50 protein-coding genes and 1 pseudogene (1 of these 51 running past the window's edge) are annotated in these 56,966 nt (G+C 70.9%); 16 read left to right on the top strand and 35 right to left on the bottom strand.

Translation table 11 applies throughout. The features are described 5' to 3' along the window. Nucleotides 1–1,196 precede the first annotated feature (1,196 nt). The 3 genes from ACQP2F_RS10445 to ACQP2F_RS10435 form a co-directional block, all read right to left on the bottom strand. Nucleotides 1,197–2,096 (bottom strand): ATP-grasp domain-containing protein, encoded by a 900-nt coding sequence (locus ACQP2F_RS10445; protein ID WP_433302883.1) that lies wholly within the window; start codon nt 2,094–2,096, stop codon nt 1,197–1,199. 8 nt (nt 2,097–2,104) lie between these two features. Further along, complete coding sequence (locus ACQP2F_RS10440; protein WP_433302882.1) at nt 2,105–2,398, bottom strand: hypothetical protein; 294 nt, start codon at nt 2,396–2,398, stop codon at nt 2,105–2,107. 182 nt (nt 2,399–2,580) lie between these two features. After that, the gene (locus tag ACQP2F_RS10435; protein ID WP_433302880.1) at nt 2,581–3,519 is read right to left on the bottom strand and encodes a heme o synthase; all 939 of its coding nucleotides are present in this window, start codon (nt 3,517–3,519) and stop codon (nt 2,581–2,583) included. Nucleotides 3,520–3,838: 319 nt separating this feature from the next. Between ACQP2F_RS10435 and tkt the strand changes: the two genes are divergently transcribed. The 5 genes from tkt (at nt 3,839) to pgl (ending at nt 10,450) form a co-directional block, all read left to right on the top strand. Then, nucleotides 3,839–5,893 carry a transketolase gene (tkt, locus tag ACQP2F_RS10430; RefSeq protein ID WP_433307439.1) on the top strand — a complete coding sequence of 685 codons (2,055 nt, stop codon included), beginning with the start codon at nt 3,839–3,841 and terminating at the stop codon, nt 5,891–5,893. A 15-nt stretch (nt 5,894–5,908) separates the two neighbouring features. Continuing rightward, a complete protein-coding gene (gene tal, locus ACQP2F_RS10425; RefSeq protein ID WP_433302879.1) occupies nt 5,909–7,045 on the top strand; it encodes a transaldolase in 1,137 nt (378 codons plus the stop codon). An 89-nt stretch (nt 7,046–7,134) separates the two neighbouring features. Beyond that, on the top strand, nt 7,135–8,652 hold the full coding sequence (zwf, locus tag ACQP2F_RS10420; protein ID WP_433302877.1) for a glucose-6-phosphate dehydrogenase: 1,518 nt from the start codon (nt 7,135–7,137) through the stop codon (nt 8,650–8,652). After that, the gene (locus ACQP2F_RS10415; protein ID WP_433302876.1) at nt 8,649–9,662 is read left to right on the top strand and encodes a glucose-6-phosphate dehydrogenase assembly protein OpcA; all 1,014 of its coding nucleotides are present in this window, start codon (nt 8,649–8,651) and stop codon (nt 9,660–9,662) included. The genes zwf and ACQP2F_RS10415 overlap by 4 nt, the downstream gene beginning before the upstream one ends. A 65-nt stretch (nt 9,663–9,727) precedes the next feature. Beyond that, a complete protein-coding gene (gene pgl / locus ACQP2F_RS10410; protein WP_433302875.1) occupies nt 9,728–10,450 on the top strand; it encodes a 6-phosphogluconolactonase in 723 nt (240 codons plus the stop codon). Between the two features lie 12 nt (nt 10,451–10,462). Here pgl and ACQP2F_RS10405 read toward each other — a convergent pair whose 3' ends face one another. The 13 genes and pseudogenes from ACQP2F_RS10405 to rsgA all read right to left on the bottom strand — a co-directional run bounded on the left by ACQP2F_RS10405 (nt 10,463) and on the right by rsgA (nt 26,975). After that, complete coding sequence (locus ACQP2F_RS10405; RefSeq protein ID WP_433302873.1) at nt 10,463–10,804, bottom strand: RNA polymerase-binding protein RbpA; 342 nt, start codon at nt 10,802–10,804, stop codon at nt 10,463–10,465. 127 nt (nt 10,805–10,931) lie between these two features. Continuing rightward, nucleotides 10,932–11,189 carry a preprotein translocase subunit SecG gene (gene secG / locus ACQP2F_RS10400; RefSeq protein ID WP_433302872.1) on the bottom strand — a complete coding sequence of 86 codons (258 nt, stop codon included), beginning with the start codon at nt 11,187–11,189 and terminating at the stop codon, nt 10,932–10,934. 85 nt (nt 11,190–11,274) lie between these two features. Beyond that, nucleotides 11,275–12,066 carry a triose-phosphate isomerase gene (gene tpiA, locus ACQP2F_RS10395; protein WP_433302870.1) on the bottom strand — a complete coding sequence of 264 codons (792 nt, stop codon included), beginning with the start codon at nt 12,064–12,066 and terminating at the stop codon, nt 11,275–11,277. Further along, entirely contained in the window at nt 12,066–13,262 is a 1,197-nt protein-coding gene (locus ACQP2F_RS10390) for a phosphoglycerate kinase (RefSeq protein ID WP_433302868.1), read from the bottom strand. Before ACQP2F_RS10390 ends, tpiA begins: the two co-directional genes overlap by 1 nt. A 6-nt stretch (nt 13,263–13,268) precedes the next feature. Further along, the gene (gene gap, locus ACQP2F_RS10385) at nt 13,269–14,264 is read right to left on the bottom strand and encodes a type I glyceraldehyde-3-phosphate dehydrogenase (protein ID WP_433302866.1); all 996 of its coding nucleotides are present in this window, start codon (nt 14,262–14,264) and stop codon (nt 13,269–13,271) included. A 382-nt stretch (nt 14,265–14,646) separates the two neighbouring features. Beyond that, nucleotides 14,647–15,627 (bottom strand): DNA-binding protein WhiA, encoded by a 981-nt coding sequence (whiA, locus tag ACQP2F_RS10380; RefSeq protein WP_097322458.1) that lies wholly within the window; start codon nt 15,625–15,627, stop codon nt 14,647–14,649. A gap of 59 nt (nt 15,628–15,686) precedes the next feature. Continuing rightward, nucleotides 15,687–16,661 (bottom strand): gluconeogenesis factor YvcK family protein, encoded by a 975-nt coding sequence (locus tag ACQP2F_RS10375; RefSeq protein ID WP_433302863.1) that lies wholly within the window; start codon nt 16,659–16,661, stop codon nt 15,687–15,689. A 152-nt stretch (nt 16,662–16,813) separates the two neighbouring features. Beyond that, nucleotides 16,814–17,722, bottom strand: a complete 909-nt coding sequence (rapZ, locus tag ACQP2F_RS10370; protein WP_433302861.1) for an RNase adapter RapZ — start codon at nt 17,720–17,722, stop codon at nt 16,814–16,816. Nucleotides 17,723–18,052: 330 nt separating this feature from the next. Continuing rightward, nucleotides 18,053–20,125 (bottom strand): annotated as a pseudogene (gene uvrC, locus ACQP2F_RS10365) (excinuclease ABC subunit UvrC); the annotation flags it as partial. A 102-nt stretch (nt 20,126–20,227) separates the two neighbouring features. Then, nucleotides 20,228–20,779: a Rieske (2Fe-2S) protein gene (locus ACQP2F_RS10360; protein WP_433302860.1), complete on the bottom strand. Its 552-nt coding sequence runs from the start codon at nt 20,777–20,779 to the stop codon at nt 20,228–20,230. A gap of 248 nt (nt 20,780–21,027) precedes the next feature. Continuing rightward, nucleotides 21,028–23,988 carry an excinuclease ABC subunit UvrA gene (gene uvrA, locus ACQP2F_RS10355; protein WP_433302858.1) on the bottom strand — a complete coding sequence of 987 codons (2,961 nt, stop codon included), beginning with the start codon at nt 23,986–23,988 and terminating at the stop codon, nt 21,028–21,030. 147 nt (nt 23,989–24,135) lie between these two features. After that, entirely contained in the window at nt 24,136–25,917 is a 1,782-nt protein-coding gene (locus ACQP2F_RS10350) for a hypothetical protein (RefSeq protein WP_433302856.1), read from the bottom strand. Between the two features lie 23 nt (nt 25,918–25,940). Then, complete coding sequence (gene rsgA, locus ACQP2F_RS10345; RefSeq protein WP_433302854.1) at nt 25,941–26,975, bottom strand: ribosome small subunit-dependent GTPase A; 1,035 nt, start codon at nt 26,973–26,975, stop codon at nt 25,941–25,943. A gap of 189 nt (nt 26,976–27,164) precedes the next feature. Here rsgA and ACQP2F_RS10340 point away from each other — a divergent pair, with 189 nt between their 5' ends. The 6 genes from ACQP2F_RS10340 (at nt 27,165) to ACQP2F_RS10315 (ending at nt 32,140) form a co-directional block, all read left to right on the top strand. Then, the gene (locus ACQP2F_RS10340; protein WP_433302853.1) at nt 27,165–27,866 is read left to right on the top strand and encodes a maleylpyruvate isomerase family mycothiol-dependent enzyme; all 702 of its coding nucleotides are present in this window, start codon (nt 27,165–27,167) and stop codon (nt 27,864–27,866) included. A 2-nt stretch (nt 27,867–27,868) separates the two neighbouring features. Further along, nucleotides 27,869–28,513, top strand: a complete 645-nt coding sequence (locus ACQP2F_RS10335; protein ID WP_433302852.1) for an MBL fold metallo-hydrolase — start codon at nt 27,869–27,871, stop codon at nt 28,511–28,513. A gap of 69 nt (nt 28,514–28,582) precedes the next feature. Beyond that, the gene (gene sigK / locus ACQP2F_RS10330; RefSeq protein WP_433302850.1) at nt 28,583–29,185 is read left to right on the top strand and encodes an ECF RNA polymerase sigma factor SigK; all 603 of its coding nucleotides are present in this window, start codon (nt 28,583–28,585) and stop codon (nt 29,183–29,185) included. Next, nucleotides 29,182–29,901, top strand: a complete 720-nt coding sequence (locus ACQP2F_RS10325) for an anti-sigma factor (protein WP_433302848.1) — start codon at nt 29,182–29,184, stop codon at nt 29,899–29,901. Before sigK ends, ACQP2F_RS10325 begins: the two co-directional genes overlap by 4 nt. A gap of 68 nt (nt 29,902–29,969) precedes the next feature. After that, nucleotides 29,970–30,614 (top strand): fasciclin domain-containing protein, encoded by a 645-nt coding sequence (locus ACQP2F_RS10320; RefSeq protein ID WP_433302847.1) that lies wholly within the window; start codon nt 29,970–29,972, stop codon nt 30,612–30,614. Beyond that, on the top strand, nt 30,614–32,140 hold the full coding sequence (locus tag ACQP2F_RS10315) for a molybdopterin-dependent oxidoreductase (RefSeq protein WP_433302845.1): 1,527 nt from the start codon (nt 30,614–30,616) through the stop codon (nt 32,138–32,140). Before ACQP2F_RS10320 ends, ACQP2F_RS10315 begins: the two co-directional genes overlap by 1 nt. A 12-nt stretch (nt 32,141–32,152) precedes the next feature. Here ACQP2F_RS10315 and ACQP2F_RS10310 read toward each other — a convergent pair whose 3' ends face one another. The 3 genes from ACQP2F_RS10310 to ACQP2F_RS10300 all read right to left on the bottom strand — a co-directional run bounded on the left by ACQP2F_RS10310 (nt 32,153) and on the right by ACQP2F_RS10300 (nt 33,680). Then, on the bottom strand, nt 32,153–32,839 hold the full coding sequence (locus tag ACQP2F_RS10310) for a hypothetical protein (RefSeq protein ID WP_433302842.1): 687 nt from the start codon (nt 32,837–32,839) through the stop codon (nt 32,153–32,155). Then, nucleotides 32,836–33,357, bottom strand: a complete 522-nt coding sequence (locus ACQP2F_RS10305) for a SigE family RNA polymerase sigma factor (protein ID WP_433302839.1) — start codon at nt 33,355–33,357, stop codon at nt 32,836–32,838. Before ACQP2F_RS10305 ends, ACQP2F_RS10310 begins: the two co-directional genes overlap by 4 nt. 122 nt (nt 33,358–33,479) lie before the next feature. Further along, the gene (locus tag ACQP2F_RS10300; RefSeq protein ID WP_433302837.1) at nt 33,480–33,680 is read right to left on the bottom strand and encodes a hypothetical protein; all 201 of its coding nucleotides are present in this window, start codon (nt 33,678–33,680) and stop codon (nt 33,480–33,482) included. 60 nt (nt 33,681–33,740) lie between these two features. On the opposite strand from ACQP2F_RS10300, the gene ACQP2F_RS10295 reads away from it, so the two are divergent. Continuing rightward, complete coding sequence (locus ACQP2F_RS10295; RefSeq protein WP_433302835.1) at nt 33,741–34,220, top strand: cupin domain-containing protein; 480 nt, start codon at nt 33,741–33,743, stop codon at nt 34,218–34,220. On the opposite strand, the gene ACQP2F_RS10290 is transcribed toward ACQP2F_RS10295, so the two are convergent. The 5 genes from ACQP2F_RS10290 to ACQP2F_RS10270 all read right to left on the bottom strand — a co-directional run bounded on the left by ACQP2F_RS10290 (nt 34,215) and on the right by ACQP2F_RS10270 (nt 38,329). After that, entirely contained in the window at nt 34,215–34,946 is a 732-nt protein-coding gene (locus ACQP2F_RS10290) for an aspartate/glutamate racemase family protein (RefSeq protein WP_433302833.1), read from the bottom strand. The genes ACQP2F_RS10295 and ACQP2F_RS10290 overlap by 6 nt on opposite strands. A gap of 1 nt (nt 34,947) precedes the next feature. Further along, nucleotides 34,948–36,558, bottom strand: coding sequence for an NCS1 family nucleobase:cation symporter-1 (locus ACQP2F_RS10285; protein WP_433302831.1), 1,611 nt, complete (start codon nt 36,556–36,558; stop codon nt 34,948–34,950). A gap of 68 nt (nt 36,559–36,626) precedes the next feature. Further along, nucleotides 36,627–36,947: a ferredoxin gene (gene fdxA, locus ACQP2F_RS10280; protein ID WP_433302829.1), complete on the bottom strand. Its 321-nt coding sequence runs from the start codon at nt 36,945–36,947 to the stop codon at nt 36,627–36,629. A gap of 21 nt (nt 36,948–36,968) precedes the next feature. Continuing rightward, on the bottom strand, nt 36,969–37,691 hold the full coding sequence (locus ACQP2F_RS10275; protein WP_433302828.1) for a GntR family transcriptional regulator: 723 nt from the start codon (nt 37,689–37,691) through the stop codon (nt 36,969–36,971). Between the two features lie 23 nt (nt 37,692–37,714). Further along, nucleotides 37,715–38,329: a cysteine hydrolase family protein gene (locus ACQP2F_RS10270; RefSeq protein ID WP_433302826.1), complete on the bottom strand. Its 615-nt coding sequence runs from the start codon at nt 38,327–38,329 to the stop codon at nt 37,715–37,717. A 147-nt stretch (nt 38,330–38,476) separates the two neighbouring features. Between ACQP2F_RS10270 and ACQP2F_RS10265 the strand changes: the two genes are divergently transcribed. Then, nucleotides 38,477–39,100 (top strand): ATP-dependent Clp protease proteolytic subunit, encoded by a 624-nt coding sequence (locus tag ACQP2F_RS10265; RefSeq protein WP_433302824.1) that lies wholly within the window; start codon nt 38,477–38,479, stop codon nt 39,098–39,100. Between the two features lie 45 nt (nt 39,101–39,145). Here the strand turns inward: ACQP2F_RS10265 and ACQP2F_RS10260 are convergent, their stop codons facing one another. Next, the gene (locus ACQP2F_RS10260; protein WP_433302822.1) at nt 39,146–39,571 is read right to left on the bottom strand and encodes an uL11 family ribosomal protein; all 426 of its coding nucleotides are present in this window, start codon (nt 39,569–39,571) and stop codon (nt 39,146–39,148) included. A 213-nt stretch (nt 39,572–39,784) separates the two neighbouring features. After that, entirely contained in the window at nt 39,785–40,582 is a 798-nt protein-coding gene (locus tag ACQP2F_RS10255; RefSeq protein WP_433302820.1) for a transglycosylase SLT domain-containing protein, read from the bottom strand. Between the two features lie 148 nt (nt 40,583–40,730). Between ACQP2F_RS10255 and typA the strand changes: the two genes are divergently transcribed. Then, entirely contained in the window at nt 40,731–42,599 is a 1,869-nt protein-coding gene (gene typA, locus ACQP2F_RS10250; protein ID WP_433302818.1) for a translational GTPase TypA, read from the top strand. A gap of 52 nt (nt 42,600–42,651) precedes the next feature. Here the strand turns inward: typA and ACQP2F_RS10245 are convergent, their stop codons facing one another. The 5 genes from ACQP2F_RS10245 to rpsA form a co-directional block, all read right to left on the bottom strand. Next, a complete protein-coding gene (locus ACQP2F_RS10245) occupies nt 42,652–43,647 on the bottom strand; it encodes a TerC family protein (protein WP_433302816.1) in 996 nt (331 codons plus the stop codon). A 397-nt stretch (nt 43,648–44,044) separates the two neighbouring features. Next, nucleotides 44,045–45,001, bottom strand: a complete 957-nt coding sequence (locus ACQP2F_RS10240; RefSeq protein WP_433302814.1) for a GNAT family N-acetyltransferase — start codon at nt 44,999–45,001, stop codon at nt 44,045–44,047. Between the two features lie 23 nt (nt 45,002–45,024). Beyond that, entirely contained in the window at nt 45,025–47,145 is a 2,121-nt protein-coding gene (gene uvrB, locus ACQP2F_RS10235) for an excinuclease ABC subunit UvrB (protein ID WP_433302812.1), read from the bottom strand. A gap of 348 nt (nt 47,146–47,493) precedes the next feature. After that, nucleotides 47,494–48,684: a dephospho-CoA kinase gene (gene coaE / locus ACQP2F_RS10230; RefSeq protein ID WP_433302810.1), complete on the bottom strand. Its 1,191-nt coding sequence runs from the start codon at nt 48,682–48,684 to the stop codon at nt 47,494–47,496. 116 nt (nt 48,685–48,800) lie between these two features. Then, nucleotides 48,801–50,303, bottom strand: a complete 1,503-nt coding sequence (rpsA, locus tag ACQP2F_RS10225; RefSeq protein ID WP_433302808.1) for a 30S ribosomal protein S1 — start codon at nt 50,301–50,303, stop codon at nt 48,801–48,803. A gap of 314 nt (nt 50,304–50,617) precedes the next feature. On the opposite strand from rpsA, the gene ACQP2F_RS10220 reads away from it, so the two are divergent. Further along, a complete protein-coding gene (locus ACQP2F_RS10220; protein WP_433307438.1) occupies nt 50,618–51,445 on the top strand; it encodes a class I SAM-dependent methyltransferase in 828 nt (275 codons plus the stop codon). Nucleotides 51,446–52,033: 588 nt separating this feature from the next. Next, the gene (locus ACQP2F_RS10215) at nt 52,034–52,255 is read left to right on the top strand and encodes a DUF2945 domain-containing protein (protein WP_433302806.1); all 222 of its coding nucleotides are present in this window, start codon (nt 52,034–52,036) and stop codon (nt 52,253–52,255) included. A gap of 365 nt (nt 52,256–52,620) precedes the next feature. Here ACQP2F_RS10215 and ACQP2F_RS10210 read toward each other — a convergent pair whose 3' ends face one another. From ACQP2F_RS10210 to ACQP2F_RS10195, 4 genes are all read right to left on the bottom strand, one after another. Then, on the bottom strand, nt 52,621–52,923 hold the full coding sequence (locus ACQP2F_RS10210; protein ID WP_433302804.1) for an ArsR/SmtB family transcription factor: 303 nt from the start codon (nt 52,921–52,923) through the stop codon (nt 52,621–52,623). Nucleotides 52,924–53,196: 273 nt separating this feature from the next. Next, nucleotides 53,197–55,887 carry a DNA polymerase I gene (gene polA / locus ACQP2F_RS10205; protein ID WP_433302802.1) on the bottom strand — a complete coding sequence of 897 codons (2,691 nt, stop codon included), beginning with the start codon at nt 55,885–55,887 and terminating at the stop codon, nt 53,197–53,199. 55 nt (nt 55,888–55,942) lie between these two features. Next, nucleotides 55,943–56,707: an amino acid ABC transporter ATP-binding protein gene (locus ACQP2F_RS10200; protein ID WP_433302800.1), complete on the bottom strand. Its 765-nt coding sequence runs from the start codon at nt 56,705–56,707 to the stop codon at nt 55,943–55,945. Then, nucleotides 56,704–56,966: the 3' end of an amino acid ABC transporter permease gene (locus ACQP2F_RS10195; RefSeq protein WP_433302798.1), read on the bottom strand. It continues 745 nt past the right edge of the window; only the last 263 of its 1,008 coding nucleotides appear in the window; its start codon lies off the right edge, out of view; it ends in the stop codon at nt 56,704–56,706. The genes ACQP2F_RS10200 and ACQP2F_RS10195 overlap by 4 nt, the downstream gene beginning before the upstream one ends.

Here is a 56,966-nt window from a genome sequence, read left to right as displayed (position 1 = left end):
TGGCCATGGCAGCCCACCTCGGCCATCCCGCCACCGCAACCGGCCCCACACAGCCCGGCACGCCGGCACAGGGGGCGCCGGCACAGGGGGCCGCCGGCACAGGGGGCCGCCGGCACAGGGGGCCGCCGGCACAGGGGCCGCCGGCACAGGGGGCCGCCGGCACAGGGGGCCGCCGGCACAGGGGGCCGCCGGCACAGGGGGCCGCCGGCACAGGGGGCGGCCGGCACAGGGGGCCGCCGGGACCCGCCTGCCGCGAGGACGGTTGAGGCTCCGGCCAAGCGTCGGCCCGCCGCGAAGACGGCAGAGATACCGGCCAAGAGCCGGCACGTCGCGGGGATGGCGGAGATTCCCACCGACACCGGCCGGCCGAAGGCTGCGGAGCTCCCGCCGGCACCGGCCGGCGCAGTGGACGGTGTCGGCGGGACGGTGGCCGCTCAGGGAGACGATGAGCGGCCACCCGCTCGCGCAATGAGCTCTGTCCTGAAGCTCACCTCCTTTCTGGACGCGTCGCCGGAGAGGGTGCGACGCGGTCCTCCTTGCTGTGGCGGATCGGGCGCGCGGCCCGGCCGGCCGGCTTCGGCCACCGCGCCGCCCCGGGGGAGCCGGAGCGGCCGGGACTTGTGTCGTCCCGAGGGTCCGGCGCCGCGGCGACCGGGAGCCTGGTCGCGGCGGCGGGCCCGGCGGGTGGCCGAAGCGCGATCACCCGCGTCGGCTCGGCGGGAAACGGCGCCGGCGGGTGATGGGTGCGACTCGGGTGGCGGCGCCCGTACGGCGGGCTGAGACGGACGATCGCTCGTCCGGGCAGGGTCAGCCCGGCGCCCGCCGGGCGGTCGGCGATCGACCGCCGATCAAGTGCGGCCATCGGCGGGACGGAAGGCGAAAGGAGAAGCGGGACGAGGAGCGCGACGAGAGCCGGGATCCCCACCGGGGTAATACGTGGGAGGAGATGAAGGTGCTGCTGGTGAGATGCATGGGAGCAGCGTGACCGCTGGGGCCGATCAATGGCGGAAAACTTTGCGGCCTGTGGACGACACGCCATGTCGTCCACAGGGGTCTACTCCGCCGCCCAGGTCAGAGCACTTCGCCGGCGCGAGAAAGAGGGCGCGGAGAAAGGCGACGCGAGGCGGGCGAGAAGGCGAAGGGCGGGAAGCCGAGGCGCGAGAAGCCGGAGGGCGAGAAGCCGAAGGGCGAGAAGCCTAAAGGCGCGCGACGACGGCGTCGGCCAGGCGGTCGGCGGCGCCGGGGGCGGTGCGCAGGAACAGGGACGGCTCGGTGAGCTCGAGCTCCAGCAGCAGCGGGTCGCCCGACGGGCCGGTGATCACGTCGACGCGGGCGTAGAGCAGGCGGGCCGGGCCGCCGGGGACGGCGGCCAGGGCCTTCTGGGCCACGGCCAGGTCGGCCGCGGTCGGCACGCGGGCGGAGATGTCCTCGCTGCCGGGGTCGATCTTGCCCTCGTCCGGACCGGTCAGCATGGGGCCCTTCCGGGCGGCGTGGCTGAACGTGAGCGGGCCGCCGGGGGCCGCGAAGAACAGCAGGGCGGTCTCGCCCTCGGTGTCCACGGCGGTGAGGTACGGCTGGATCATCGCGGTGCGGCCGGCCGCGGTCAGCCTGGCCACGTGGGCGGCGGCGAGCGACGCCTGCGTGGGCAGGGCGTAGCGGCCGGTGTCCTGGCTGCCGGCGCTGACGGTGGGCTTGACGACCCACTCGCCGGCGGCCGGCGGCGTCCACGTTTCACCAGGCGCCACAAAGGTCGTCGGCGTCACCGGGACACCCAGTGCGGCCAGATCGGCGAGATACCGCTTGTCGGTGTTCCACTCCACGATGTCCGCCGGGTTGAACAGGCGCGGCACCCGGTGCGCCCAGGCTACGAAGTCGGCGCGGCGGGGCACGTAGTCCCAGGGCGACCGGAGCATCGCCAGATCGAAGCCGGCCCAGTCGACCGTGGGGTCGTCCCACCGTACGGCCGCGGCTTGGACGCCTCGCGCGAGAAGCGCGTCGCGCAAGGGAAAGTCATCGTCCCAGAGGGACGGAAAGAGATCGCAGGTAACGAGAGCGACCCGGGAGGACTCCCGGGTCGCCTGGTGGTCGGGGGACATTGACAAGATCAGCGGGCCATGCTCCGGCGCGACATCGAGCGCCACAGGTCGTTGCTGGGTCGCATCTGCTCGAGGAGCTCGCGCTCCCACTCGTTCTCCACCTCGACGCCGGCGCTCTCGCACGCCTGACGAGCGACATCCGTGCCGTCGGCGAACTGGTCGGACCACTCGCCGTCCTGGCCGACGAGGACAATGCGGGCACCACGCTTGCCGACGTACTCGATGACCGCCTTGGCACCACCGTGTCCGGCGGCGAAGGACTTGATCCCCGCGGTCAGTGTCGTATCGGAACCTTGAGCCATGACGGGCAGCCTAAGCATCCAAGACGCCGGAGCAAGCACCATCCGGTGCATTTTGTGATGCCAATTACCTGCGGGTTTAGCTGGTCACCGCATTGGTATGAGCCAATTGCGCCCGAATTGCCCCATCAACAAGTTTCCATCGATGGGGTGACTGACCGTAACCTCAAACCGGGCGAAAAAGGTCAGACAAGCGCGTCCACCGCGACCGCGATGAACAAGATCGTGAGGTACGTGATGGACCAGTGGAACAACCGCATCGGCTTCGTCGGCTCGCCCTTGCGGGTACGCCGGACCAGGAGGAACGCCTCGCCGAGGAACAAAGCTCCGGTGACGATCGCGGTGATCCCGTAGATCGGGCCGAGGCCGAGCGGCCACGCGGCGAGCGACGCGGCGACCGTCAGCACGGTGTAGAGGACGATCTCCGCGTTGACCCGGGCGACCGAGCGGACTACAGGGAGCATCGGCACGCCGGCCCGGGCGTAGTCGTCCTTGTACTTGATGGCGAGCGCATAGAAGTGCGGCATTTGCCAAAAGAACACAACCGCGAAAAGCGCCCACGCGAGAGCCGACACCGAGCCGGTCACCGCGGCCCATCCGATGATCACCGGAGCCGAGCCGCAGATGCCGCCCCAGAAGGTGTTGGCCGGGGTGCGCCGCTTCAGCCAGAGCGTGTAGACGACGTCGTAGTAGAAGATGGCCCCGGCCGTCAGTGCGGTCGCCAGCCAGTTGGTGAAGACCGCCATCAGCGCGACCGAGACCACCGCGAGGGTCAGTCCGAAGATCAGCACCGAACGCGGGGTGACCGTGCCGTCCGGCAGCGGGCGCCGCTTGGTGCGCCGCATCAGCTGGTCGATGTCGCGGTCGATGTAGCAGTTCAGCGCGCTGGCGGCGCCGCCCGCCAGAGCCCCGCCGACCAGCACCGCGGCCAGCGTGCGCAGGTCGGGCCAGCCGCCCGCGGCGAGCATCAGGGCCGGGACCGTGGTCACCAGCAGCAGCTCGACGATCTGCGGCTTGGTCAGTGCCAGGTACGCCCGCAGCAGCGCGACCGGGTCGCGGCGCGCCGCGGAAAGGGGAGCCTCCGGCGTCCGTCCTGGAGCGGGACGCTCGGTGATCATGCTCACGGACAGCCACCTTCCGGCATCGGCACCAGCCACCATCACGGCCGCAGCCGGCGGCGCGCTCGGACAGCCTACGCTCAGCCGAAGGCGCTGCTCCGGCGGCCCGGCGCAGGTGCGGGCGATCACACGCGGCGTGTCCGCTCTCAGCGTATGGGCCTGAAGCGTTCCCGGGGCGCGGGTTTACGGCAAGTAGATAGGGTCAACCTCAAAAGGGTTCCTAATCCATGCCCCGAGGAGCACAACCGACGTGGCTGCCACAGATCCTGCTCTCAATTGGTCCGACCTCGACCGCAAAGCGGTGGACACCGTCCGGGTGCTGGCCATGGACGCCGTCGAGAAGGCCGGCAACGGTCACCCCGGTACGGCCATGAGCCTCGCGCCGGCCGCCTACCTGCTGTTCAACCGCGTCATGCGGCACGACCCGACGGACCCGAACTGGCCCGGCCGCGACCGCTTCGTGCTCTCCTGTGGGCACTCCAGCCTCACCCTCTACATTCAGCTCTACCTCTCCGGCTACAGCCTCGCGCTCGACGACCTGAAGGCGCTGCGCCAGTGGGACTCGCTGACCCCCGGTCACCCCGAGTTCGGCCACACGCCCGGCGTCGAGATCACCACCGGCCCGCTCGGCCAGGGCATCGGCAACGCGGTCGGCATGGCCATGGCGGCCCGCCGCCAGCGCGGCCTGTTCGACCCGGACGCGGCCGCCGGTGACTCGCCGTTCGACCACCACGTGTACGCGCTGTGCTCCGACGGCGACATCGAGGAGGGCGTCAGCCACGAGTCGAGCGCCATCGCCGCGGTGCAGAAGCTGGGCAACCTCACGCTGATCTACGACGACAACGAGATCTCCATCGAGGACGACACCCGGATCGCCAAGAGCGAGGACGCGGGCGCGCGCTACGAGGCGTACGGCTGGCACGTCCAGACCGTCTCCTGGCGCAAGGGCGACCCGGCCAAGGGCGACTACCACGAGGACGTCGAGGCGCTCTGGGACGCGATCCAGACCGCCCGGTCGGTGACCGACCGGCCCTCGTTCATCGTCCTGAAGACGATCATCGGCTGGCCCGCCCCGAACAAGCAGAACACCGGCAAGATCCACGGTTCCGCCCTGGGCGCCGACGAGGTCAAGGCGACCAAGGAGATCCTCGGCTTCGACCCCAACGAGTCGTTCGCCGTCGACCCGGCCGTGCTCGAGCACGCCCACAAGACGGTCGAGCGCGGCCGCGCCGCGCACGCCGAGTGGGACAAGTCGTTCGCCGCCTGGGCGCAGGCCAACGGCGAGCGCAAGGAGCTGTGGGACCGGCTGGCCGCGCGGGCGCTGCCGGACGGCTGGACCAAGTCGCTGCCCGAGTTCCCGGCCGACGCCAAGGGCCTGGCCACCCGCGCCGCCTCGCAGCAGGTGCTCAACGCCCTCGCCCCGGTGCTGCCGGAGCTGTGGGGCGGTTCCGCCGACCTGGCCGAGAGCAACAACACCACGATGAAGGGCGAGCCGTCCTTCATCCCGGCCGAGTACGCGACCAAGGAGTTCCCGGGCAACGAGTACGGCCGGACGCTGCACTTCGGCATCCGCGAGCACGGCATGGGCTCGATCCTCAACGGCATCGTGGCGGACGGGATCACCCGCCCGTACGGCGGCACCTTCCTGGTGTTCTCCGACTACATGCGTGGCGCGGTACGCCTGAGCGCGCTGATGAAGCTGCCGGTGATCTACGTGTGGACGCACGACTCCATCGGCCTCGGTGAGGACGGACCGACCCACCAGCCGATCGAGACGCTGTCCGCGCTGCGCGCCATCGTCGGGCTCAACGTGGTCCGCCCGGCCGACGCCAACGAGACCGCGTACGCCTGGCGCGGCGCCCTCGAGCACACCGACGCCCCGACCGCCCTGGCGCTGAGCCGGCAGAACCTCCCGACGATCGACCGCAGCAGGTACGCGTCGGCCGAGGGCGTCCTCAAGGGCGGTTACATCCTCTCCGAGGCCTCCGGCGGCGAGCCCAAGGTGATCCTCATCGGCACCGGCTCCGAGGTGCAGTACTGCCTCACCGCCCAGGAGCGCCTCGAGGCCGAGGGCACGCCGACCCGGGTGGTCTCGATGCCGTGCCAGGAGTGGTTCTACGCGCAGCCCCAGGCGTACCAGCAGGAGGTCATTCCCCGCGGCGTCAAGGCGCGCGTCACCGTCGAGGCCGGCATCCGGATGAGCTGGGACCGCATCCTCGGCGACGCCGGCGAGCCGGTCAGCATCGAGCACTACGGCGCCAGCGCGCCCGCCAAGATCCTCTTCGAGCAGTTCGGGTTCACCGCGGACAACGTGGTGGCCAAGGCCAACGCCGCCCTGGCCAAGGTCGGCGAGATCACCGGTCACACGACCGGTAACTGAGGGAGTGTTGAAGGCATGACAGATCGGCTGGCCGAGCTCTCCGCCCAGGGTGTGGCGGTCTGGCTCGACGACCTCTCCCGCGTCCGACTGACCAGCGGCTCGCTGAAGAAGATGCTCGACGAGCAGCATGTGGTCGGCGTGACCACGAACCCCAGCATCTTCCAGAAGGCCCTCTCCGACGCCGACGCGTACGACGCCCAGCTCAAGGACCTGGCCGCGCAGCGCGTCACCGTCGAGGAGGCGGTGCGGCTGATGACCGCCCGCGACGTGCGCGACGCGTGCGACGTCGAGCGTCCCGCCTACGACGCCTCGAACGGCGTCGACGGCCGGGTGTCCATCGAGGTCGACCCGCGCAAGGCGCACGAGACCGAGAGCACCGTCGCCGAGGCGAAGACGCTGTGGTGGCTGGTCGACCGGGAGAACCTGTTCATCAAGATCCCGGCGACCCTCGCGGGCCTGCCCGCGATCACCGCCACCCTGGCCGAGGGCATCAGCGTCAACGTGACCCTGATCTTCTCGCTCGAGCGCTACCGGGCGGTGATGGAGGCGTTCCTGGCCGGCATCGAGCAGGCCAAGGCGAACGGCCACGACATCAGCAAGATCGGGTCGGTGGCGTCGTTCTTCGTCTCGCGGGTGGACACCGAGGTCGACAAGCGCCTCGACAAGATCGGCAGCGACGAGGCCAAGGCGCTCAAGGGCAAGGCCGCGATCGCCAACGCGCAGCTGGCGTACGAGGCGTACGAGGAGGTCTTCGGGACCGACCGCTGGAAGGCGCTCGCGTCGGCCGGCGCCCACCCGCAGCGCCCGCTGTGGGCCTCGACGTCGACGAAGAACCCGGAGTACAAGGACACCATCTACGTCGAGGAGCTGATCGCCCCCGGCACGGTGAACACCATGCCCGAGTCGGTCATCAAGGCGTACGCGGACCACGGCGAGACCCGCGGCGACACGATCAGCGGCCAGTACGACGCGGCGCGCAAGGTCTTCACCGACCTGGCCGCCGCCGGCGTCGACTTCGACGACGTCGTGAAGGTCCTCGAGACCGAGGGCGTCGACAAGTTCGAGGCGAGCTGGAAGGAACTGCTCGAGGGCGTCGACAAGTCGCTCAAGGCCGCCTCCGCGGGGTCGTCGAGCCCGAGCGACGCCGCCTGATCCATCCGCCGGGGCCTGCCTCACCTGGTGCGGCGGGCCCCGGCGCACTTCACCTGTGCATGACACCGATAACTGGCAGGATGGACCACGTGGGCAATCCGCTGCGTACCGCACAGGACCGCAGGCTCCCGCGCATCCCGGAGCCGTGCGCTCTGGTGATCTTCGGAGTCACCGGTGACCTGTCCCGAAAGAAGCTCATCCCGGCCGTCTACGACCTGGCCAACCGCGGTCTGCTGCCGCCCGGTTTCGTGGTCCTGGGCTTCGCCCGCCGCGACTGGGGCGACGGCGACTTCGAGTCCCTGGCGCTGGAGGCGGCGAAGAAGGGCGCCCGGACCCCGTGGCGCGAGGACGTCTGGCAGCGCCTGGCCAGCCAGTTCCAGTTCGTGCCCGGCTCGTTCGACGACGACGCCGCATTCGACAACCTGGCGGCCACGCTGGACGACCTGCGCGAGCGCAACGGCATCCCCGGCAACGCCGCCTTCTACTTCTCGATCCCGCCGGCCGCGTTCCCGCTGGTGCTCAATCAGCTCGCCCGCACCGGCATGGCCGACAACGCCAAGTCCGGCGGCTGGCGCCGGGTCGTGGTGGAGAAGCCGTTCGGCAACGACCTGCAGACGGCGATCTCGCTGAACCAGCTCGTCGACGAGGTCTTCACGCCGCAGGACGTCTACCGGATCGACCACTACCTGGGCAAGGAGACGGTCCAGAACATCCTGGCCCTGCGCTTCGCGAACAGCCTGTTCGAGCCGGTGTGGAACTCCAAGTACGTCGACAGTGTCCAGATCACCATGGCCGAGGACGTCGGCATCGGCACCCGGGCCGCGTTCTACGACGCGTCCGGCGCCGCTCGCGACGTGCTGCAGAACCACCTACTGCAGCTGCTGGCGCTGGTGGCGATGGAGGAGCCGACGAGCTTCGACCCCAACGACATCCGCGCCGAGAAGCTCAAGGTGCTCAAGGCGATCTCGCTGCCGAAGGACATCTCCAAGGGCACGGTCCGCGGGCAGTATCTGCCGGGCTGGGTGGCGGGCGAGCGCGCGGTGGGCTACCTCGAGGAGAAGGACATCCCGGCCGACTCGACCACGGAGACGTACGCGGCGGTCCGCCTCGGTATCCAGAACCGGCGCTGGGCGGAGGTGCCTTTCTACGTACGCGTCGGGAAGCGCATGCCACGCCGGGTGACCGAGATCGCGATCCTGTTCAAGCGCGCGCCGCACCTGCCCTTCGACCCGGCCGACGTCGAGATGCTCGGCAACAACCAGCTGGTGATCCGGGTGCAGCCGGACGAGGGCGTGGTGCTCAAGTTCGGCTCCAAGGTGCCGGGCACCGCCATGGAGGTCCGCGACATCGCGATGGACTTCCAGTACGGCGAGGCGTTCACCGAGTCCAGCCCCGAGGCGTACGAGCGGCTCATCCTCGACGTGCTGGTCGGCGACCGCACCCTGTTCCCGGACGCGGCCGAGATCGAGCAGTCCTGGCGGGTCATCGACCCGCTGGAGGCCGCGTGGGCGGGCACCAAGCCGGAGCCGTACCGGGCCGGCGAGTGGGGCCCCCGCGCGTCCGACGAGATGCTGGGCCGCGAAGGTCGTTCCTGGAGGCGAGCATGATCGGACTGTGGGACACCACCGGCAACGAGGTCGTCAAGGCTCTGGCCGCCGAGCGGCGCAGCGCCGGCGGCGTGGCGTCCGGCCTCGCCCTGACCCTGGTCGCCGTGGTCGAGGAGAAGAAGGTCCGCGAGGCCGAGGCGGCGGCCACGATCGCCGCCGCGGCGCACCCGTGCCGCCTGCTCATCGTCGTGCGGTCCGACCTGGAGGGTCGCAGCCGGCTGGACGCCGAGATCGTCGTGGGCGGGCGGCTCGGCCCGGCCGAGGCGGTCGTCATGCGCATGTACGGCCGCCTGGCCCTGCACGCCGAGTCGGTCGTCATGCCGCTGCTCGCCCCGGACGTCCCGGTGGTCACCTGGTGGCACGAGGAGCCGCCGGACGTGATCGCCAACGACTTCCTCGGCGTCGTGGCCGACCGGCGGATCACCGACTGCGCGCAGGCGCCCGACCCGGTGGCCGCGCTCAAGCAGCGCGCCGCCGACTACGCCCCCGGCGACACCGACCTCACCTGGACCCGGATCACGCTGTGGCGCACGCTGGTGGCCGGCGCGTTCGACACCACCGAGGAGCGGGTCACCGGCGCGACCATCGTGGCGCCGGCCAAGGACCCGACCGCCTGGCTGATGAAGGGCTGGCTGCAGTCCCGCCTCGGGATCGAGCCGGTGATGGAGACCACCGACCGCGCGCCGCGCATGCACTCGGTCGAGCTCCAGTGCGCCAACGGCGACTGCGTCCGGGTCACCCGCGAGGAGAACACGGCGCTGTTCAGCCGTACCGGCCAGGAGGACCGCTACATGCCGCTGCCCAAGCGGCCGGTCGGCGACGAGCTCGCCGAGGAGCTGCGCCGGCTCGACGCCGACCAGATCTACTCCGACGCGCTCGGCGCGATGGCCGGGGTCACCGGCCTCGACCAGCGGCCGCCGATGCGGGTGCACGTCTGGAAGGACCCGGCGCTCGCCGCCCGTGCCGACGAAGCCGGCGCGATGGCCGGCCCGGGCGGCACGGCCGCATAACCACACCGAAATCAGCAGGGCCGTCCGCCACCCCGGCGGGCGGCCCTCAGTGCAGGAGGCGATGAATGAGCAAGACCCTGGTCGTGGTGGTACCCGACGCCGACGTCCTGGCCGCCACCGTGGCGTCCCGCCTGGTCGCGAAGATCGTGGACGCGCAGGCCGAGCGTGGCTCCGCGAGCGTCGTGCTGACCGGCGGCCGGATCGCCGCCAAGGTGCTGCGCACGGTCAAGGAGCTGCCGGCGGCGGCCGCGATCGACTGGTCGCGGGTGGACCTGTGGTGGGGCGACGAGCGCTACCTGCCGACCGGCGACCCCGACCGCAACGAGACGCAGGCCCGCGAGGCGCTGCTGGACGTGCTGCCGCTCGACCCGCACCGGGTGCACGCGATGCCGGCCGACGACGGGCAGCCGGCGGAGACGGCGGCGGTCCGCTACGCGAACGAGCTGGCCACCGGCGGCGCCGACGTGCCGCCGTTCGACGTGCTGATGCTCGGCGTCGGCGAGGACGGCCACGTGGCCTCGCTCTTCCCCGGGCATCCGGTGCTGAACGAGACCGGGACCACGGCGGCCGTCCACAACAGCCCGAAGCCGCCGCCGACGCGCATCACGCTGACCATGCCGACGATCCAGACCGCGGACGAGGTGTGGCTGATCGCCGCCGGCCCGGACAAGACCGACGCGGTGGGCGCCGCCCTCGACGGCGACCGGTCCAAGCCGGCCGCGCACGCCACCGGGCGCTCGCGAACCTACTGGCTGCTCGACGAGGCCGCGGCGGCCAAGCGCTCCTAGGCCTTCAGAAGATCATTCGCCGCGGCGCTGGCGGACCTTAGCGAGCGCCTCGGCGAGGATCTTCGCGCCGTCCTCGTCGGACCGGCGCTCCTTGACGTACGCCAGGTGCGACTTGTACGGCTCGGCGCGCAGCCGCCCGGGCGGGTTCTCCCCGTCCAGGCCCGCGGGCTGGCCGCAGCGCGGGCAGTCCCACGTCTCGGGCGCCGGGGCCTCCGCCGCGAACCGGACCTGGCTCGCGTGGCCGGCCGCGCAGAAGTAGATCACCTCACGGCGCGGCGCGGGCTCGCTGCGCTCGTCGGGGCGCATGGGGCTGGACCCGACGCGGCTGCCGCGGATCGCACTGCCACTGGACACGGACGTCACTCCTGTCTCGAGGGGCTTGTCGGAGATGGGCCGGTAACACGGCCGTAACGGGGCAAAAGAAATGCCGCGCGCCCGGCAGAACCGGACGCGCGGCAGATTCTACGACTAAAGGTGCCGGTCAGCTAGAAGGCAGGGCCAAGCGGAGCCAAAGGCCCAGACCGACGATGCAGGCGAACCACACGACGCCGACCAGAACCGTGTAGCGGTCGAGGTTTTTCTCCGCCACCGAGGAGCCGGCCAGGCTGGACGTGACGCCGCCGCCGAACATGCTCGACATGCCGCCGCCCTTGCCGCGGTGCAGCAGGATCAGCAGGGTCAGCACCAAGCTGGTGAGCACCAGCAACACGATCAACGTGTACGCGAACCACATCGGCATGATCGGGTCATTTCTCTCGGAGGACGGACAGCGACAACAATAGCGGGTGCCCGGCCGCCGTCGGCGACCGGGCACACGCCGCTTTTCAGCGAGCCACGTGCTCCCGGAACCGCACGATGGAGGCGAACTCCTCGGCGTCCAGCGAGGCGCCGCCGACCAGCGCGCCGTCCACGTCGGGCTGGGCCATGATTGAGGCGATGTTGGCCGCCTTGACCGAGCCGCCGTACTGGATGCGCACGGCCTCGGCGACCTCGTTGCCGTAGAGCTCGGCGAGCTTCGCCCGCAGCGCCTTGCAGACCTCCTGGGCGTCCTCCGGCGTCGCGGTCTTGCCGGTGCCGATCGCCCAGACCGGCTCGTACGCGACGACGGCCTGCTTCACCTGAGCCGGCGTGAGCCCGGCCAGGCCGGCCTGGAGCTGGTTGGTGCAGTGCGCGACGTGGGTGCCCTCCTCGCGCGTCACCAGGCCCTCGCCCACGCACAGGATCGGCGTGAGACCGGCCGTGAAGGCGGCCTTGACCTTGGCGTTGACCAGCGCGTCGTCCTCGTCGTGGTACTCGCGCCGCTCGGAGTGCCCGGCCAGCACGTACGTGACGTTGAGCTTGGCCAGCATTCCGCCCGCGATCTCGCCGGTGTACGCGCCGCTCGCGTGCTTGGAGACGTCCTGGGCGCCGAGCCCGAGCAGCAGCTTGTCGCCCTCGATCGCGGTCTGCACGCTGCGCAGGGCGGTGAACGGGGGCAGCACCACCGTCTCGACCTCGCCGAGCTGCTGCTCGGTGAGGCTGGCGGCCAGCTTCTGCACCAGGAGGATGGCCTCGAAGTGGTTGAGGTTCATCTTCCAGTTGCCGGCGATGATCGGCTTACGGGTGGTCTCGGTCATCACTTCTCCAGCGCTTCGACACCGGGCAGCTTCTTGCCCTCGAGGTACTCCAGCGAGGCGCCGCCGCCGGTGGAGATGTGCCCGAACGCCGACTCGTCGAGGCCGAGGGTGCGCACGGCCGCGGCCGAGTCACCGCCACCGACCACCGAGAAGCCGTCGATCTTGGTGATGGCCTCGGCGACGCCCCGGGTGCCGGCCGCGAACGGCGCCAGCTCGAAGACGCCCATCGGGCCGTTCCAGAAGACGGTCTTGGCGCTCGAGATCGCCTCGGCGAACAGCGCCACCGACTTGGGCCCGATGTCCAGTCCCAGCCGGTCAGCCGGAATGTCGGAAATGTCGGTTACTTCGTGACCGGCGTCGGCGGAGAACTCGGTCGCCGCGACCACGTCGACCGGCAGGACAATTCGCCCATCGGCCTGCTCCAGCAGCGACGCGCAGGTCGAGATCATCTCTTCCTCGAGAAGTGACTTGCCGACCTCGTGCCCCTGCGCCTTGAGGAACGTGAAGCACATCCCGCCGCCGACGAGCAGCTTGTCGACCTTCGGCAGCAGGGCCTGGATCACGGCCAGCTTGTCGGAGACCTTCGAGCCGCCGAGCACCACCACGTACGGCTGCTCCGGGCTCTCCGAGACGCGCTTGAGCACCTCGACCTCGCGCAGCACCAGCCCGCCCGCGTAGTGCGGGAGGATGGCCGGCACGTCGTAGACCGACGCGTGCTTGCGGTGCACCGCACCGAACGCGTCATCCACGTAGAAGTCCGCGAACTTCGCCAGTTCGCCGGCGAAGGCCGCGCGCTCGGCGTCGTCCTTCGAGGTCTCCCCCGCGTTGAAGCGAAGGTTCTCCAGCAGCAGCACGTCGCCGTCGCCCAGCGCCGCCACCTTGGCCGCCGCGTCTTCACCGACCGTGTCGGCCGCGAAGATCACCGGCGTGCCGAGCAGCTCACCGAGCCGCGTGGCGACCGGGGACAGCGTGTACTTGGGGTCCGGCGCACCCTTCGGGCGGCCCAGGTGCGACATGACGATGACGCGAGCGCCGGCGTCACGCAGCGCCACGAGCGTGGGCAGCACCGCGCGGGCCCGCCCGTCGTCGGTGATGACGCCCGGGTTGTTCTTGTCGAACGGGACGTTCAGGTCGGCGCGCACGAGCACGCGCCGACCCGAGACACCCTCGCCGAGCAGGTCGTCGAGAGTCTTCACGATGCGTCAGCCGACCAGCTTGACCAGGTCGACGAGGCGGTTCGAGTAGCCCCACTCGTTGTCGTACCAGCCGACGACCTTGACCTGGTTGCCGATCACCTTGGTGAGGCCGGCGTCGAAGATGCAGGAGGCCGGGTCGGTGACGATGTCGGCCGACACGATCTGGTCCTCGGTGTAGGTCAGGATGCCCTTGAGCGGCCCGTCGGCGGCGGCCTTGATCGCGGCGTTGACCTCGTCGACCGAGGTCTCCTTGGCGGCCTGGAAGGTCAGGTCGGTGGCCGAGCCGGTCGGGATCGGCACGCGCATCGCGAAGCCGTCGAGCTTGCCCTTGAGCTCCGGCAGCACCAGGCTGACGGCCTTGGCGGCGCCGGTCGAGGTCGGCACCACGTTGAGCGCGGCGGCGCGGGCGCGGCGCAGGTCCTTGTGCGGGCCGTCCTGCAGGTTCTGGTCCTGGGTGTAGGCGTGGATCGTGGTCATCAGGCCACGCTCGATGCCGATCGTGTCGTTGAGCACCTTCGCCATCGGCGCGAGGCAGTTGGTGGTGCAGGACGCGTTCGAGATCACGGTGTGCTTCTCGGCGTCGTACAGGTTGTCGTTCACGCCGACGACGATCGTGATGTCCTCGTTCTTGGCCGGGGCCGAGATGATGACCTTCTTGGCGCCGTTGTCGGCGTGCACCTTGGCCTTGGTCGCGTCGGTGAAGAAGCCGGTCGACTCGATGACCACGTCGGCGCCCAGGTCGCCCCACTTGAGGTTGCCCGGGTCACGGTCGGCGAACGCCTTGAAGGTCTTGCCACCCACGGTGATCTCGTCCGCGGTCGCCTTGACCTCCTGCGGGAGCCGGCCCAGGATCGAGTCGTACTTGAGCAGGTGCGCCAGCGTCGCGTTGTCGGTCAGGTCGTTCACGCCGACGATCTCGATGTCCGCGCCGGAGGCGAGCACCGCCCGGAAGAAGTTGCGTCCGATACGGCCGAAGCCGTTGATGCCAACCCGGATGGTCACAGGTGGATCTCCTCGTTTCGGTCCGCCGGGTTTCGTCGACCGGCGGAGGGTCTGCACGCCGTTCCGGTACCGGTCGGCGTTAGGCGTCCGGCCGAGCGGAATCATGCGCCGCACCAGACTGGCGGCGTCGCAGCGCGGTCGGCCGAACTGCCGGCACCGTCGCCGTCGCCCACGACCCTATCCGAGCCATTCCCAGGTGCAACGGCCGGGTGGGTTACCCGAGAGTGACGAAGGTCCCGCTCCGCGCCAAATCAAAATCACGCGGAAATACGGGATGAACGCCGGGTCCCGCTTCGACAACGCGAGGTAGCTGCACCACCGGGCCGCAGCGCGCCTCTCGCGCGTTGCTTCGGCGCGGGTCCGAAACGTCCCGATGACGCGGTCAGCAGGCCATCATCTCGGGGGTGACGGCGGCCTCGGTGTCGGGGATGCCCAGGTCACGGGCGCGCTTGTCGGCCAGGGCCAGCAGGCGGCGGATGCGGCCGGCGATCGCGTCCTTGGTCAGCGGCGGGTCGGCCAGCGCGCCCAGCTCCTCCAACGACGCCTGCCGGTGCTCGAGGCGCAGCTGGCCGGCCGAGGTCAGGTGGTTCGGCGCCTCGTCGGCCAGGATCTCCAGCGCCCGGGTGACCCGCGCGGCGGCGGCGACCGCGGCCCGGGCCGACCGGCGCAGGTTGGCGTCGTCGAAGTTGGCCAGCCGGTTCGCGGTGGCGCGCACCTCGCGGCGGACCCGGCGCTCCTCCCAGGCCAGCACCGAGGCGTGCGCGCCGATCCGGGTGAGCAGCGCCGCGATCGCGTCGCCGTCCTTGATCACGACCCGGTCGACGCCGCGGACCTCACGCTCCTTGGCGGTGATGCCGATCCGGCGGGCGGCGCCGCGCAGGGCCAGCGCGGCCTCGGGGCCGGGGCAGGTGATCTCGAGCGCCGACGAGCGGCCGGGCTCGGTCAGCGAGCCGTGCGCCATGAACGCGCCGCGCCAGGCCGCCACCGCGCAGCAGACGTTGGCCGAGACGACGTGCGGCGGCAGGCCCCGCACCGGGCGGCCGCGCACGTCGAGCAGGCCGGTCTGCCGGGCCAGGGCCTCGCCGTCCTTGACGATGCGCACGATGTAGTGGCTGCCCTTGCGCAGGCCGCCGCTGGCCAGCACGTGCACCTCGCTCGGGTAGCCGTAGACGTCGGCGATCTCGCGGCGCAGGCGGCGTGCCACCGCGCCGGTGTCGAGCTCGGCCTCGACGACCACGCGCCCGCTGACGATGTGCAGGCCGCCGGCGAACCGCAGCAGCGCCGCCATCTCGGCCCGCCGGCAGCAGGGCTTGGGCACGTCGACCCGGCTCAGCTCGTCCTTGACCGCTGCCGTCATCGCCATCGTGTTGTCACCTCATGCGCCGGATCTTGAACAAAGTTGTGCCGCGACTCGCCTGTTGCTTAACGAGCGGCGCCCAATACTGGCACCAGTGCAACGCCCAACGACTCAGGATCATGCCTGGGGCTGCCATCCGCAACGGCCAAGGGTGCCAACACCAGGCGAGCGCCCATCGATTCCGCGGCCCGGTGCACCGGCTCGGGCTCGCCGACCCACTTGGCGTCGGCCAGTACGGTGTCGACCCGCAGCGCCGGCAGGTACCACCCGAGCGCGGCCAGGTGATCGGCGACCGAGAGCCCGTGCGTCTCGTTGTCGGTGGCCAGGTTGAGCGTCACCAGCCGGCGCGCCGGGCTCGCGATGATCGCCTCGGCCAGCCCCGGCGTGAGCAGGTGCGGGAGCACGCTGGTGTACCAGCTACCGGGACCGAACATGAGCCAGTCGGCGGCCCGGATGGCGTCGATCGCCTGCGAGCAGGTCGGCGGGTCGGCGGGCTCGATGCGTACCGCCTCGACGTGGCCGAGCGCCACCGCGACCGCATGCTGACCACGTACGGTGACCACCGCGCCCGGCCGTTCCGGGTCCGCTCCCAGCACGTCGGCCTCGATGCCGACCGCGTGCCGGGCCATCGGCAGCACCCGGCCCTGCGCCCCGACCATGGCCGCCGCGTGCTCGAGCGCGACGACCGGGTCGCTCAGCATCTCGATGAGCCCGAGCAGCAGCAGGTTGCCGACCGCGTGCCCGGCCAGCGAGTCGTCGCCGGCGAACCGGTGCTGGAACAGCTTCGCGGTGCGCTGCTCGACCGGGTCGTCCCCGGCCAGCGCCGCCAGCGCCTGACGCAGGTCGCCCACCGGCAGCAGCGCGTCCCGCTCGGCGAGCAGCCGCCCGCTGGACCCGCCGTCGTCGCCGACGGTGACGATCGCCGTGATGTCCAGATCGAGCTCGCGCCCGGCGTGCCGCAGCCCCCGGAGCGCGGCCCCCAGCCCGTGCCCGCCCCCGAACGCGACAACGCGCGTGGCACTACCCGCCGCCGGCGCCAAGCGCGCGTCGCCTCCCGCCGCCGGCGCCAAGCGCGCGTCGCCTCCCGCCGCCGGCGTCGGGCGCAAGACGGCTCCCGGCGCCGGCCGCTCGGCCGACCCGCCGCTCACCGCTCGCCCGTCCCGCCGCTGTGCACCGGCCGCGCGTCCCTCCGTCACTCCCGCCCCAGGTCGCGGTGCGAGGCGTGGGCCGACAGCCGCATGTCGCGCAGCTGGGCGGTCAGCTCCTCGGTGATCGCGACGCTGCGGTGCTTGCCGCCGGTGCAGCCGACGGCGACGGTCAGGTAGCGCTTGCCCTCGCGCTCGAAGCCCGGCGCCGTGGCCGCGATGAGACCGGCGTAGGTGCCGACGAAGTCGTGCGCGCCCTCCTGGTCGAGCACGTACTTGCTGACCGCGTCCTCCAGCCCGGTGTGGTCGCGCAGCTCGGGCACCCAGAACGGGTTGGGCAGGAACCGGGCGTCCATCACGTAGTCGGCGTCCGGCGGCAGGCCGTACTTGAAGCCGAACGACAGCACCGTGATGCGCAGCCGCCGCACGTCCTCACCGCCGAACAGCTCCTCGACCCGGCGGCGGAGCTGGTTGACGTTCAAGTGCGAGGTGTCGATGATCACGTCGGCCTGCTCGCGGGCCTCGGCCAGCAGCGTCCGCTCGGCCGCGATGCCGTCGGCCAGCCGCCCGTCGCCCTGCAGCGGGTGCGACCGGCGCACCGACTCGAACCGCCGGATCAGCACGTCGTCGTCGGCGTCGACGAACACGACACGCGGCGAGAACCCGCGGTCCTTGAGCTCCCGCACGGCGCCGGCGAGATCGGTGGAGAACGCGCGGCTGCGCACGTCGAGCACCATGGCCGTACGCTTGGCGGCGCCACCGGCCTGGAAGGCGAGCTGGGCCATGTCGAGCATGAGCGCCTGCGGCAGGTTGTCGACCACGTAGAAGCCGACGTTCTCCAGGGCGCGGGCCACCGTGCTGCGGCCGCCGCCGGAAACGCCGGTCACGACCACCAGGTCGGTGGTCAGCTCGTCCGGATCCACCGTGTCGGGGAACTCCGGCAACGACTCCGTCACGAACGCCTCCCGCGTCGCTTCGCCCGCACCCCATCGGACGGGCACACCATGCTATGCACTCTCATCGGCTCCGCCCGCCGCCGGGTTGAGATCGCCCGCAGCGCCGCGGGAGGCGGCCTCACGACCCACCATGGCCGGGTCGAGCTCGGCCGCGGCCCCCATGGCCGGGTCGAGATCGGCCGCGCCGGCCAGGGGCGAGTCGAGATCGGCCGCGGCCTCGTCCGCCAGCGCGGCCCGCACGGCGGACGTCTTGACCGGGGCCGGCGGCGGGATGCTCGAGCCAGCCCGGGCGCGCGTGGCGCCGGCCTTGGTGCGGCCGGCGCCGCCCGGCGGGATGGCGCCGGGCTCGGCCGGCGGCTTCTCGTTGTCGGCCGCGGCCGGCGGGTTCAGGGCCGCGAGCAGCGTCTCGGCCGTGCGGCGCCCGATGCCCGGGACCTCGGTGATCTCCTCCGGGGTCGCCGCGGCCAGCCGCTTCAGCGAGCCGAAATGCCGCAGCAACGCCTTGCGGCGGGTCTCGCCGAGGCCGGGGACGTTGTCGAGCGCCGACGCGGTCATCCGCTTCGAGCGGCGCTGCCGGTGGAACGTGATCGCGAACCGGTGGGCCTCGTCGCGGACGCGCTGGAGCAGGTAGAGCGCCTCCGAGGTGCGCGGGAAGATCACCGGGAAGTCCTCGCCCGGCAGCCACACCTCCTCCAGCCGCTTCGCCAGCCCGCACAGCGCCACGTCGGTGATGCCCATGTCGGACAGCACCGCGGCCACCGCGTTGACCTGCGGCTGGCCACCATCCACGACGACCAGCTGCGGCGGGTACGCGAACCGCCGCGGCCGCCCGGTCAGCGGATCGACCCCCGGCAGGTCGTTGGTGGCGAGCTCGACCGAGCCGGCCTCTCCCGCGGCCGAGGCGTCCCCGGAAAGAACGGCGTCCCCGGAAGGAGCGGCCTCCCCGGAAAGAGCCGCGTCCCCGGAAAGAGCGGCGTCCCCGGGAAGCCCCTCCTGCGCGCGGTAGCGGGCGAACCGCCGCCGCATCACCTCGCTCATCGCCGAGAGGTCGTCCATGCCGCTGCCGTCGGCGTTCCCCCGCACGGCGAACCGGCGATATTCACTCTTGCGGGCCAGGCCGTCCTCGAAGACCACCATGGACGCCACCACGTCGGTGCCCTGGATCTGGGAGACGTCGAAGCACTCGATGCGCAGCGGCGCCGACTCCATGCCGAGCGCCTCGGCGATCTCGTCGAGCGCTTTGCTGCGGGTGGTCAGGTCGCCGGCCCGGCGCAGCTTGTGCCGCTGCAGCGACTCCCCCGCGTTGCGCGCCACCGTCTCGAGCAGCGCCCGCTTGTCGCCGCGCTGCGGCACCCGTAGGTGCACCCGGCTGGTGCCGCGGTGTTCGGAGAGCCAGTCCTCGAGTGCGGCCTGGTCGTCGGGCAGCGCCGGCACCAGCAGCTCGCGCGGCACGTCGGTCTCGCCGTGCTCGCCGCCGTACATCTGGCTGCAGAAGTGGTGCACCAGGTCGCCGGTGGAGAGGTCCTCCACCTTTTCCACGACCCAGCCGCGCTGGCCGCGGACCCGGCCGTCGCGCACGTGGAAGACCTGGACGGCGGCCTCCAGCGGGTCCTCGGCGAAGGCGACCACGTCGGCGTCGGTGCCGTCGCCGAGCACGACGGTCTGCTTCTCCATGGCCCGGCGCAGGGCGGCGATGTCGTCGCGCAGCCGCGCCGCCCGCTCGAACTCGAGCTCGTCGGAGGCCTGCATCATCTCGCGCTCGAGCCGCTTCACGAACGTGTCGGTGCGGCCGGCCATGAAGTCGCAGAAGTCGTCGACGATCGCGCGGTGCTCCTCGGGCGAGACCCGGCCGACGCACGGCGCCGAGCACTTGCCGATGTAGCCGAGCAGGCACGGCCGCCCGATCTGGCCGGCCCTCTTGAAAACCCCCGACGAGCACGTACGCGCCGGGAAGACCCGCAGCAGCAGGTCGAGCGTCTCGCGGATCGCCCACGCGTGCGAGTAGGGCCCGAAGTAGCGCACGCCCTTGCGCTTGGCCCCGCGCATCACCTGCAGACGCGGGAACTCCTCGTTCAGGGTGACCGCGAGGAACGGATAGGACTTGTCGTCGCGGTACTTCACGTTGAAGCGCGGGTCGAACTCCTTGATCCAGGAGAACTCGAGCTGCAGCGCCTCGACCTCGGTGCCGACCGTGACCCAGTCCACACTCGCCGCCGTCGTCACCATCTGCTGCGTACGCGCGTGCAGCGACCAGGTGTCGGCGAAGTAGGAGTTCAGCCGATTCCGCAGGTTCTTGGCCTTGCCGACGTAGATCACGCGGCCGGCCGGATCGCGGAAACGGTAGACGCCGGGAGACTCGGGGATGGTTCCGGGCGCCGGACGATACGTGGACGGGTCTGGCACGGGGTCAACAGTAGTGCGGGGGACTGACATTATTGTCCGACCGGAGGTCCGTTGCCGCCGCCACGGCGTCGGACCTCCGGCCGCACAACCGGCCGCGCGGGATCAGGCCTTGACGATGTTGTCCCCGTCCACCTTGACCTTGGTCTCGGCCAGCGGCTTGGTGGCGGGCCCGGTGGTGGGCTCGCCGGTGTCGATCGAGAACTTGCTGCCGTGGCACGGGCAGGTGATCACGCCACCCTCCACCTTGCTGACGTCGCAGCCCTGGTGGGTGCAGACCTTGCTGAACGCCTTGTACTGCCCGGCCTGGGGCTGGGTGATGACGTAGTCGGCGGTGATGATGCCGCCGCCCTGCGGGATGTCGCCGGTGGTGGCCAGCGCGTTGCCGCCGGTCGATCCGCCGCTCGAGTCGTCGCCCTTGTCGTCGCCGGAGCCGCCGGCGTTCGCCGCGCCGCTGCCGGCCGGGGCCGGGTTGTTCGAGAAGTCGGTGCCGTTGGTGTTGGTGCTACCGCTGTTGGTGCCGCACGCGGCCAGGACCGCCGTGGCGCCGACCGCGCCGGCGCCGAGCAGAACGAGCCGGCGCGTCGAACCGGTGCCGGCGCCCGTCGGCTCCTCGACGTTGTGCTCGGTGTCGGGCGTCGTCTGCACGTCTGTCATCGGTTGTCCTCCAGTGGGGCTGGGTGTCCGCGTGACTGGTCACGCGGCGTCGCACTTATGTACGCGGTCGCGGTCGGACCGGTTCAGGCATCGCCCGAAATTGTCCGCAGCCACCGTGTCCTTTCATGGGCGTTTGGGGGTCTTTGCCCGGCGCCTTTGCCTGCTGTTTACACACAGCACGGCACCCGGTCGAGCCTAGGTCTCGACCGGGCACAGTAGCTATGAGTCACCTGAGATTTGGCTGGGTATCAGACCGTAGCCTTTGCCCGCGACCGCGTCGAGCGCGTCTTCGCGGCCGGCTTGGGAGCGGAGCCGTTGGCCTTGGCCGCCCGGTCGGTGGCCGCCGCCGCCCCGGCCGCCTCGCCCTCGAGCCGCAGCGAGTGCCGCAGGAACTGACCGGTGTGGCTCTCCGGCACCTCGGCGACCTCCTCGGGCCGGCCGGTGGCGAGCACCAGCCCGCCCTTGCTGCCGCCCTCGGGGCCCATGTCGATGAGCCAGTCGGCCGTCTTGATCACGTCGAGGTTGTGCTCGATCGTGATCACCGTGTTGCCCTTGTCGACCAGGCCGTTGAGCACCAGCAGCAGCTTGCGGATGTCCTCGAAGTGCAGGCCGGTGGTCGGCTCGTCGAGCACGTAGACCGTGCGGCCGGTCGACCGCTTCTGCAACTCGGACGCCAGCTTGACACGCTGCGCCTCGCCGCCGGACAGCGTCGGGGCCGGCTGGCCCAGCCGCACATAGCCGAGGCCGACGTCGACCAGCGTCTTGAGGTGCCGGTGGATCGACGTGATCGGCTCGAAGAAGGTCGCGGCCTCCTCGATCGGCATCTCCAGCACCTCGGAGATGGTCTTGCCCTTGTAGTGCACCTCGAGCGTCTCCCGGTTGTACCGGGCGCCCTTGCACACCTCGCACGGGACGTAGACGTCGGGCAGGAAGTTCATCTCGATCTTGATGGTGCCGTCGCCCGCGCAGTTCTCGCAGCGGCCGCCCTTGACGTTGAACGAGAACCGGCCCGGGCCGTAGCCACGCACCTTCGCCTCGACGGTCTCGGCGAACAGCTTGCGGATGTTGTCGAAGACGCCGGTGTAGGTCGCGGGGTTGGACCGCGGGGTGCGGCCGATCGGCGACTGGTCGACGCCGACCACCTTGTCGACGTGCTCGAGGCCGGTGATGCGGGTGTGCCGGCCGGGCACCAGCCGGGCGCCGTTCACCTGGTTGGCCAGCACCGTGTAGAGGATGTCGTTGACCAGGGTGGACTTGCCCGAGCCGCTGACCCCGGTGACGGCGATGAACTGCCCGAGCGGGAACTCGACGGTCAGGTTGCGCAGGTTGTGCTCGCGGGCGCCCTGCACCACCAGCTCGCGGCCCGGGGTCTGCGGGCGGCGGGTGCGCGGCGTCGGGATCGTCTTGCGGCCGGACAGGTAGGCGCCGGTCGGCGACTTCTCGTTCTTCAGCAGCCCCTCGACCGAGCCGCTGTGCACGATCTCGCCGCCGTGCTCGCCGGCGCCGGGCCCGATGTCGACGATCCAGTCGGCCGTGCGGATCGTGTCCTCGTCGTGCTCGACCACGATCAGCGTGTTGCCCAGCTTCTTCAGCCGGACCAGGGTCTCGATCAGCCGGTGGTTGTCGCGCTGGTGCAGGCCGATCGACGGCTCGTCGAGCACGTAGAGCACGCCGACCAGGCCGGAGCCGATCTGGGTGGCGAGCCGGATGCGCTGGGCCTCGCCGCCGGAGAGCGTGCCGGCGCCGCGGTCGAGCGACAGGTAGTCCAGGCCGACGTCGACCAGGAACCGCAGCCGGGCGTTGATCTCCTTGAGCACCCGCTCGGCGATCATCTTCTGCCGGTCGTCGAGCTCGATCGTGGCCAGCAGCTCGGCGCAGTCGCCCACCGACAGGTTGCAGACCTCGGCGATGCTCTTGCCGGCGATGGTCACGGCCAGCACCTCGGGCTTGAGGCGGCTGCCGCCGCAGACCGGGCACGGCACGTCGCGCATGTATCCCTCGTACTTGTCGCGGGACCAGTCGCTCTCGGTGTCGCCGTGGCGCCGCTCGATCCACTGCACCACGCCCTCGAAGCCGGTGTAGTAGGAGCGCTCGCGGCCGTACTTGTTGCGGTAGCGGACGTGGACCTGGTCCTCCGACCCGTACAGGATCGTCTTCTGCGCGCGGGCCGGCAGCGCCCGCCACGGGGTGTCGATCGAGAACTTCTCGGCCTGGGCCAGGGCCTCGAGCAGACGCAGGAAGTACTCCATGGTCTGGCCGCCGGACCACGGCTGGATCGCGCCCTCGCGGATCGTGCGCTCGGTGTCCGGGATGATCAGCTCGGGGTCGACCTCCTTCTTCGTGCCGAGGCCGGTGCACTCGGGGCAGGCGCCGTAGGGCGCGTTGAAGGAGAAGACCCGGGGCTCGAGGTCCTCGATCGCGAGCGGGTGGTCGTTGGGGCAGGCCAGGTGCTCGGAGAAGCGGCGCTCCCGGGCCGGGTCGTCCTCGGGGAGGTCGACGAAGTCGAGCAGCACGATGCCGCCGGCCAGGCCCAGCGCGGCCTCGACCGAGTCGGTGAGGCGCTGCTTGCTGGACGCCTTCACGCTGAGCCGGTCGATCACCACCTCGATGGTGTGCTTCTCCTGCTTCTTCAGCTTCGGCGGCTCGGTCAGCGGGTGCACCACGCCGTCGACCCGGGCCCGCGCGTAGCCCTTGGACTGCAGCTCGGCGAACAGGTCGACGTACTCACCCTTGCGGCCGCGGATGACCGGGGCCAGGACCATGAAGCGGGTGCCCTCGTCCATGGCGAGGACCCGGTCGACGATCTGCTGCGGCGTCTGCTTGCTGATCCGCTCGCCGCAGACCGGGCAGTGCGGGATGCCGGTGCGGGCGAAGAGCAGGCGCAGGTAGTCGTAGACCTCGGTGATGGTGCCGACCGTCGAGCGCGGGTTGCGCGAGGTCGACTTCTGGTCGATCGACACCGCCGGGGACAGGCCCTCGATGAAGTCGACGTCGGGCTTGTCCATCTGCCCGAGGAACTGCCGGGCGTACGACGAGAGCGACTCGACGTAGCGCCGCTGCCCCTCGGCGAAGATCGTGTCGAACGCCAGGCTGGACTTGCCGGAGCCGGACAACCCGGTGAAGACGATCATCGCGTCGCGGGGCAGGTCGAGGTTGACGTCGCGCAGGTTGTGTTCGCGCGCGCCTCGAATAGTCAAACGGTCGGCCACCAGCCAGCCTCTCCGTACATGTGTTTGAAACGAGCAGAGCCGCGGCCACTCTAGCCATGGGGTACGACAAGTTTTCGCCGGAACCGGCCCGCCTAGGTGCAGCGCCTGTCACATGCCGCACATTCCCGCAGATCAGGCGCGGCAATCTCACCCAGCAGAGGGAACCGGAAGTGAGCGTACGTCCCACAGGTCCACTCCGCCGACCCGTGCCGGCGTGCCCAGCGCGGACGTGAGCGTGGCCAGCAACGCCTCTTCATTGCGGCTGCCGGGGATCAGCACCACCGCGCCGGCCCGCCAGAAGATCAGGTCGGCCGTGATCCGTTCCCGGTCGGCCGCCGAGAGCACCGCCGGCCGCCCGAACTCGCGCACCCGCCACAGCAGATCCGAGGTGTAGCGGGGCGGGGCGTTCCAGGAACCGGTGCGGTCCCGGGGCGGATTCGCGGGGCCCATGAAGTAGCCGCGGGGTGATTTGTACGACAAACCCGACAGGGCGAGCCAGCGCATCCCCTCCCGGCCGGTGGTGACCTCGGGCAGGGGAACCGTCACGAGCGTGCGGTCGTCCGCGACGTACGGGCGCCAGAGGTTCTGGGTCATGAAGGCGGGCAGCGGAGAGGCCGGAACCGTCGGCAGCGGCTTGGGGGCGAGCGGCACGAGGGCCAGCAGCAGTCCCGCGACGAACCAGCGGCGCTTTCGCACACTGAAGGAGGAAAGGCGGTCGGTGGCCAGCGCGAGCAGCACCCCGGCGATCGTGGCCGCGACCATGCCGAACCGGGTCACGCTCACCAGGTTGATGATCGGCAGATGGCTGACCGCGCCGAACGGCAGCGGGATGCCGGTGTCCGCCCCGGCGACCTTGAGGGTCGGTCCCATCGAGACCACCAGCAGCACCAGCCCGGCGATCGCGGCGGCACGGGCGGCCACGTTCCGCCATAGCACCACCACCGACACGACGATCATGAGCAGGCCGATCGGGCCGAAGAACGTGTTGTCCTCGGTGCCGCTGACGCTCAGATGCCGGGTCAGGGCCGCGTTGCCGGCCAGCGACTGCCGGGCGAACGCGCCGACCGCGAACAGGTCGGTGACGTACTTGCCGGCCTCGAACGGCTGCCCGTGGTAGCTGCCGGGCCCGGTGAACTGAAAATACAGCGGATACGCGAGCAGCACGCCGGCGGTCACCCCCGCGACCCCGAGGCCGGCCAGGAACTGCCGCGCGGCACGCATCGCGAGGCGGGGGCGCATCAGCGCGTACGCGATGACGAACGCACCCAGCGTGAGAGCGGTGAAGAGCAGGGTCTCCTCGTTGATGAAGACCTGCAGGGTGATCAACAGCCCCAGGATCACGCCGCCGCGCACCGCCCGCCCGGGCTCGCGCAGGCGCAGCACCTGCCAGACGATGAACGGCGTCACGTACTGGCTGACGAAGTTGACGTGCGCGTTCGCGTGCGAGACCAGCGCCGGCGCGAAGCCGCACCAGAGGCCGCCGACCCAGGCCGCGGCCCGGCTGGTCACCAGGTGCCGGGAGAGCACCCAGTACCAGGCGTAGGCGGTGCCGGCCAGGCCCAGCGTGAGGGCCAGCACCAGCGACACCGCCGGGCCGAGGAAGTGGGTGACCGGCGCCAGCGGCAGGGTGATCGCCAGCACGGTGGTGTTGGCCATCATGTTGACGCCGTCGGGCACGTTCATCCGGCCGTCGAAGAGCGGGTTGTCGCCGTGGAACAGCACCCGCTCGCCGTGCGCGAACACGTACAGGAAGAAGCCGTGGTCGTCGTCGTTGCTGGAAAGAACCCGGCCGGCCGGGTCGAGCCAGAGCCGGATCATGACCAGCACCGCGAGCACCAGGTAGCTCAGCGGCGCCAGCAGATCGGCGCGGTTGCGCATCCGCTCCGCCGGGACGGCGGGCGCAACTTCGTCCTCGACCGCCGCCTGCATCGCACGATTGTGGCAGATGCTTGTCAGTGCCTCCGGCGACGGTGACCGGCGGTAGCCATCCGGGCCTGCTGGCGGGCGCTCTCCACCTCGACCTCGTGCCGCAGCTTGCGCCAGCTGGCCAGCCGGCGCGGGGTCAGCGCGCCGGCGTCGAGCGCGGCCCGGACCGCGCAGCCCGGCTCGGCGCCGTGCCGGCAGTCGCCGTACCGGCAGTGCGCGGCCAGCTCGGCGATGTCGGCGAAGGCCCGGTCGAGCCCCTCGGCCGTGTCGAGCAGGCCCACCCCGCGGATGCCGGGGGTGTCGAGCACCGCGCCGCCGCCGGGCAGCGGGACCAGGTTGCGGTAGGCGGTGGTGTGCCGGCCCTTGCCGTCGGCGTCGCGGATCGCCTGCACCGGCATCACCGCCGCCCCGGCCAGGGCGTTGACGAGCGTCGACTTCCCGGCGCCGGAGCGGCCGAGCAGCGCCAGGGTGCGGCCGTCCGCCACGTACGCCCGCAACTGCTCGACGCCCGGCGTGCCGCGCACGCTCACCGGAACCACCGGCACGCCCGGCGCGAGCTCCGCGAGCTGGCGGGCCACGGCCGACGGATCGGCCGCGGTGTCGGTCTTGCTCAGGACCAGCAGCGGTTTCGCCCCCGACTCCCAGGCCAGGGCCAGCAACCGTTCGACCCGGGCGTCGTCGGGCTCGGGATGGATCGGCTCGACCACCGCCACCGTGTCCATGTTCGCGGCCAGCAGCTGGCCGGTGGCGTCCTTGTCGGAGGTGCGGCGGATCAGCGCGGTACGGCGGGGCAGCACCGCCTCGAGCGTCACCCGGCGATCGGGCCAGTGCCGGGTCACCACCCAGTCGCCGGCGCAGGGCAGCTTGACCGGGTCGTGCGCGGCGGCGAGCAGCACCCCGCCGGCGAGACTGGCGCGGAGGACGCCGGACTCGCCGAGCACGGTGCAGACGCCGCGGCCGGCCCGCAGCACCCGGGCGGGCGCGGCGTCGGGACGGTCGAACGGACGGTAGGAGGATGCGAGGGAGTCGTCCCAGCCGAGCCGGGACAGGTCGTGCGACATGGGAACCCTTTGCGGGGACGGGAGGGCGCCTGGCCGGGTGGTCAGGCGGCGGCCTCCGGGTGAAGGGACGCAATCGAGACGAACAGCACGTTCCCCACCTCCTCCGCGGGTCGGTCGGCGCGTCTGCCACCGACGGTACGGTCACCACTACCCCAGCGAAAGCGAATTAGGGTCCACTAGGGTTTGCTCGTGACGATGGATCCGCTCGTGCTTCTCACCGAGGTCGACCGAGCCACCGAGGCCCTGCTGCGCACGGCCGCCGACCTCGACCCCGCGACGGTCGCCGCGCCGTCGCTGCTGCCCGGCTGGACCGTCGGGCACGTTCTGACCCACGTCGCGCGCAACGCCGACATGTACACGCGGCTGCTCACCGGGGCCCGCACCGGGGTGGCGGCCGAGGCGTACGCGCCCGGCCAGCGGGACTCGGAGATCGACGCCGGCGCCGGCCGGCCGCTGCGCGAGCACGTCGAGGACATCCGCGAGTCGCATGAGCGGTTCGCCGACGCGGCGGCCGCCATGCCGGCCGAGGCGTGGACGTTCCGGCTCGAGTTCATCAAGCTGCCGGCGGCCGGGGTGCCGTGGGCGCGGCTGCGCGAGGTCGAGGTGCACCACGTCGACCTCGGCCGGGGCTACACGCCGGCCGACTGGTCCGACGCGTTCGCGCTGCGGCTGCTCCGCGAGATCGTCACCGGCGCCGGCCCGGACGCGCCGCCGATGGTCCTGCGCCCGTACGGCATCGACCATCCGCTGACGATCGGCGCCGACGACCACGCGCCGGTCGTCGGCGGCCCGACCAAGTCGCTCGCCGCCTGGCTGTCCGGCCGCGGCGACGGCGGCGACCTGACCGTCTCGCCCGACGGCGAGCTCCCGACACCCGTGAGGTGGAAGTGACCATGGCCTACACCGGAGACGTCACCCGGGGCGGCGCGCCCGCCGTCCGCGACCTCGGCCACCTGAGCATCACCAAGGTCTCGGTCGGCCCGATGGACAACAACGCGTACCTGCTGCGCTGCGGCGACGAGCAGCTGCTGATCGACGCGGCCAACGACGACGACACGCTGCTGCCGCTGATCGGCGACCGCGGCCTGGCCACCGTCGTCACCACCCACCGGCACGGCGACCACTGGCAGGCCCTGGAGGACGTGGTGCAGGCGACCGGGGCCCGCTCGCTGGCGCACGCCGACGACGCCGCCGAGATCCCGGTGGTGACCGGCACGCTGGCCGAGGGCGACACGGTCACCGTCGGCGACTGCGCGCTCGAGGTGATCCATCTGGTCGGGCACACCCCGGGGTCGATCGCGCTGCTCTACCGCGACCCGGAGGGCCACGGCCACCTGTTCACCGGCGACAGCCTCTTCCCCGGCGGCCACGGCAAGACGGTCACCGTCGAGGACCACATCTCGCTGATGAACGACCTCGAGGCCAAGGTCTTCGGCAAGCTGGGTGACGACACCTGGTTCTACCCGGGGCACGGCCGCGACTCGACGCTGGGCGCCGAGCGGCCGTCGCTCGCCGAGTGGCGCGAACGCGGCTGGTGATCCGACCTATCCTCGGCCGCCGCCGCTCCGAATCTCCGGCGAGAGATGTGTGCGGCGAGAGGCGGATTCATGACGGAACCCGGCATCGGCCGGCGGCCGGACCATTTGGCGGCGGTGCCGGACGCGCCGCCCGACCCCGGTCAGCTGCTGCGGGCCGTGGCGCGCGGTGACGAGCAGGCGTTCGAGCGGCTCTACGAGCTGGTCGCGGCCCGGGTCTACGGGCTGATCCGGCGCGTGCTGCGCGACCCGGCGCAGGCCGAGGAGGTCGCCCAGGAGGTGCTGGTCGAGGTCTGGCGCACGGCCGCCCGCTTCGACCCGGCCCGCGGCTCGGCCACGTCCTGGGTCTTCACCATCGCGCACCGGCGGGTGGTCGACCGGGTGCGCGCCGAGCAGGCGGCGACCGCGCGGGACATGCGGGTCGGCGCGGGGTCGATCGACACGCCGTACGACGCGGTGGCCGACGAGGTCACCGGGCGGCTCGAGCGCCAGCAGGTGCGGCGCTGCCTGGACGACCTCACCGAGCTCCAGCGCGAGGCGGTCACCCTCGCCTACTATCAGGGTCACACGTACGCGCAGGTGGCCGAGCTGCTCGGCACCTCGCTCACCACCGTGAAGGCTCGCATGCGGGACGGCCTGGTCCGGCTGCGCTACTGCCTGGGGGCGGCGGCATGAACATCCATTCCCTGATCGGCGCCTACGCCCTGGACGCGGTCGACGACGTGGAGCGGGCCGCGTTCGACCGGCATCTGCGTGAGTGCGAGGAGTGCCGCACCGAGGTCGACGAGTTGCGTGAGGCGTCGGCCCGGCTGGCGGCGGGCGCCTGGTCGGTGCCGCCGCCGCGGCTGCGGGCGAACGTGATGGCGGCGGTGCGCACGACCCGGCAGCTGGCGCCGGAGACGCGTCCGGCGCGGGCGGCGCGTCCGGCGATGCGGTGGCGGCGGTGGGCGGCCGCGGCCGCCGCGGTGGTGGCGGTGGGCGGTGTCACCTACGCCGTTCAAGATCAGCGCGTACGCCGTGAGCACGCGGCCGCCGAGGCGGCCCGAGCCGACGAGGCCCAGGTGCGCGCCGTGCTGGCGGCCCCCGACCTGGTGGTGCGCGACCAGGTGGTGACCGGCGGCGGACGGGTGACGGTCGCCGTCTCCCGGCTGCGCAACGCCGGCGTGATCATGCTGGCCGCGGACTCCGTCCCGGGTGGCCGGGTCTATCAGCTGTGGACGGTTCGTGGCGGGGCGGCGCATTCGGAAGGCGCGCTGGACACCGGGCAGACCGCGGCCGTACGCATCGTCGAGGGCATCGACCAGGCCTCCGGCGTGGGCGTCACGCTCGAGCCGCCGGGCGGTTCGGCGACGCCGACGCTGCCGATGGTCGCCGCTCTGAAAATAACTTGAGATCGCACGTCGCCACGACGCACTTCGCTCCGAATAAAGGATGTAAGTCCTGACATTGGAGGAACGAAATGCGTACGACCCGATTTGCCGCCCTGGCCGCCGCCGCTCTCTTCTCGATCTCGGTGGCGGCCTGCGGCGACGACTCCTCGTCCGGCTCGTCGTCCGCCGCGCCCGCGGCGACCACCACCGCGCCGTCGCCGATGGCCAGCGCGTCGCCGTCGATGATGGACGCGATGACCAACTTCGGGCCGGGCTGCGCCGCGGTGCCGACCGACCCGTCGAACAAGGGCAGCTTCGAGGCCATGGCCCAGGTGCCGGTGGCGACAGCGGCCTCCGGCAACCCGCTGCTGTCCACCCTGGTCAGCGCCGTCAAGCAGGCGGGTCTGGTGGACTCGCTCAACTCGGCCGACGGCATCACCGTCTTCGCGCCGACCAACGACGCGTTCAACAAGATCCCGGCCGCCGACCTCAAGAAGGTGCTCGCCGACAAGAAGACGCTGACCAGCATCCTGACCTACCACGTGGTGCCCGGGAAGCTGACCCCCACCGACCTGGCCGGCAGCCACAAGACGCTGCAGGGCGGCGAGCTCACGGTCAGCGGCAGCGGCGAGGACTTCAAGGTGAACGGCGACGCCTCGGTGGTCTGCGGCAACGTGCAGACGGCCAACGCGAACGTCTACATCATCGACACCGTCCTGATGCCGAAGCAGTGATGAAGGGCGCGATCGCCGGCGTGCTCGCCGCCGGCTTCGGGGTCGCGGCCGCGGAACTGCTCGCGGCCGTGACCCGGCCCGCCGCCGGCCCGCTGGTGGCGGTGGGCGGCGCGGTCGTCGACGCGACGCCGGCCGCGGTCAAGGAGCTGGCGATCCGCGAGCTCGGCACGCACGACAAGCCGGCGTTGCTGACCGGCATCGCGGTGGTGGTCGCCCTGGTCGCGGCGGCGGCCGGCGCCCTCGGCCGCCGGCGCCGCTGGGTGATCCCGGCGGGGGCCGGCCTGCTCGGGCTGGCCGGGGTCGCGGCCGCGTTGTCCCGGCCGGCATCCGTTCCGTTCGACGCCGTCCCGGCCCTGCTCGCCGCCGCGGTCGCCGGCCTCGTCTTGTGGTCGCTGACCCGGCCCTCCCTCACCGGCGCTTCCTCCACCTTCTCTTCCGCCGGGCCCACCGGCACGCCGGCGCCCATGCGGTCGCTCGAGCGGCGCCGCTTTCTCCGCGCGGCCGCCCTCGTCGCGGCCGGCGCGGTGGCCGCCGAAGGCGGCGCGACGCTGGTCAAGCGGTCTCGCGGCGATGCGGCGGCCCGGTCCCGGGAGGCGATCCGGCTGCCGGCCGCGGCCGACCCGGCTCCGCCGCTGCCGGCCGGCGTGGCGCCGGGCTTCCGGACTGCAAACACCGCCTTCTACCGGGTCGACACCGCGCTGACCGTGCCGCGGATCGACCCCGATGCCTGGTCGCTGCGGGTGCACGGGATGGTCGGCCGGGAGCTGCGACTGTCCCTCGCCGACCTGTTGCGGCGGCCGCTGATCGAGCGGGACGTCACGCTCAACTGCGTCTCGAACGAGGTCGGCGGGCCCTACGTCGGCACCGCGCGCTGGCTCGGCGTGCCGCTGGCGCCGCTGCTGCGCGAGGCCGGGGTGGCGGCCGCGGCCGACCAGCTGGTGGCCCGCTCGGTGGACGGAATGACGATCGGGACGCCGGTGGCCACCGCCCTGGACGGCCGGGACACGATGCTGGTGGTCGGCATGAACGGGGAGCCGCTGCCGCTCGAGCACGGGTTCCCGGTGCGGATGCTGACCCCGGGCCTCTACGGGTACGCGGGCGCCTGCAAGTGGCTGACCGAGCTGGAGCTGACGAGGTTCGACCGCTTCGACGCGTACTGGGTGAAACGGGGTTGGGCCGCCGACGGCCCGGTGAAGACCGCCTCCCGGATCGACCGCCCGCGTCCGTTCGACCGGCTGCCGGCCGGGCGGGTGACCGTCGCCGGCGTCGCGTGGGCCCAGCATCGCGGCATCCGCGCGGTCGAGGTCAGCGTCGACGGCGGCGCCTGGGCCCGGGCCGAGCTGCTGCCGGTGCCGTCCGCCGACACCTGGGTGCAATGGCGCTACTCGTGGACCGCGACGGCGGGCCCGCACTCGATCTCGGTGCGGGCCACCGACGGCACGGGGGCGGTGCAGCCGGCGGCCCGCGCCACCCCGTTCCCGAGCGGCGCGACGGGTCGTCACACCATCTCGGTCACGGTCACCTGATCGCCGGCCGCCTCAGCCGTGGCCCTGTACGGCGCCCGGCAGCACGTGGATGCCGGCCCCGAACTCGACGATCTTCGCGTCCGACCAGCCGCGGGCGTCCCAGATCTGCACCAGCATCCAGCCCTTGGCCGGCACCTTCACCCACAGGTTCTTGCCGTGGTCGGTGCCGAGCCCCGGGTTGATCACGCCCGGGTTGCCGGCGACCGTGACCGCCGTCCCGGTCGGCTGCGACTTGTCGTCGGCCGACTGCAGCATGATCGCGATCTTGTCGACGAAGCTGTCCGGGTTCTTGTCCTCGAGGCCGACCGGCGCGATGGTCAGCGCGGCCGCGTTGCCGCCCTGCACCTCCCAGCCGGCCGGCACCTTGTCGATCGTGAAGCCCTTCGGCTGCTCGCCCCGGTAGGCGACGAGCCGGGTGGCGACCACGGCGGGCGAGCCGGTAGCCGGCGAGCCGGTGGCCGGCGACCCCGCGGCCGTCGCGCCGGACGGCGACGACGCGGCGCCGTTGCCGCCCGAGACGCCGTAGCTGATCGCCGCGGCGACGGCGGCGGCCGCGAAGACCGAGGCACCGGCGCCGCGCGCGGCCCGCCGGCGCAGCAGCGCCCGCCGGCCGCGGATCACGTCGGCGTCCGCCTGGTCGGTTGTGGTCGAGCCGGCCGGGCCGGCGAGAGCGGAGAGCCGGTCGTGCAGATCCATCATCGGATGACTCCTGTCAGGGGAATGTCGGTCTGGGCCAGCACGTCGCGCAGGCGCTCGAGCGCCTTGGCGGTCTGGCTCTTCACCGTGCCCTCGGAGCAGCCGAGGGCGTCGGCGGTGTCGGCGACGCCTAGGTCGTAGAAGTAGCGGAACACCAGCGCCGCTCGCATCCGGGGCGGGAGCTCGCGCAACGCGGCCCGGATCCCGTCGTTCCCGTCGTCGGTCCCGCCGGTCTCCGACTGCGGCCGGTCCGGCAGCTCGGCGACCGAGCGCTCGTGCCGGCGCCACCACCGGCGCCGCTCGTCGGTCAGCGCGTTCACCAGCGTGCGGCGCAGATAGCCCTCCGGGTTGTCGGCCCGCCGGAACGCCGGCCAGGCGACATAGAGCTTGGTCAGGGTGGACTGCACCAGATCCTCGGCGAGGTGCTGGTCACCCGCCGTCAGCAACGTCGCCGTGCGCACCAGCTGGGCGCGGTGGCTGAGCACGAAGCTGTGGAACTGCTCGTCACGCTCTGTCTTCACGTGCCCTCCTTCGCTCTCACAGACCCCTGACGTTTCACCGCCCTCCGCGGGTTGCCTTGCGCGAACGAAATGTGGCCGCCGGCGCTGAGCGCGCCGGCGGCCGGTAAGAAATATCCGATTTATCAGGCGGGTTCCGGCACCCCGCCCGGCTCCGCCGGCTCGATCGGGACCGGCTCGACCGGGACCGGCTCCGGCACGGGCTCGACCGGCGCCGGTGGCAGCGGCTCGGGCGCGTCCGGCTCGAGCTCGCCCGGGTCGTCCGGGATCGGCGCGCCCGGATCGAGCGGCGGGTAACGGTCGGGGTCGGGTTGGTTCCTGGGCATATGCCCTGGTTACCCCGGCCGGGACAGCACCATTCATCCGATTCACGCATGATGAGGCGCATGACGTATCCGCCGCCGCTCTACCACGGGGACGAGGGCGAGATCAGCGCCGTCTACCGTCCCGCCGCGACCGAGCCCGATCTCATCGCCAACCAGGGGACCAGGATCCACTACCTGTCGACCGGGCCGTCGACCGGCGGGCTGTTCGGGATGTACCGCTGGGAGTGCGGTCCCGGCGTCACCGGGCCCGACCCGCACTTCCACCGGACGATCTCGGAGTCGTTCTACATCCTCTCCGGCAGCATGCGCATCTACAACGGCGTGAAGTGGATCGACACCGAGCCCGGCGACTGGGTGCACGTGCCCGCGGGCGGCGTGCACGGCTTCAAGAACGAGTCGGGCCAGCCGGCCTCGATGCTGCTGCACTTCTCCCCGGGCGCGCCCCGCGAGGGCTACTTCGAGGGGCTCACGCACCTCTCGGAGATGAGCGAGGAGGAGCGGGTCGCCTTCTACCTCGAGCACGACAACCACTGGCTATAAGACTTCGAAATCCACGAGCATCCCCCCGTACGCCTTCGTCAGCGGCCGGGCGTACTCACCGGTCTTCGAGGTGCGCAGTCCCAGCGTGACCAGCGACCGGACGAGCAGGGTGGCCGCCGTGACGCCGTCGACGACCGGCACCCCCAGCTCGGCCTGGGCCGCCGCGCACAGGTCGGTCATGCCCGCGCAGCCGAGCACGATCACGTCCGAGCCGTCCCGATCGAGGGCGGCCCGGGCGAGATCGACCACCCGTTTCACCACGGCCGGGTCGCTCCCGAGGTCGAGCACCGGGATGTCGCACGCATGCACGCCACGGCACGCGCCGGCGGGGGCGTAGCGGGTCGCGAGATCGTGCGCGCGTCCCCGCGTACGGTCGAGCGTCGTCACCACGCTGAACGCGCGACCGACCAGCGTGGCCGCGTGCATCGCGGCCTCGGCGATGCCGACCACCGGGCCCGACGCCAGCTCGCGGGCCGCGTCGAGGCCGGGATCGCCGAAGCAGGCCACCACGTAGCCGTCCACCCCTTCGCGCTCCCCGTCGGCGACGGCGGCGAGCAGCCCCGGCACCGCGAGCGCCTCGTCGTAGTGGCTCTCGATCGAGGCCGGCCCCATGACCGAGGTGACCGCGTCGAGGGTGACGCCCGGACCGGCCACGGCCCGGGCGCTCGCCTCGATCAGCGCGGTCATCGACTCCGTGGTGTTCGGATTGACGACCCGGATGTGCATCTCAGGCCGGCTCGGCGACGGTCGCGCTCCCGGTCGATCCGGCCGGCACCGGCTCGCCCGCGGCCCGTTGGCCCGGCACAGCCGGCTCCACCGGGGAACCCACCCGGCTCGACTCGGCCACCCGGAACCGGGAAGCCAGCGCGAGGTAGACGACCAAGCCGAGGCCCATGCCGATGAACCAGCTGTACTGGGCCGTGGTGTGCATGCCCGGCACCCCCGTCGCCAGCACCGGGATGACCGCCACGACCGCGCCCACGGCCGTCGCGATGATCGCGGCCGGGTTGTAGCCCTTCGAGTACCAGTAGCGGCCCTCGGGCGCCATCGTGAACATCTCGTCCACGGCGACCTGCTGACGTCGTACCAGGTAGTAGTCCGCGATCAGCACACCGAAGAGCGGGCCGATCGCCGCGCCCAGCGTCTCGAGGGTGTAGTGGATGACGTCCGGGTTGTTGTAGAGGTTCCAGGGGGTGATCAGCACCGATCCGACCGCCGCGATCATGCCGCCGGCCCGCCAGCTGATTCGCTGCGGCGACACGTTGGAGAAGTCGAAAGCGGGCGAGATGAAGTTGGCCACGATGTTGATGCCGATGGTGGCGATCGTGAAGGTCAGCGCGCCGAGCACGATCGCGAACGTGCTGTCGATCCGGGAGACGGTGGTGACCGGGTCGGTGATCAGCTCGCCGAAGACCGGGATGGTCAGCGAACTGGTCACCACGACCAGGATCGAGAACGCGAGGAAGTTCACCGGCAGCCCGAGCAGGTTGCCGCGCTTCACGGCGGCGAAGCTCTTGCCGTACCGGGAGAAGTCTCCGAAGTTGAGCATCGGCCCGGAGAAGTAGGACACGACCAGCGCGATGGCGCCCAGCATGATCGGAATCGCGTCGAGGCCGGTGTACTTGACCTCGCCCAGGTTCAGGTTGATCGCGCCCCAGCCGGCCTTGTAGATCAGGTAGCCGGCCAGCAGGATCATGACGACGTAGACGGCGGGCCCGCAGAAGTCGATGAACTTGCGGATGGTCTCCATGCCGGTCCAGAACACGGCGGCCTGCAGGACCCAGAGGATCGCGTACGTGCACCAGCCGAGCAGTGGCAGCCCGAGGAACCCGTGCTGGTTGACGTCGGCGTACGGCGCCAGGTCCGGCCAGATCTTGAGGACCACCACATCGAGCGCCGCCGAGGCCAGGTAGGTCTGGATCCCGTACCAGGCCACCGCGATCGCCCCGCGGATGATCGCCGGCACGTTCGCCCCGAGCACGCCGAACGCGGTCCGGTTGATCACCGGATAGGGCACGCCGGTGCGCTGGCTCGGCTTGGCGACCAGGTTGCAGAAGAAGTAGACGATCGTGATGCCCACGACCAGCGAGATCAGCACCTGCCAGCTGGACAGGCCGAGCGCGAACAGGCTGCCGGCCGTGACGTAGCCGCCGACGCTGTGCACGTCGGACATCCAGAACGCGAAGATGTTGTACGAGCCCCAGTGCTGATCGCGCAGGGGCGCCAGATCCTCATTGGTGAGCCGCGGGTCGTACCCGGGCTTGATGATGCCGCTGCCGACCGGCATGCCGGCGGCTTCGACCAGGTCCTGTGGCGTGCTCTCGGGGGTGTCGGCCATGGGCTCACGCTAGGTAGCCCCTGTTTCACAGTGATGAGCGGAAATGTATATCTTCCGCTTACCAGCCTCTATTCCCCGGCGGGCGGTTGGGCCGCGACGAACGCCGCGTCCTTGTCGATCTTCCCGATCTTGGCCGCGCCACCGGGCGAGCCGAGATCCTCGAAGAACTCGTAGTTCGCGTTCGTGTAGTCCTTCCACTGCTCCGGGACGTCGTCCTCGTAGAAGATCGCCTCGACCGGGCAGACCGGCTCGCACGCGCCGCAGTCGACACACTCGTCCGGGTGTATGTAGAGCATCCGATTGCCCTCGTAGATGCAGTCGACGGGGCACTCCTCCACGCACGCCCGGTCGAGCACATCAACGCACGGCTCCGCGATGATGTACGTCATCATTGAAATGTAGAGCACGCGTCAGCCGGGCTCGAACAGGCCCGTGTCCTGCGGCAGCGCGCCGATCGCGGCCTGCAGCCGGTGGTGGTGCTCGGCGAAGACCGCGATCAGCGCCTCGGCGTCCCGGGCGCAGAACGCGGCCAGCATCCCCGCGTGGTCGGCGTGCAGCACCGCCCGCGCGGCGTCGCCGAGCTGCGACATCGGCTGCAGCGGCTCGGTCATGTTCCAGGCGGTGTCGAGCATGTGCAGCAACCGCCGCATCCGGCACGGCCGGATCAGCGCGAGATGGAAGCGCCGGCTCTCGCGGTGATAGAGCCTCCCGTCGTACGCCGAGATGGCCGCGTCCAGCGCGCCGTGGGCGGCCCGGGCCTGTTCGTCGTCGGCCTCGGTCGCCCGCTCGACCGCCACCCGCAGCGCCGCCGTCTCCAGCGCCTCCCGCACCAGGTAGATCTCGGTGAACTCGGCCGCGGTCATCATCGTCACCCGGTAGCCGAAGTGGGGCCGGTGGTCGACCAGCCCCTCCCCGATCAGCGTCATCAGCGCCTCGCGGACCGGGATCCGGCTCACCCCGAACGCGGCCGCCACCGCGTCGACCGGGATCGCGGAACCCGGCGGCACCTCCCCGTCCAGGATGATCCCGCGCAGCTCCTCGACGATCGCGCTCGGCCCGCCGCCGGCCGCAGCCCCCGGCGGCCGCCCGGCGAGCCGGGCGACCAGGGCCGACCTCCGTCGCGGACCAGGCATGCCCGGACCCTAGGCCGCCGGCGTTACAGCGCTGCTACCACTTCGGACGCCTCGACCGGGATCGAGAACATCGGGTAGTCGTAGGCGATCGCGTTGTCGTGCTCCTCGGGCGAGGTGGCCGCCGTGCAGTCGGTCAGCGTGATCACCCGGTAGCCGTTCTCGTAGGCGCTGCGCATGGTCGACTCCACGCAGCAGTTGGTCAGGAACCCGGCCAGGATCACCGTCTCGATGCCCTTGCTGCGCAGGATGAAGTCGAGGTTGGTGCTCGCGAACGTGTCCAGCCCGCGCTTGCCCTCGATCACGATGTCGCCGTCGGCCGGGGCCAGGCTGTCCACGATCGCCGCGCCCCACGTGCCCTTCACGAACGCGTTGCCGTCGACGACCCCCTTCAAGATCCCGTACGGATGCCGCGACAGCTCGCCGTAGCCGGGCGCGAAGGTGATCGGCGCGTGCATGATCGTCACGCCCGCGGCCCGGGCCGCCGCCACCAGCGCGACCGTCTTGTCCAGCATGCCGGTCTTGTCCATCACCGGCGCCACCGCCCCGTGCAGCACGCCACCCTCGGTGGTGAACTCGTTCTGGTACTCGATCAGCACGACCGCGGTCTTCGCCGGGTCCAGCTGCAGCGTCTCGGACATCCCAACCTCCTGTGGCCCTGGTCACTGTCTCCCAAGCAAGCACGCCGGGCCCCGCCGGGCAAGCCCTTCCTCTGCTGACAGCGGAAGCCGTCGATACCGGGCCCGCGCGCTGGATACGCTGGCCGCAGCCGACGGGAAGGGGTTCCGGTGGACCTGCGACACGACCCGATGCGGTGGGGGCAGCCCCCGCACCACTCGCCCGAGCCGTGGCCGCCGCAGCATCCCGGCGCCGGCCCGGCCCTGCCCGGATGGCTCGAGGAACGCCTGTTCGACCAGCGGATCGTCATGGTCCGCGGCCAGCTGACCAACGAGGGCGCCACCGGCATCGCGGCCGCCCTGCTCAGCCTGGACGCGGCCGGCCCGGCCCCGGTGCAGCTGCACGTGGCCAGCGACGGCGGCGAGCTCACCGCCGCGCTCGCGGTGATCGACGTGATCGACACCATGGCCGCCCCGGTGCACGCGCTGGTCACCGCCCAGGCCGGCGGCGCGGTCATCGCCGTGCTCGCGGCCGCCGACAAACGGATGGCCTACCGCCACGCGCGCTTCAAGCTCGCCGAGCCGCGCTCGGCCGGCGTCACCGGCACCGCCGACGAGGTGACCCGGGCCGCCGGGCAGCATCTGCGGGAGCTGGAGGAGGTCGTGCTGCGGCTGGTCGAGGTGACCGGGCAGACCCGCAGCCGGATCGAGGACGACCTGCAGGCCGGGCGCACGCTCGGGGCGCAGGAGGCGGTCGAGTACGGCCTGATCGACGAGATCGTCGGCAAGGCATGAAAAAGGGCCCCCGGAACGCCGGGGGCCCTTCTCACAAGCTGCGGGTCAGCTGGGGACCTTCACGCCCATCGACCGGGCGGTGCCCGCCACGACCTTGATGGCCGCGTCCAGGTCGTTCGCGTTGAGGTCGGGAAGCTTGCGCTCCGCGATCTCCTTGATCTGCTGCTCGCTGAGCGTGCCCACGGTCTGGGTCAGCGGGTTCGACGCGCCGGACTGGATGCCGAGAGCCTTGCGGATCAGGAAGCTGGTCGGCGGCGTCTTGTAGGCCAGCGTGTGGCTGCGGTCCTCGTAGACCGAGACGATGACCGGGATGATCTCGCCCCGGTTCTTCGCGGTGGCCTCGTCGTACTCCACCTTCACGGCACGCATGTTGGCCCCGGTCGGACCAAGCATCTTGCCGAGGTCGACCATCGCGGCGTTACCCGCCTCAAGCGCGAGGGTTACCTCATGGGTCTTCTTCTTGGGCGGCATTGCGTAGGGCTCCTTAGGGTGAGCTGCAAGCCGAAATTATGCAGCTCGCCAGCATCATCAACACACGACAACCCCGGGACCTTACTACCGCGTCGAAGGACGGGTCAAAACGGGTCCCGGGTCTCAGTCGTCAAGTGTAGCTCGCGCCGGGCCGGGCCCTCGGGTGGGGCCGCGGGTGGGGCCGCCGGTGTGGCCGCGGGTGTGACCGCGGGGTCAGTAACTGTCGCAGAAGCACGACCTCATCAGCGCGCGGACGACGCCGACGTAGTCGCTGCTCGGCACCTTCTTGCTCGACCCGGCCGCCTCCACGGTGCCGACCCCGGCGTGGTAGGCGGCGATCACCAGGTTGAGCAGGCACCACGACGACGTCGACGAGCACTTCGACGTACTCAAGCTGTAGTTGTTCTTGAAGTAGAGGTCGCCGATGTACTTCGTCAGCCAGGCCAGGTAGTTGGCGCCGAGGACGGCGTTCTGCTTGTAGTCCTTGACGTCGTAGGACTGCTCGAACCGTGAGTTGATCATCGAGACCGTGTCCGGCATCAGCTGCATGAGGCCGAAGCCGCCGTCGCAGTTCACGATGTTCGACTGCCAGCCGCTCTCGTTCCAGGCGACGCTGCGCACGAGGTCGGACGGCACGGTCAGGGTCGGCGCGCTCTTCGGCCAGTACTTCTTGGCGGCCGCCGCGTTCAGCGCGGACTTCGCCGACTTCTTCGAGACCGCCTTGCCGTCGTAGTGGAAGCAGGCCGCGTGCTCGAAGTTGTTCACCGGCCCGGTCGGCGTCGGCTTGGTGGTCTTGGGCTTCTTGCTCGGCGTCTTCGACGGCTTCGGCGAGGGCGGCTCGGTGGTCGGCTCCTCCTCCGGGGTCGGCGACTCGGTCACCGGCTCGAACGAGGGCTCGTCGGCCGCCGCCGCGGCGGCCGAGCCGGTGTCGTTGTTGTCCTTGTTTCCGGTCAGACCGCACCCGGCGGCGACCACCAGGGCCACCACCACTGCCAGAATCCGTGCACGCATCGACGAACGACCTCCCCGTGAAACGCCGAAGGCGAACGCTAACAGCCGGCGCACAACCTCCGCTGCCCGGCTAACCGGACAAAAAACTCAGGACCGGCCGCTCTACCCCGGACCCGTGACGGCAACCGAGACCGGGGACAATGGAGGCATGCAGACCCGCACCGACCTCCGCAATGTCGCCATCATCGCTCACGTCGACCATGGCAAAACCACCCTGGTCGACGCCATGCTCCGACAGGGCGGACAGTCCCACGCACGCGGCGAGATGACCGACCGCGTCATGGACTCCATGGACCTGGAGCGGGAAAAGGGCATCACCATTCTCGCCAAGAACACGGCCATCAGCTACCAGCCGGTCGACGGCGAGCCGGTCACCATCAACATCATCGACACCCCGGGCCACGCCGACTTCGGCGGCGAGGTCGAGCGCGGCCTCACCATGGTCGACGGGGTGGTGCTGCTGGTCGACGCGTCCGAGGGCCCGCTGCCGCAGACCCGCTTCGTGCTGCGCAAGGCCCTGCAGGCCCGGCTGCCGATCATCCTGGTGATCAACAAGGTGGACCGGCCGGACGCCCGGATCAAGGAGGTGGTCGACGACACGTACGCCCTCTTCTTCGATCTCGACGCCGACGAGTCCCAGATCGACTTCCCGATCGTCTACGCCTGCGCCCGCGACGGCATCGCCTCGCTGGCCCAGCCCGCCGACGGCACGGTCCCGCAGGACAGCGACAACCTCGAGCCGCTGTTCACGACCATCCTCGAGACGATCCCGGCGCCCACCTACCACGAGGAGGCGCCGCTGCAGGCCCACGTGGTCAACCTCGACTCGTCGCCGTTCCTCGGCCGGCTCGCGCTCTGCCGCGTGCACGAGGGCACGATCCGCAAGGGCCAGACCGTCGCCTGGTGCAAGACCGACGGGACGATCAGCAACGTACGCATCTCGGAGCTCCTGATGACCGAGGGCCTCGAGCGCAAGCCGGCCGAGAGCGCCGGCCCCGGCGACATCATGGCCATCGCCGGCATCCCCGAGATCATGATCGGCGAGACCCTGGCCGACGCCGAGAACCCGCAGCCCCTCCCTCTGATCACGGTCGACGAGCCGGCCATCTCGATGGTCCTCGGCACGAACACGTCGCCGCTGGTCGGCAAGGTCAAGGGCAGCAAGGTCACCGCGCGCATGGTGAAGGACCGCCTCGACCGCGAGCTGATCGGCAACGTCTCGCTCCGGGTGCTGCCGACCGAGCGGCCGGACGCCTGGGAGGTCCAGGGCCGCGGCGAGCTCGCGCTCGCCATCCTGGTCGAGCAGATGCGGCGGGAGTCGTACGAGCTGACCGTCGGCAAGCCGCAGGTGGTGACCAAGACGATCGACGGCAAGATCTACGAGCCGGTCGAGCGGCTGACGATCGACGCGCCCGACGAGTTCATGGGCGCGATCACCACGCTGCTGTCCACCCGTAAGGGCCGCATGGAGCAGCTGACCAACCACGGCACCGGCTGGCTGCGGATGGAGTGGCTGGTCCCGGCCCGTGGCCTGATCGGCTTCCGTACCGAGTTCCTGACCGAGACCCGCGGCACCGGCATCATGCACCACCTCTTCGAGGACTACGAGCCGTGGTTCGGCGAGCTGCGCACCCGCAGCAACGGCTCGCTCGTGGCCGACCGGGCCGGCGTGGTGACGGCGTTCGCGATGACCAACCTCCAGGAGCGCGGCCAGCTCTTCGTCGAGCCGACCACCGAGGTGTACGAGGGCATGATCGTCGGCGAGAACTCGCGCCAGGACGACATGGACGTCAACATCACCAAGGAGAAGAAGCTCACCAACATGCGCTCGTCGACGGCGGACGAGACCGAGAAGCTGATCCCGCCGCGCAAGCTGTCGCTGGAGCAGGCGCTCGAGTTCTGCCGCGAGGACGAGTGCGTGGAGGTCACCCCGTCGGCGGTCCGGATCCGCAAGGTCATCCTCGACCAGCAGACCCGGGGGCGTCAGGCGGCCCGGCGCAAGCACGCGCAGAACTGAGTCACGAAAGGCCCGGTTTCCCGTACGGGAACCGGGCCTTTGCCGTTGTTTGTCAGGCCTTGGCGTTGAGTAACTCGCGTTTGCGGTCGCGCGAGGATTTGACCAGGCTCGCGAGCGTGGCGATGCCGAGGGTGCCGATGATCACCAGTAGCGAGAGCCAGATCGGGATCTCCGGGGCCCAGTGGACGCCCTCGCCCCCGTTGATGAACGGCAGGCTGTTGGTGTGCAGCGCCTCGAGGAAGAGCTTGGCGCCGATGAACGCGAGGACCGCGGCCAGGCCGTAGTTGAGGAAGACCAGTCGCTCGAGCAGGCCGCCGAGCAGGAAGTACAGCTGGCGCAGGCCCATCAGGGCGAAGACGTTGGCGGTGAAGACGAGGTACGGCTCCTTGGTGATCCCGAAGATCGCCGGGATGGAGTCGAGCGCGAAGAGCAGGTCGGTGGTGCCGATCGCGATCATCACGATCAGCATCGGCGTGAACAGGCGCCGGCCGCTCCGGGTCACGGTCATCAGCCGGCCGTCACCGAACGACGACGACACCGGGAAGGCCTTCTTCGCCCAGCGGATCAGGACGTTCTCCTTGAAGTCCTCCTCGTCGTTCCCGCCCTCCTTGACCAGCGTGATCGCGGTGTAGACCAGGAAAGCGCCGAAGATGTAGAAGACCCACGAGAACTGGGCGATGAGCGCGGCCCCGGCGGCGATGAACAGCCCGCGCATGACCAGCGCCAGCACGATGCCGATGAGCAGCACCTTCTGCTGGAACTGCCGCGGCACGGCGAACCGGCCCATGATGATCACGAAGACGAAGAGGTTGTCGACGCTCAGCGAGTACTCGGTGAGCCAGCCGGTGTAGAACTCACCCGCGTACTGGCCGCCGGCCGTCACCCAGACGCCGGCGCCGAACAGAACGGCGAGCCCCACATAGAACGCCACCCAGGCGCCCGACTCCTTCATCGAGGGCTCGTGCGGTCGCCGGCCGATGATCAGCAGATCGACGGCCAGAACGGCGACGAGGGCGATGAGGGTGGCGATCCACACCCAGGCGGACACGATCAACGACGACCTCCGGCAGACACGGTTCGACGCTGTGTCCACCCGAGCCGGGCGAGCACAGCGGCGTGCGGCTGTCGGAGGTCTCTTCCGCCGCCCGTGGCGACCGCCGGCCCCGGGTAGCCCACCAGGGCATTCCGTGTTGACGAGACCGGCGCGAGGGAATACTCCCCTCCTACGGCAGCCATTGTGTCTCATCGCGAGACCCAATGGCATGGCACCCCGGAAAAGCGTGGGCCGTCTCTCGGCTCGAACCGCTCATCCGGTCATGTATTTCTCATCAGGGTAGCGCGGGATGGCCGGTGTGGGCGATTCGTTCAGTTCGTTCAGGCGTCCTAGGAACCTAGTCTGTTCGTGTATCGCCCTTGTTCGTGTACCGCCCTTGTTCGTGTGCCCGCTAGTTCGTGTACCGTGCCCGCCGCCCGCGATCCGCGAAGCCGAGCCGCCGGTAGAGCGCGGCCGCGCCCGGATTGTTGACGTTGACGTTGAGCCAGGCCTCGGTCGCGCCGTCGGCCGCCATCCGGGCCAGCGACTCGCACACGAGCGCGGCGCCGAGCCCCCGGCCGCGCACCGCGGGGAGAACGCCGACCTGCACCACCCACCCCAGCGCCGAGGTGATGAAGCCGGCGTCGCCCAGGCCGGGAAGCGTGACCAGAACCGACCACGACGGGCGGAAGTCGTCATCCTCGTCGTATTCGGCGATCCACTCGGCCGCCGGCTCGTCCGGAAAGCCCGGGCGGTCGCGGAAGGCGGCCCGATAGACAGCATGAAAGCGCGAGGCGGTCTCGCCCGACCACTCGCTGAGGGTGGCGCCGGCGGGCCAGATGGCCGGGGTGGCGTCCTTGACCTCGGCCCGCATGACGTCCTCGGCGAAGACCTGCCGGAAACCGCGCGAGACGAACAGCGCGGCGGCCTCGTCGGTGAGCGACTCGCTCTCGATGGTGACTTCGAGAGGCGCCCGCCCCTCCCCGCCCGCGCTGATTTCGGCCGCCGACGCCAGGCATCGGTCCAGCACCTCGGCGCCGAGGCCACGACCGCGCGCGTCAGGGTCGACCAGGCCGGTGACGATCACGCCGTCGCCGGTCGGGCACACCGCACCGGCCGCCAGAAGGGCGCCCGCCGCGACGGCACCAGCCCCCGCGGCCGAACCGCCAGGCGACACGGCGTTGTCCGGCGCGGCCGGGCTGCCCGGAGCGCGGAGGGCGAACGCCCGCCCTCCGTCCGCGGCCCAACGCCGGCGGAGGAACCACGGCTCGGTCGCGAGCGGCATGCCGCCGTCGGCCCGGACGCAGCGCTCCACCAGCCTCAGCAACTCGTCGGGCAGGCCCTCGAGCGTCGTCCAGGCTTCGGTCACCCGTGGAGGCTAGCGAACGATCCCTACTTCACGCCCGCCATATCCATGCCGCGCAGCTCCTTCTTCAGCTCGGACATCTCGTCGCGGATCCGGGCCGCCAGCTCGAACTGCAGCTCGCGCGCCGCGGCCAGCATCTGATCGTTCAGGTCCTGGATGAGCTGGGCCAGCTCGGCCCGGGCCATGCCCTCGCGGGCGGCGCCGCTGGACGCCCGCGCCTTCGACCTGGTCTCGGGCACCGGGGCCTTGCCGCGGGAGATCTGCCGGCCGCCACCGCCGACCATCGGCCCGTTGGCCACCACGGTGTCGGTGTCCTCGGCCTCGCGGTAGATGTCGTCGAGGATGTCGTGGATCTTCTTGCGGAGGGCCTGCGGGGTGATGCCGTTCGCCTCGTTGTGAGCGATCTGCTTGGCCCGCCGCCGGTCGGTCTCCTCGATCGCGTCGCGCATCGACGGCGTGACCTTGTCGGCGTACATGTGGACCTCGCCGGAGACGTTGCGCGCCGCGCGGCCGATGGTCTGGATCAGCGACCGGCCGCTGCGCAGGAAGCCCTCCTTGTCGGCGTCGAGGATCGCCACCAGCGACACCTCGGGCAGGTCGAGGCCCTCCCGCAGCAGGTTGATGCCGACGAGCACGTCGTAGTCGCCCTTGCGCAGCTCCTTCAGCAACTCGACCCGGCGCAGCGTGTCGACCTCGGAGTGCAGGTAGCGCACGCGAATGCCGTTCTCCAGCAGATAGTCCGTGAGGTCCTCGGCCATCTTCTTGGTCAGCGTGGTCACCAGCACCCGCTCGTCGCGCTCGGTGCGCAGCCGGATCTCGTGCATCAGGTCGTCGATCTGGCCCTTGGTCGGCTTGACCACCACCTGGGGGTCGACCAGGCCGGTCGGCCGGATCACCTGCTCGACGAACTCGCCCTGCGCTTGCTGCATCTCCCACGGCCCGGGGGTCGCGGAGAGGAACACCATCTGGCCGACCCGCTCGAGGAACTCGTCCCACCGCAGCGGTCGGTTGTCGGCGGCGCTGGGCAGCCGGAACCCGTGCTCGATCAGGATGCGCTTGCGGGACGCGTCCCCCTCGTACATGCCGCCGATCTGCGGGATCGTCTGGTGCGACTCGTCGATGACGGTGACGAAGTCGTCGGGGAAGTAGTCGAGCAGGGTGAACGACGGCTCCCCGGGCGACCGCCCGTCCATGTGCATCGAGTAGTTCTCGATGCCGTTGCAGAAGCCGACCTGCCGCATCATCTCGACGTCATAGGTGGTACGCATCCGCAGGCGCTGCGCCTCGAGCAGCTTGCCCTGGCGCTCGAGCTCGGCCAGCCGCTCCTCGAGCTCGGCCTCGATGCCGCGGATCGCCTTCTCCATCCGCTCCGGGCCGGCGACGTAGTGCGAGGCCGGGAAGATGATCAGCTCGTCGACCTCGCGGATCACCTCGCCGGTCAGCGGGTGCAGGTAGTACAGCTTCTCCACCTCGTCGCCGAACAGCTCGACGCGGACGGCCAGCTCCTCGTACGCCGGGATGATCTCCAGCGTGTCGCCGCGCACCCGGAAGGTCCCCCGCTGGAAGGCCATGTCGTTGCGCGCGTACTGGATGTCGACCAGGCGGCGCAGCAGCTTGTCGCGCTCGACCTCCTCGCCGACCTTGAGCCGCACCGAGCGGTCGACGTACTCCTGCGGGGTGCCCAGGCCGTAGATGGCGCTGACCGTGGCCACCACGATCACGTCGCGCCGGGTCAGCAGCGACATGGTCGCCGAGTGGCGCAGGCGCTCGACCTCTTCGTTCACCGAGGAGTCCTTCTCGATGTACGTGTCGGTCTGCGCGATGTAGGCCTCGGGCTGGTAGTAGTCGTAGTAGCTGACGAAGTATTCGACCGCGTTGTTGGGCAGGAGCTCGCGGAACTCCTTGGCCAGCTGCGCGCAGAGGGTCTTGTTGGGGGCGAGCACCAGCGCCGGCCGCTGCAGCCGCTCGATCAGCCACGCGGTCGTCGCGCTCTTGCCCGTGCCGGTGGCGCCGAGCAGCACCGTGTGCCGATCGCCGCGCCGGACACGCCGCTCGAGCTTGTCGATCGCCGCGGGCTGGTCACCGGCCGGCTGGAACTCGCTGATGACCTCGAAGCGGCCATCGCGGACGGGGATGTCGAGAGGCATGGGACCACCGTACGTCGGGGGTATGACAACTTCTGCGAACCCCGTGCTGAGGGTGCACATTCCCGCTGTTGTCCGGCCTTGCGGGGCTCGCCTAGCCTGTTCGGGTAGGCCGCTCGCGGCGGCCGCCCGGCTCCGCCGACGGATCACCACACGGTCCGTGCGGGCCGGCCCGTGGTCGATGCGCCCCGGCTCTCCGGGCGAGCGCACCCACGGTGGTCGCGCTGAGCGCAGACCGGCCGCCGCGAGCGCCTAACCATTCCCCGAGCCGCTTGTCCGTTCCCGAGCCGGCTGTCCATTCCCGAGCCGGCTGTCCATTCCCGAGCCGGCTGCCCATTCCCGAGCCGGTTGTCACTGCCCGGGATCCGGCTGCCACCCCACCTCTTCGGCCCAGTCGTCGGCGGCCCGCGCCTCGGCGTCGAACCAAGGCTCCTTGGCTTCCCCGTACGCGTACCGGTCGGCGTGCTCGACCGCCCATCGCGCCTTGGCCGCCGCGTATTCCTCCCGCGCCGCCGGCACCGCCCGCAGGTGGTCCCGCATGAGCAGCGCGAACCGCCACCCCGGCGACCCGTGCACCCGGACGTGCAGGTTGACCGGCCGCCCCGGATCGGCGCTGCCGTGCAGCCGCTTCGGCCAGGTCACGCCCGGGACACCTCGCGCGTTGTCGGCCCACTCGCCCTCGCGCCGGGGAAAGCCCGCCTCCCCCAGCCGCTCGGCCAGCGCGTCCGCCTCGTCGAGCGTCCGCACGGCCAGCATCAGGTCGATGATGTCCTTGGCCGGCAGGTCCGGCACCGCGGTCGAGCCGATGTGGCTCACCCGGGCGGTCTCACCGATCGCGTGCCGCAACCGGGCCATCAGCCGCGCCGCCTGGACCGGCCACTCCGGGTCCGGCTCGGCGATCCGCAGCTCGGTCTCGGGCCGGGCCCGGGTGCCGAGCCGCACGTGCTCCTCGAACGGCACCAGCCGCTCCCGGAAGATCCGGTCCACCTTGGCGTGCAGCTCGGCGAGCGTCCCGTTGTTCTCGATCACCACGTCGCACGCGGCCCGCCGCTGCGCATCGTCCGCCTGCGCGCCGATCCGGGCGACGGCCTCCTCCCGGGTCATCCCGCGCGTCTCGGTGAGACGACAGATGCGCAGGTCACGCCGGGCCTCCACGACCAGGACGAGGTGGTACGTCGGTGGCAGCCCCGTCTCGACCAGGAGCGGCACGTCGTTCACCACGATCGCGTCCGCGGGCGCCTCCACGATCAGTTCGGCGGTCCGGGCCCGTACGCGCGGATGAATGATCTTCTCGAGCCGCCGCCGGGCCGCCTCGTCGCCGAACACCTTGGCGCCCAGCGCCGCCCGGTCGAGGTCGCCCTCCGGGGTCAGCACGCCGGCGCCGAACGTCCCGACGATCTCGGCCAGACCGGGCGTGCCGACGGCCACCACCTCGCGGGCCAGCCGGTCGGCATCGATGATCACCGCACCGAGGTGGGCGAGCCGCTGCGCCACCGCGCTCTTGCCCGCTCCGATGCCGCCCGTCAACCCGACCCTCAGCACCTACCGAGTATCTCAGTTGCCGGTGAGCAAACAAACAACGGCGAAAGGCCGCCCCGGCCGGAGCCGGGACGGCCTTTCACATGACGCAGAACTTGCTTGCCGCCTTGCTTGCCGCCTTACTTGCCGCCGGCGAGCTTCTCGCGCAGAGCGGCGAGGGCCTCGTCGGTGGCCAGCGTGCCGGACGGCTCCTCGGCGGCGCGCGCCGGGGCCGGCGAGCTCGACGAGGTGGTCGTGCCGGTCGGAGCGCTCGCCGCGGCCGGAGCCGGGTTGAGCGCGGCCTCGGCGTCGGCCTCGCGGGACGCCTGCACCTGCTTGGTGTGGGCCTCCCAGCGCTCGCGGGCGTCGGCGTACTGCTTCTCCCAGGCCTCGCGCTGCTTGTCGAAGCCCTCGAGCCACTCGCCCGTCTCCGGGTCGAAGCCCTCCGGGTAGATGTAGTTGCCCTCGTTGTCGTACGTGGCGGCCATGCCGTACAGCGTCGGGTCGAAGTGCTCCTCGCCCTCGACGAAGTTCTCGTTGGCCTGCTTGAGCGACAGCGAGATCCGGCGACGCTCGAGGTCGATGTCGATGACCTTGACGAGGACGTCGGAGCCCACCTGCACGACCTGCTCGGGCAGCTCGACGTGCCGCTCGGCCAGCTCGGAGATGTGCACCAGGCCCTCGATGCCGTCGTCGACCCGGACGAACGCGCCGAACGGAACCAGCTTGGTGACCTTGCCCGGGACGATCTGGTTGATCGCGTGGGTGCGGGCGAACTGGCGCCACGGGTCTTCCTGGGTCGCCTTCAGCGACAGCGAGACGCGCTCGCGGTCCAGGTCGACGTCGAGCACCTCGACCTCGACCTCCTGGCCGACCTCGACGACCTCGGACGGGTGGTCGATGTGCTTCCAGGAGAGCTCGGACACGTGCACCAGGCCGTCGACCCCACCGAGGTCGACGAAGGCGCCGAAGTTGACGATCGAGGACACGACGCCCTTGCGGACCTGGCCCTTCTGCAGCTTGTTGAGGAACTCGGTGCGAACCTCGGACTGCGTCTGCTCGAGCCACGCGCGGCGGGACAGGACCACGTTGTTGCGGTTCTTGTCCAGCTCGATGATCTTCGCCTCGAGCTCCCGGCCCACGTACGGCTGGAGGTCGCGGACGCGGCGCATCTCGACCAGCGAGGCCGGAAGGAAGCCGCGGAGACCGATGTCGAGGATGAGGCCACCCTTGACGACCTCGATGACGGAACCGCGGACGACGCCGTCGTCTTCCTTGATCTTCTCGATCGTGCCCCAGGCGCGCTCGTACTGCGCGCGCTTCTTGGACAGGATCAGGCGGCCTTCCTTGTCCTCCTTGGTGAGAACAAGAGCCTCGATGTGGTCACCGACCGACACCACTTCCGCGGGGTCCACGTCATGCTTGATCGACAACTCACGCGAGGGGATCACGCCCTCGGTCTTGTAGCCGATGTCGAGCAGGACCTCGTCCCGATCGACCTTGACGACGGTGCCTTCGACAATGTCGCCGTCGTTGAAGTACTTGATGGTCTCGTCGATCGCGGCGAGGAACGCCTCCTCGGATCCGAGGTCGTCGACGGTGACCTTGTTGGCGCTCGAGGTGGCCTCGATGCTGCTCGTCATGTGGACAGTTGCTCCGAACGGATGGTTTTGTGGTGTCTCGCGCGCTCCGCGGAACTGCCGCCGGGCACGGCACGAACGAGCGAGACGATCACCAACGATTAGTCAGGACCACACGCAGTCGATCATGCCGAGACCGACGACCACGGAGCCTGCTCCCTGCCGAGGCACACGATCCGCGAGCGCATCGACTAGCTTACCGTGCGCATTACCACAGGTTGCAAGCCCTCCTCACGACGGCGGCACAATGTTCGGCGGAAACCTCGAACCGTGCCCGTAATATGCCGATCCGGACTCTGTCGTACGGTTGACCGGTGATCGACACTCCGGCGCCGTCGCGCCGCCCGGTTACCGACGACGAGAGCCGGCGCGCCAGCCGCGGCTGGTGGGATTTAGACGCGGACGACTACCAGGCCGAGCACGGCGCCTTCCTGGGCGACGCCGACTTCGTGTGGTGCCCGGAAGGCCTGCGTGAGGCCGATGCGCACCTGCTCGGCGACGTGCGCGGGCGCCGGGTGCTGGAGCTGGGCGCGGGCGCCGCGGCGGCGGCCCGCTGGCTCGACGGCCAGGGCGCCGAGGTGACGGCGATGGATCTCTCGGCGGGCATGTTGCGGCAGGCGGTGGCGGGGGCTTCCCGGTCCGGCGTACGCGTTCCGCTCGTGCAAGCCGACGCGCTGGCGCTCCCGTTCGCGGACAGCGTATTCGACATCGTCTGCACCGCCTTCGGAGCGATCCCGTTCGTGGCCGACTCCGCCGCGGCGATGCTCGAGGTGGCGCGTGTGCTGCGGCCCGGCGGAAGCTGGGTGTTCTCGATCACGCACCCGATGCGCTGGATCTTCTGGGACGAGCCCGACGAGAGCGGCCTGGTCGCCCGGAACTCGTACTTCGACCGCCGCCCGTACGTGGAGACCGACGACGAGGGCCGCCCGACGTACGTCGAACAGCACCGAACCCTGGGCGACCGCATCCGCGAGCTGGTCGCCGCCGGCTTCGTGCTGCGCGATTTGATCGAGCCGGAGTGGCCGGCCGGCCACGAGCAGGTCTGGGGCCAGTGGAGCCCGCTGCGCGGCAGGCTGTTCCCCGGCACCGCCATCTTCGTCGCCGACCTGCCCGGCCCGCACCCCACCACCGGCCCCCGCCACTGACCGTCCCGCGGGCCGCGCCACCTCCGCCGGTCGCACCCACCCGCCCGCCGCTCCGTCGCACGGATCCGCCCGCCCGCCGCTCCGTCGCACGGATCCGCCCGCCCGCCGGTCCGCCGCACGGATCCGCCCGCCCGCCGGTCCGCCGCACCGATCCGCCCGCCCACCGCCACGTCACACGGATCCGCCCACCCACCGCTACGCCGCACCGATCCGCCCGCCCACCGCTACGTCACACGGATCCGCCCACCCACCGCTCCGTCACACGGATCCGCCCACCCACCGGTCCGCCGCACGGATCCGCCCGCCGGTCACACCCGCCCCTCCTCGCCACCCGGCACTGCGAGGCGCGTCCGTCCCAGCCCGGCACGCCGCATCATCGGCCCTCGAAGTCATCAAGATCGGGGAGGCGACGGCCAGCCCTCCGGCACGCTGATGAGTTCCGGTGCCACCCCGCACCGGCACTCATCAAGATCGCGGAAAGGCTGCGCGTGAAGATTGCGGGGCGCTACCAGCGAGCGCCATTGCGGCGGCCAGGCAGCCAGCTCGCCGTCACCGTTTCCGGGGGCGGGTGGCGGGTATGCGACCGGGGTGAGCAACGAGAAGAAGGACCTCAGCAAGGGTGACAAGGTGACCTGGCGCAGCCACGGCCAGACCGTCGAAGGCACCGTCGAGCAGAAGATCACCAAGCGCACCGAGGCCGCCGGGCGTGAGGTGGCGGCGTCGCCCGAGGAGCCGCAGTACCGGGTCACGAGCGACAAGACCGGGAAGGACGCGGTTCACAAGCCCGGGTCGCTCCACCGCCGCGGCTGATCACCGCAGGGCAGCGCGTTCCGATGCCGGGCAGGGCGTCGATCCGACGCGACGCATTGCCGCGTGAAGGCGGGGGCGCGTCGCTACGGCGCTTCGGCGCGGGCGGGTGGGACGGCGCAGCGAAGGCGCTCGGCGCGTGGGCGCGGGCGGCGGAGCGGCGAGCGGCCGACCGGTGAGAAGTGTGGCGGCGGGGCCGGCGAGCGGCGAAGCCGACGCGAAGTGGCGGCGGGGCCGGCGAGCGGCGAAGCCGACGCGAAGTGGTGGCGGGCCCGGCGAGCCGCGGAGCCCACGAGAGGCGCGGCGCCGCGGCCGGCGAGAAGTGCGGCGCCGCGGCACGGCCCGCCAGAAGCGCGGCGGTGGGCGGGTCAGCCGCCGCCGCTGATGATGCTTCCGGCGTCCAGCAACGCGGCCAGGACCGTCAAGCCGGCGGGGATCAGGCGGTAGTAGACCCACGTGCCGCGGCGGTCGCTGTCTACCAGGCCCGCCTCGCGCAGGACGCGCAAGTGGTGGGAGATGGTGGGGCCGGTCAGGTGGAAGGCGCCGGTCAGGTCGCAGACGCAGACCTCGCCGCCGCCGGCCGAGGCGATCATCGAGAGCAGGCGGAGCCGGACCGGGTCGCCGAGCGCCTTGAACATCGGGGCGAAGCGGCTCGCCTGCGCGGGATCCATCGGGCTGTTAGTGAGCGGCCCGCCGGCGACAGCGGCGACTGTCTCCTCGGAGTGTTTCCTCACCATCGTTCCCGCCTTACTGGTCGTTACACGTACCGCGGGGCGAACATTACCTCCCCGAGCCCGTGGGCGTCACCGCGCCCACGGGCACGGATCGATCAACGCGAGCTGTGAGAAGCCCGCGAATCCGGCTCGATGAGGATTATTCGGGGCGGTGGAGACCCAGTCGCTGACCTGCGGCGAGCGGGACTCAAGGTGTGCCCCGAACAACCCTCAATGGTCGGCGCCGTTCCAGTCGCGGCCGGAACCGACCGAGACCTCGAGCGGCACCGACAGCGGGTGCGCGCCGCCCATCTCACGCCGCACCAGCGCCTCGAGCGCCTCCCGCTCGCCGGGCGCCACGTCGAAGACCAGCTCGTCGTGGACCTGCAGCAGCATGCGCGAGCGCAGGCCGGACTCCTTGATCGCGGCGTCCACCCGGAGCATGGCGACCTTGATGATGTCGGCGGCCGAGCCCTGGATCGGCGCGTTGAGGGCCATCCGCTCGGCCATCTCGCGGCGTTGCCGGTTGTCGCTGGAGAGATCCGGCAGGTACCGCCGGCGACCCATGATGGTGGCCGTGTAGCCGTCCTGCACGGCCCGGCGCACCACTGCCTGCAGATAATCGCGAACGCCACCGAACCGCTCGAAATACTCCTCCATCAGGCCACGCGCCTCGTCGACCGCGATGCTGAGCTGGTTGGAGAGGCCGAACGCCGACAACCCGTACGCGAGCCCGTAGTTCATGGCTTTGATCTTGCGGCGCTGGTCGGGGACGACCTCCTCGACCGGCACGTGGAAGACCGACGACGCCGTGGCCGCGTGGAAGTCGAACGCCGAGTTGAACGCGGCGATCAGCGCCTCGTCGCCGGACAGGTGCGCCATGATGCGCATCTCGATCTGGCTGTAGTCGGCGGTCATCAGCTGCTCGAAGCCGGGCCCGACCACGAACGCGCGCCGGATGCGGCGGCCCTCCTCGGTGCGGATCGGGATGTTCTGCAGGTTCGGGTCGGTCGACGACAGCCGGCCGGTGGCGGCGACGGTCTGGTTGAACGTGGTGTGGATGCGGCCGTCGTCGGAGACCGACTTGAGCAGGCCGTCGACCGTCGACTTGAGCTTGGCCACGTCACGGTGACGCAGCAGGTGGGCCAGCAGCGGATCGCCGGTCTGCGCGAACAGGCTCTGCAGCGCGTCGGCGTCGGTGGTGTAACCGGACTTGATGCGCTTGGTCTTGGGCAGGCCCCGCTCGTTGAACAGGATCTCCTGCAGCTGCTTGGGCGAGCCGAGGTTGAACTCGCGGCCGACCACCTCGTGCGCGGCCTGCTGTGCGGCCTTCACCTCGGCCGCGAAGTGGGCCTCGAGCTCGGACAGGTACTCGGTGTCGGCGGCGATGCCCAGGTGCTCCATCTCGGCCAGGACCCGCGACAGCGGCTGCTCGACCTCGGTGAGCAGGGCCTGCGACTCGCCGCCGTCGCGCGAGAGCTCCTCGGTGAGCACGTCGGCCAGGTCGAGGGTGGCCCGGGCCCGCAGCATCAGGTTTTCCTCGGCCGCGCCCTGGTGGCCGAGCCCGTCCAGGGTGAGCTGGCCGTTGTCGGGCTCCTCGACCCGCAGCTCGCGCTTGAGGTAGCGCAGGGCGAGGTCGGTCAGGTCGTAGGCGCGCTGGTCGGGCTTGGCGAGATAGGCGGCCAGCGCGGTGTCGACCCGGACGCCCTCGAGCGTCCAGCCGTGCGCGCGCATGGCCAGCGAGGCGGGCTTGGCGTCGTGCACGACCTTGGGCCGGTCGGGGTCGATCAGCCACAGGGCCACGGCCTGCTCGTCGGCCTCGTCGAGCGCGGCCGGGTCGAACCAGGCGGCCGGCCCGTCGCCGGTGGCGACCGCGATGCCGGTGAGCGAGCCGGTACCGCGCCCGAAATGTCCGCTCACGGCGACGCCGACCGGGGCCGCCGCGGCGTGCTGACCGAGCCAGGCGCCGACCTCACCCGGGCGCAGGACCGAGCCGGACAGGTCGAAGCCGGACTCCGCCTCGGGCTCGACGGCCTCCAGGTACGAGTACAAGCGCTCGCGCAGCACTCGGAACTCGAGCGCGTCGAAGACCTGGTGCACGGCCTCGCGGTCCCAGCCGTGCCACTTCACGTCTTCCGGCTTCAGCGGCAGCTCGAGGTCGCACACCAGCGCGTTGATCTCGTAGTTGCGCAGCACGTCGGCCAGGTGGGCGCGCAGGTTCTCGCCGGCCTTGCCCTTGATCTTGTCGACGTTCGCCACGATGCCGTCGAGGCCGCCGTACTCATTGATCCACTTGGCCGCGGTCTTGTCGCCGACGCCGGGCACGCCGGGCAGGTTGTCGCTGGCCTCGCCGACCAGGGCGGCCTTGTCGCGGTAGCGCTCGGGGCGCACGAAGTACTTCGCCTCGATGGCGTCGGGCGTCATGCGCCAGACCTCGGAGACGCCGCGCACCGGGAAGAGGATCGTGGTGTGCTCGTCGGCGAGCTGGAAGGCGTCGCGGTCGCCGGTGGAGATGATGACCTCCATGCCGGCCGCCCGGCCCTGCTTCGCAAGGGTGCCGATCACGTCGTCGGCCTCGTAGCCGGGCTTTTCCACGACCGGGATGCGCAGCGCCTCGAGGATCTCCTTGATCAGGCTGACCTGACCCTGGAACGGCTGCGGCGTCTCGGACCGGCCGGCCTTGTAATCCGCGTACTTCTCGGTGCGGAACGAGACCCGGGAGACGTCGAACGCGACCACGATGTGCGTCGGTTTCTCGTCACGCAACATGTTGATCAACATGGAGGTGAAGCCGAACACCGCGTTCGTCGGCTGCCCGGTCTGGGTGCTGAAGTTTTCCACCGGCAGCGCGAAGAAGGCCCGGTACGCCAGCGAGTGGCCGTCGAGCAGCAGCAAACGGGGGGTCAGGGCGTCGTCGCTCACGTCCAGGAACTCTAGACCCGAGGTACGACAGAAAGGCCGACCGCCCCGGTCGCCTTTACAACACTTTGCTGAGGAATGCCTTGGTTCGTTCGTGTTGCGGATTCGCGATGATCTCGGACGGCGGGCCCTGCTCGACCACGACGCCGCCGTCCATGAAGACGACGTTGTCGCCGACCTCGCGGGCGAAGCCGATCTCGTGGGTCACCACGACCATGGTCATGCCGTCGCGGGCCAGGTCCTTCATGACGTCGAGGACCTCGCCGACGAGCTCCGGGTCGAGCGCGCTGGTCGGCTCGTCGAACAGCATCAGCTTGGGCCGCATCGCCAGCGCCCGGGCGATCGCCACTCGCTGCTGCTGGCCGCCGGAGAGCTGACCGGGGTAGCTGCCCTTCTTGTCCCCGAGGCCGACCCGCTCCAAGAGGCCGGCCGCGCGATCGCGTACGGCCGCCTTGTCCTCCTTCTTCACCCGGCAGGGCGCCTCCATGACGTTCTGCAGGACCGTCATGTGCGGGAAGAGGTTGAAGCGCTGGAAGACCATGCCGATCTGCTGCCGCTGGCGGGCGACGTCGCCGCTCTTCATCTCGTGCAGCTTGCCGCCGCGCTCGTGGTAGCCGACCAGGTCGCCGTCCACGAAGATCTTGCCCGCGTTGATCTTCTCGAGGTGGTTCACGCAGCGCAGGAACGTCGACTTGCCGGAGCCGGACGGGCCCAGCACGCAGCACACCTCGCCCGACCGGACCACCAGGTCGACGCCCTTGAGCACCTCGAGCGAGCCGAACGACTTGTGCACGTTGTCGGCGCGCACCATCTCCGCTGTCATGTTGCTCCTCCGCCCTCGGTGGCGACCCGGCCGCTGCTTTCGACCTCGATGTCCCGGAGCTTCTGCCGGGCCCGGCTGCTCGAGCCGTAGCCGCGGCCGAAGTGCCGCTCCAGGAAATACTGACCGATCATCAGGATCGTGCACAGGATCAGGTACCAGATCACGGCGGCCACCAGGACCGGGAACACCACGAACGTACGGGCCTTGATCGCATTGAGCTGGAAGAACAGCTCCACGCTGACCGGCACGAAGGCGACCA

The sequence above is a fragment of the Actinoplanes sp. CA-030573 genome (genome assembly GCF_050951115.1).
Lineage (GTDB): Bacteria > Actinomycetota > Actinomycetes > Mycobacteriales > Micromonosporaceae > Actinoplanes.
This window is presented reverse-complemented; position numbering and strand designations above follow the sequence as displayed.

What these genes read in the sequence shown, in the direction of transcription:
- ACQP2F_RS10445 (WP_433302883.1), bottom strand. Translation starts at nt 2,096, where the DNA reads ATGTCCCCCGACCACCAGGCGACCCGGGAGTCCTCCCGGGTCGCTCTC.
- ACQP2F_RS10440 (WP_433302882.1), bottom strand. Translation starts at nt 2,398, where the DNA reads ATGGCTCAAGGTTCCGATACGACACTGACCGCGGGGATCAAGTCCTTC.
- tkt (WP_433307439.1), top strand. Translation starts at nt 3,839, where the DNA reads ATGGACGCCGTCGAGAAGGCCGGCAACGGTCACCCCGGTACGGCCATG.
- tal (WP_433302879.1), top strand. Translation starts at nt 5,909, where the DNA reads ATGACAGATCGGCTGGCCGAGCTCTCCGCCCAGGGTGTGGCGGTCTGG.
- ACQP2F_RS10415 (WP_433302876.1), top strand. Translation starts at nt 8,649, where the DNA reads ATGATCGGACTGTGGGACACCACCGGCAACGAGGTCGTCAAGGCTCTG.
- pgl (WP_433302875.1), top strand. Translation starts at nt 9,728, where the DNA reads ATGAGCAAGACCCTGGTCGTGGTGGTACCCGACGCCGACGTCCTGGCC.
- secG (WP_433302872.1), bottom strand. Translation starts at nt 11,189, where the DNA reads ATGCCGATGTGGTTCGCGTACACGTTGATCGTGTTGCTGGTGCTCACC.
- tpiA (WP_433302870.1), bottom strand. Translation starts at nt 12,066, where the DNA reads ATGACCGAGACCACCCGTAAGCCGATCATCGCCGGCAACTGGAAGATG.
- whiA (WP_097322458.1), bottom strand. Translation starts at nt 15,627, where the DNA reads ATGGCGATGACGGCAGCGGTCAAGGACGAGCTGAGCCGGGTCGACGTG.
- ACQP2F_RS10360 (WP_433302860.1), bottom strand. Translation starts at nt 20,779, where the DNA reads ATGACAGACGTGCAGACGACGCCCGACACCGAGCACAACGTCGAGGAG.
- ACQP2F_RS10350 (WP_433302856.1), bottom strand. Translation starts at nt 25,917, where the DNA reads ATGCAGGCGGCGGTCGAGGACGAAGTTGCGCCCGCCGTCCCGGCGGAG.
- rsgA (WP_433302854.1), bottom strand. Translation starts at nt 26,975, where the DNA reads ATGTCGCACGACCTGTCCCGGCTCGGCTGGGACGACTCCCTCGCATCC.
- ACQP2F_RS10335 (WP_433302852.1), top strand. Translation starts at nt 27,869, where the DNA reads ATGGCCTACACCGGAGACGTCACCCGGGGCGGCGCGCCCGCCGTCCGC.
- sigK (WP_433302850.1), top strand. Translation starts at nt 28,583, where the DNA reads ATGACGGAACCCGGCATCGGCCGGCGGCCGGACCATTTGGCGGCGGTG.
- ACQP2F_RS10325 (WP_433302848.1), top strand. Translation starts at nt 29,182, where the DNA reads ATGAACATCCATTCCCTGATCGGCGCCTACGCCCTGGACGCGGTCGAC.
- ACQP2F_RS10320 (WP_433302847.1), top strand. Translation starts at nt 29,970, where the DNA reads ATGCGTACGACCCGATTTGCCGCCCTGGCCGCCGCCGCTCTCTTCTCG.
- ACQP2F_RS10315 (WP_433302845.1), top strand. Translation starts at nt 30,614, where the DNA reads ATGAAGGGCGCGATCGCCGGCGTGCTCGCCGCCGGCTTCGGGGTCGCG.
- ACQP2F_RS10310 (WP_433302842.1), bottom strand. Translation starts at nt 32,839, where the DNA reads ATGATGGATCTGCACGACCGGCTCTCCGCTCTCGCCGGCCCGGCCGGC.
- ACQP2F_RS10300 (WP_433302837.1), bottom strand. Translation starts at nt 33,680, where the DNA reads ATGCCCAGGAACCAACCCGACCCCGACCGTTACCCGCCGCTCGATCCG.
- ACQP2F_RS10295 (WP_433302835.1), top strand. Translation starts at nt 33,741, where the DNA reads ATGACGTATCCGCCGCCGCTCTACCACGGGGACGAGGGCGAGATCAGC.
- ACQP2F_RS10290 (WP_433302833.1), bottom strand. Translation starts at nt 34,946, where the DNA reads ATGCACATCCGGGTCGTCAATCCGAACACCACGGAGTCGATGACCGCG.
- ACQP2F_RS10285 (WP_433302831.1), bottom strand. Translation starts at nt 36,558, where the DNA reads ATGGCCGACACCCCCGAGAGCACGCCACAGGACCTGGTCGAAGCCGCC.
- fdxA (WP_433302829.1), bottom strand. Translation starts at nt 36,947, where the DNA reads ATGACGTACATCATCGCGGAGCCGTGCGTTGATGTGCTCGACCGGGCG.
- ACQP2F_RS10275 (WP_433302828.1), bottom strand. Translation starts at nt 37,691, where the DNA reads ATGCCTGGTCCGCGACGGAGGTCGGCCCTGGTCGCCCGGCTCGCCGGG.
- ACQP2F_RS10270 (WP_433302826.1), bottom strand. Translation starts at nt 38,329, where the DNA reads ATGTCCGAGACGCTGCAGCTGGACCCGGCGAAGACCGCGGTCGTGCTG.
- ACQP2F_RS10260 (WP_433302822.1), bottom strand. Translation starts at nt 39,571, where the DNA reads ATGCCGCCCAAGAAGAAGACCCATGAGGTAACCCTCGCGCTTGAGGCG.
- ACQP2F_RS10255 (WP_433302820.1), bottom strand. Translation starts at nt 40,582, where the DNA reads ATGCGTGCACGGATTCTGGCAGTGGTGGTGGCCCTGGTGGTCGCCGCC.
- typA (WP_433302818.1), top strand. Translation starts at nt 40,731, where the DNA reads ATGCAGACCCGCACCGACCTCCGCAATGTCGCCATCATCGCTCACGTC.
- uvrB (WP_433302812.1), bottom strand. Translation starts at nt 47,145, where the DNA reads ATGCCTCTCGACATCCCCGTCCGCGATGGCCGCTTCGAGGTCATCAGC.
- rpsA (WP_433302808.1), bottom strand. Translation starts at nt 50,303, where the DNA reads ATGACGAGCAGCATCGAGGCCACCTCGAGCGCCAACAAGGTCACCGTC.
- ACQP2F_RS10210 (WP_433302804.1), bottom strand. Translation starts at nt 52,923, where the DNA reads ATGGATCCCGCGCAGGCGAGCCGCTTCGCCCCGATGTTCAAGGCGCTC.
- ACQP2F_RS10200 (WP_433302800.1), bottom strand. Translation starts at nt 56,707, where the DNA reads ATGACAGCGGAGATGGTGCGCGCCGACAACGTGCACAAGTCGTTCGGC.